The sequence below is a fragment of the Streptomyces sp. NPDC002671 genome (assembly GCF_053592475.1).
The window spans coordinates 226,971-282,086 of sequence record NZ_JBSFVU010000008.1; the positions used below are offsets into that span (position 1 = coordinate 226,971).

Sequence of the window (55,116 nt, forward strand, 5' to 3'; positions counted from 1 at the left end):
CCCCGACGTCTGGGTCCGGGAGGCCACCGACGTGCCGGGTCCGGGCAACCGGCACGCGGAGCGGCTGCGCATGCTGCGCGAGGCCGGCTGGACGGCGCTGAGCGTGTCGCGCGGCGCCTCGCTGAACGACCTGTGGCGGCAGGCGGACCGGGAACGGTCGGGCCTGGCCGCCCTGAGCGGGGAGGCACTGGGATGAGCGGGCGGGCACGACTGACACTGTGCGCCGCCGCGGCCACGCTGATGGCCTCGTGCGCGATGCTGCCCCTGGTCGACCGGCCCACCTGGCTGCTCCAGGCGATCCTGCTGGTCGCCGTGCAGACCGGGGTCGGCGCGGCGGCCCGCAGGGTGCCGCTGGCCCGGCCGCTGACGGTGGCCGCGCAGGCGCTGTCCGGTCTTGTGCTGCTCACCCTGGCCTTCGCCCGGGAGCACGCGGTCATCGGGCTGATCCCCGGCCCGGACGCCTTCCGGTACCTGTCCGACCTGCTCTCGCAGGGCTCGCACGACGTCGGCACGTATGCGATACCGGCCCCGCTGTCCGACGGCATCAGGCTGATGCTGATCGGCGGGGTCCTGGTCATCCATCTGCTGGTGGACACCCTCGCGGTCACCTACCGCGGCGCGGCCCCGGCCGGGCTTCCGCTGCTCGCGCTGTACTCGGTGGCCGCCGGGCTGTCCCACGGCGCCGCCGACTGGCTGTGGTTCCTGGTCGCGGCGGCCGGCTATCTGATGCTGCTGCTCGCCGAGGGCCGGGACCGGCTCGCGCAGTGGGGCCGCGTCTTCGGGGGCGCGCCCCGCGCCCCGGGCGCTCCGGAGGGCGGCGCGGTGGCCCCGGTGCGCACCGGGTGCCGCATCGGCGCGGTCGCTCTCGGCGTCGCCCTGGTGGTGCCGCTCGCCCTGCCCGCCATGCAGGGCGGCCTGCTGGACGACACCGGCACCGGCGTGGGGGCGGGCAACGGCCACGGCGGCACGATCTCCGCGGTCAACCCGCTGGTGTCGCTGCGCGACAGCCTCAACTCGGACGACGACCGCCAGGTGCTGTCCCTGAGGTCCAGTTCGAACGACACCTCCGACATGTATCTGCGAATCGTGTCCCTGGACTCCTTCGACGGCACCAACTGGAAGCCGTCCCAGCGGCACATCATCGGTCTGCCGGACATCCTGCCCACGCCCGTCGGCCTGCGCCCGGACATCAAGCGCACCACGGTGGTCTCGACGATCACGGCAGCCAACTGGTACGCGCAGGACTGGCTGCCGATGCCGTACCCGCCGAGACAGGTGCAGATCGGCGGCGACTGGCGCTACGAGCCGGTCGGCATGACGCTCGTCGGCGACCACGGCCAGAACACGCGCGGCGCGAACTACCAGGTGACCAGCCTGGACGTGCAGCCGACCGCCCAGCAGCTGGCCGCCGCGCCGGAGCCGCCCGAGGCCCTGAAGCGCGAGTACACCAAGGTGCCGTCCGCGCTGCCGAAGGTGGTGGCTCGCACCGCCAGGGAGATCACCGCGGGCGCCACGAGCCACTACGGCGAAGCGGTCAAGCTCCAGGACTACTTCGCGGTCAACGGCGGCTTCCAGTACGACACCCGGGTCGAGGTGGGCCAGGGTTCGAACGCCATCGCGAACTTCCTGAAGAAGAAGGAGGGCTTCTGCGTCCACTTCTCCTTCGCCATGGCGGCGATGGCCCGCACGCTCGGCATCCCGGCCCGGGTGGCGGTGGGCTTCGCGCCCGGCACCCCGCAGGCGGACGGCTCGATCGCGGTGAGCCTGAAGGACGCGCACGCCTGGCCCGAGCTGTACTTCGAGGGTGTGGGCTGGACCCGCTTCGAGCCCACCCCGACCCGGGGCACCGTGCCGTCGTACACGCAGTCGGTGACGCCCGGCACCTCCGTGCCGGACCCTGCGCTGCCGTCCCACGGGTCGGCCACGGCGCCCTCGGCCGAGGCTTCGCCGGGCGACGGCTGCACGGCCCAGCTGCGCAAGCTCCAGGGCTGTGACAGCCCGTCCGCGGCGGTGGCCCCGCACCACGGGGGTGGCGGCTCGGGCCCGTGGTGGTACGTGCTGGGGGCGCTGGCCGTGCTGGCGCTGCTGGTGGTCCCGCTGTCGCCGATGCTGTGGCGGGCCCGGGTGCGGTCGCTGCGGCTGGGCGCGCACGCCCGGACCGAGGAGGGCGCGGCGGCCCACGCCCTGGCCGCCTGGCAGGAACTGACGGACAGCGCCTGGGACCACGGCATCCCGCCGGACGAGTCGCAGACACCGCGCGGGGCCGCCGCCCGCATCGTCCGGCTCGGGCACCTCGACCCGGCGGCCGGGGCCGCGGTGCACCGGGTCGCGGACGCGGTCGAGCAGGTGCTGTACGCGCCTCGGCCGCGCCCGCCGGCGGGCCTGGCGGAGGACGTGCGCCGGGCGGTCGCCGGGCTGCGCGGCACGGTGAGCACCGGTACGCGGCTGCGGGCGCGGTTCGCGCCGCGCTCGGCGGTACGGGTGCTGTGGTCGGTGTCGGACCGCTGGTCGGCGCTCCGGGCCCGCGCGCGGGCGGCCCGGCCCGCTCTGCGCAGGCCGTCGAGGCAGCAGGGCTGAGGCCGGGGCCGGGACATGCGTGAGGGGTGACCACCTGGCGGTGGTCACCCCTCACGCATGTCTGCTGTGGTTCGCGGAACCGGGGAGTTTGTCTAGTGGCCCTGCTCATCCCGGCGGCGCTGCCAGCGCTGCTCGATCCGGTCCATCATGGAGCGCTTGGGCCTGCCTCCGCGGCGAGCGGCGCCTGCAGGCTGCTGCTCGCCCGGCTTCGGTGCTTTGCGCCAGCCGGTGACCGCCAGTACGGCGCAGCCCAGCATGACGAGGAAGCCCACCACGCTGACCCAGATCTGCTGTGCGACCATCCCGGCCATGAGGAGCGCGATACCCACGAGGAAGCCTGCGACCGCCTGGTAGACCCGCCGCCGGGTGTACGTACGCAGCCCGCTTCCCTCAAGCGCCGACGCGAACTTGGGGTCTTCGGCGTACAGCGCTCGCTCCATCTGCTCAAGCATTCGCTGCTCGTGCTCGGAGAGCGGCACGGAGTCCTCCTCATCGTGCAGTCGCCGGGGCGACCCGGGGGGTCCCTTCAGGATAGGCAGGGAATCGCCCCCGTGAAACCCGCCCCTCTACGCCAATTGGCAAACCGGGATCCGCCATGGCCGACCCGGTCGCTGAGGCTTCCATTCCCCGGCGGCCGGCCCGTCATGCCGGGCGGTGTACCTCGATCATACGGCGCAAACCCCTCGTTCGGAGGTCTTGTGGCGTACTCCATCCGCCGCCAAGGCCCTGATCAGCGGCTCGCCCCGGCAGCGCGCAGGGACCGCTCAGGTTGCTCAGGACCCGGCCGGCCCCGCTGTCTCACCGAGCACATGGAGCTGGGTGGCCACGGAGTGGAACGCGGGCAGTTCGGCCGCAGCGGCCTCCAGCTTCAGCAGGGCGTCGAGGGCGCCGGGCTCGGTGTCCACCAGGACGCCGGGCACGAGGTCGGCGAAGACGCGCACGCCGTGCACGGCGCCGACCGCCAGGCCCGCGCCCTCGACCAGCGCGGTGAGCTGCTCGGCGGTGAAGCGGCGCGGCATCGGGTCGCCGGTGCCCCAGCGCCCGTCGGGGTCCTCCAGAGCCCGCTTGGCCTCCGTGAAGTGGCCCGCGAGGGCGCGGGCCAGCACGGCGCCGCCGAGACCGGTGGCGAGCAGGCTGAGGACACCCTCCGAGCGCAGGGCGGCCACGGCGTTGCGGACGCTCTCGGCCGGGTCGTCCACGTACTCCAGGACGCCGTGGCACAGCACGGCGTCGTAGCCGCCGCGCTCGACCACGTCGAACAGGCCGTGGGCGTCGCCCTGGACGCCCTTGACCCGGTCGGCGACGCCGGCCTCGGCGGCGCGGCGCTCCAGCGCGAACAGGGCGTTCGGGCTGGGGTCGACCACGGTGACGCGGTGGCCGAGGCCGGCGAGCGGCACGGCGAAGTTGCCGCTGCCGCCTCCGGTGTCGAGCACGTCCAGCGACTCCCGTCCCGTGGCCTTGACCCGGCGGTCGAGGGCGTCCTGGAGGACCTCCCAGACCACGGCGGTACGGAGAGCGGCGCGCGAAACAGAGGAGTCGGAGCGCAGCGACGCCGTTTGAGGGTGATGGTGGGAGACGGGCGGGCGCATCGGGTCCGACACGGCAGGTGACTCCTCGGCAGGCGAAAGCTTTCAGGCGACCTCCACCCTATTGCCTCCGGTGCCGACCTGGTCACCTCGGCGCCGGGCGCTGCTTGATCAGCCCGCGTCCGGCAGGTCTCCGCGGGCTCTCGGGCCGGGCGGCGCGCCGGTCTCGCCGGTGTCGTGGCGGGACTGGGGCAGGACCGGCTGGAGGACCAGCATCCGCTCGACGATGCGGAGGAACATCGCCGCGTCCCGTATCAGGTCGTCGGCGTCCCGCTGCCGGGCGGCGCCCCGGATGCCCGCCTCGGCGCGGGCGCGGCGGGCGGCGCCGGAGGCGAACAGGGCGCTCCACTCGGTCAGCTCGGGGGCGATCTCGGGGAGCAGTTCCCAGGCGCTGCGGATGCGGGCCCGGCGGCGCGGTGAGGTCTCGGGGCGGGCACGGGCGGCGAGTACGGCTGCGGCGGTGCGCAGGGCGGCGAGGTGGGCCGTCGCGTAGCGCTCGTTCGGAGTTTCCAGGGTGGCGGCCTCGTCCAGTGCGGCGCGGGCCTGGGCGAGCAGGTCGAGGGCGGCGGGCGGGGCCGTGACCCGGCGGAGCACGGGGTGCACATCGCTCGCCGGGCCGGTCAGTGAGGGGGCAGGGCCGGTGGCGCGGCGCCGCTGGGGAGCGGCTGCGGACGAGCTGGCCATGACGAACCTCCTGTCGTCTGGGTGACGGCACAGGTGCCGTATGTGCTCATCGTGCGGTATGCCACTGACAATCCGTTCTGACCTGCGGTTTTGCCTCGATCGTAGGTTCGGGCGCATTTTTGCACTGACCAGTCAGTTCAAATGTTCAGTTCGCATACTGCTCAACCACAAGGGGGGCTTGTGGACGGCGTGCACGTCACGGCCGAGGGTCTGGGGCTCAAGGGGCCCCGGGGGTGGGCCTTCCGGGGCATCACCTTCGACGCGGAGCCCGGCTCGCTGATCGCGATCGAGGGACCGTCCGGGTCCGGCCGCACCTGCCTGCTGCTGGCCCTGACCGGGCGGATGAAGGCCACCGAGGGGACGGCGGCCGTCGGCGGGGCCCGGCTGCCGAAGCGGTTGGCGGCGGTGCGGCGCGTGGCCGCCGTGGCCAACGTGGCCGGTGTCACCGATCTGGAGCCGGCCCTGACCGTCGGCGAGCACCTGCGCGAACGGGCCCTGCTCCAGCGCCGGTTCGGCGACTCCCTGCGTGAGCTGCTGCGGCCCCGCCCGGAGCGCACGCACGAGGCGCGGCTGCGGGCGGATGCCGCGCTGGCCGCCGCCGGACTCGGCCTGGAGACGCTCCCCAAGGGCTCCCGGACCGCCGTACGGGACCTGGAGCGGCTGGAGGCGCTGCGGCTGTCCGTCGCCCTGGCCCTCATCGGCCGGCCCCAGGTGCTCGGTGTGGACGACACCGACCTGAAGCTCTCGGCGGCCGAACAGGCGGAGGCCTGGGCCCTGTTGCGCTCCCTCACGCGCGCGGGCACGACGGTGCTGGCCGTGTGCCGCACCGCCCCCGAGGACTGCCTCACCGTGTCCACGGCACCCGAGGCCGAACCGGCGAACGAGCCGGCGAACGAGCCGGAAGAGCCGGACGAGAAGCAGACCGAACAGCAGGCAGAACAGCAGACCGACGGGGAGGAGAAGACCGATGCGCTCGCCGAGGCTGGCCGCGCTTGAGCTGAGGCGGTTCGGGCGGGGGAAGCTGCCGCGCGCCGCCCTGGTCGCGCTGCTCGTGCTGCCCCTGCTCTACGGCGCCCTGTACCTGTGGTCGTTCTGGGACCCGTACGGCCGTCTGGACCGCATCCCGGTGGCCCTGGTGAACGACGACAAGGGCGCGACCGCGGGCGGGAAGAAGCTCACGGCGGGCGACGACATCGTCAAGGGGCTGCTCGACAGCCGCACTTTCGAGTGGCACGAGGTAAGCGATACCGAGGCCCGCCGGGGCGTCGAGGACGGCACCTACTACCTGTCGCTGACCATGCCCGCCGACTTCAGCAAGCGGATCGCCTCCAGTTCCGGTGACTCCCCGGAGACCGGCGCGCTCCAGGTGCGCACGAACGACGCGAACAACTACATCGTCGGCCAGATCTCCCGGACGGTCTTCAAGGAGGTCCGCTCGGCCGCGTCCACCAAGGCGTCCCGGACCTTCCTGGACCGGATCTTCGTCTCCTTCTCCAGCATCCACGACAAGACCGTGACGGCGGCCGAGGGCGCCGACACGCTCACGGGCGGCCTCGGGAAGGCGGAGAAGGGCTCCAAGGACCTCGCCGACGGCCTGAAGGACGCCAAGAGCGGCAGCGGCAAGCTGGCCAAGGGGCTGAAGAAGCTCAACAAGGGCGCGAACAGCCTGGAGGACGGCTCGCGGCGCGTCGCGGACGGCACGCAGACCCTCGCCGACAACGTCAACGGCGTCTACGAGAAGGCCGGTCCGTTCCTGAAGGACAACGAGAAGACCATCGGGGACACGGCCCAGCTGGTCGCCGACTCGGCCAAGACCGTCAAGGACAACCTCGACACACTGGTGAAGCTCGCGCCGAGCGCGGCCAAGACCGCCCACGCCTCCTCCGCCGTCCTGGACGACGTCTACCGGGCGCGCTGCGAGAAGGCCGTGATCCCCGACCCCGTCTGCCCCGACCTCAAGCGTGCCAAGACGGCCGCCGCCGAGGTGGCCACCGTCGCCGACGACCTCAACACCCTGATCGCCGACCAGGACGGCGACCTGAAGACGATGCGGGACAACCTGGGCACGCTCCAGAAGCAGGCCCAGGCCCTCGCCGCCCAGGCACCGCACCTCCAAGAGGACGTGGCCGACGCGGTCAAGCGGATCAACACCCTCAACAGCGGTGCGCACAAGGTCGCCGCGGGCGCGAAGAAGCTGCACTCCGGGCTCGGCACGGCCAAGACCGGCGCGACCGCGCTGGACAAGGGCGTCGGTACGGCCGCGTCGGGCGCCGAGACCCTGAACGGCGGGATGTACAAGCTGGTCGACGGCTCCGGGAAGCTCGCCGGCGGACTGCACGCCGGCGCGAAGAAGATCCCCGACTACGACCGGCAGGACCGCGACCGGCACACCGGCGTGATGGCCGACCCGGTCCAACTGGCCGCCCACGACCTGCACAAGGCGCCGAACTACGGCACCGGGTTCGCCCCGTACTTCATCCCGCTGTCCCTGTGGGTCGGCGCGATGGTGGCCTACATGCTGATCGCGCCGCTCAACCGGCGGGCCCTGGCGGCCGGTTCGCCGGCCTGGCGGATCGCGCTGGCGGGCTGGCTGCCGGTGGTCGCGGTGGGCGTGCTGCAGACGGTCGCGCTGATGTCCGTGCTGCACTGGGCGATCGGCCTGGAGATGGCGCGGGCGGCAGGCACGGTCGGCTTCCTGTTCCTCGTCACCGCCTGCTTCGCGGCACTCGTGCAGTGGCTGAACGCCCGCTTCGGCGCGGCGGGCCGGATCCTTGTCCTGGCGCTGCTGATGCTCCAGCTGACCTCGGCGGGCGGCACGTACCCCGTGCAGACCAGCCCGGGCTTCTTCAACGCCATCCACCCGTACCTGCCGATGAGCTACATCGTGGCCGCGCTGCGCCGGCTGATCACGGGCGGCGGGCTCGGCCCCGTGTGGCAGGCGTGCGCCGTGCTGGCCGCGTTCACGGCGGGCGCCCTCGCACTGACCGCGCTCGCGGCCCGGCGCCGCCAGGTGTGGACCCTGGACCGGCTGCACCCGGAGCTGAGCCTGTGATCCCCCAAAAGCCCCCGCACGCGCTCGTACCTGTGACAATCAGGGCCATGGAAAGCAGCAGCGCCACGTCCGGCGTCAGCACGCGCCGCGAGGCCACCCGGCAGAAGCTCTACGAGGCGGCCGTCACCCTCATCGCGGAACAGGGCTTCTCCGCCACCACGGTGGACGAGATCGCCGAGCGGGCCGGGGTCGCGAAGGGCACGGTCTACTACAACTTCGCGAGCAAGTCGGTCCTCTTCGAGGAGCTGCTGCGGCACGGCGTGGGCCTGCTCACCGCCTCCCTGCGGGAGGCGGCGGAGGGAACCGCACGCGCGGGCGGCAGCAAGGTCGACGCCCTGGACGCGATGGTCCGCGCGGGCCTGGTCTTCATCGACCGCTACCCGGCCTTCACGCAGCTGTACGTGGCCGAGCTGTGGCGCACCAACCGCGCCTGGCAGTCCACGCTGATGGTGGTGCGGCAGGAGGCCGTCGCCGTGGTCGAGGGCGTGCTGCGCGAGGGCGTGGCGGCGGGCGAGTTCAGCGACGAGATCGACATCCAGCTGACGGCGGCGGCGCTGGTCGGCATGGTCCTGGTGGCGGCCCTGGACTGGAAGTCCTTCCAGCCGGAGCGCTCCCTGGACGACGTGCACGCGGCCCTGTCCCGGCTGCTCCAGGGCCGGGTCAGCGGAAAGGGCTGAGCGACGGAGGAGGCGCCGGCCCCCGCTCGGACCGGCGCCTCCCCACATGGACCCCCGTGGCGGTCATCCCCCGGGTCCCCCGTGTCTCGCTTCCGCCGGCGGACCGGCGGAAGGAGCGGCGAGGAGGCGGGCGCCGTTCCGCCGCCCCGTGCCGGCGGTGCCGGGCCGCGCCCCTTGCCGTGTCTCCACTCTCCCGTTCGCGCAGGCGGCGTCCCATCCGTGCGCGTACTCATCTCACCGCCTGGGTACGCGTACTCAGGCGTACGCGCGCGGTGTCACGGGCGCCCTGACGGGGCGCGTTCCGGATTGTCGGTGGCGGTCGATAAAGTCGCAGGCATGGCACGGATTGCGGTGATCGGCGCCGGGATGGGCGCGATGGCGGCGGCTGCCCGGCTGGCCGTCGCGGGCCACCGGGTGACGGTGTACGAGCGTACGGAGACGTACGGCGGTGCGGTACGCCGTTTCGAGCGGGACGGCTTCGCCTTCGACACCGGCCCGGGGCTGCTGTCGCTGCCCGCGGTCTACCGCGATCTGTTCCTCAAGACCGGCAAGGAGCCGCTGGAGGACTGCGTCGAGCTGGTCCAGGTCGACCCGTCCTCGCGGCACGTCTTCGCGGACGGCACCCAGGTGTCGCTGCCGAACGCCTCGCGCGCGGGTGTCGTCGCGGCGCTGGACGAGGCGCTGGGTGCGGGGGCCGGGCAGCGCTGGGGCGACTTCCTGGTGCGCGCCCGCGAGGCCTGGGACCGCACGCGCCGGCCGCTGCTGGAGGAGCCCCTGTGGCCGAACTGGCAGGTGCTGGCGGAGCAGGAGCCGTATCCGGCCGTCCCGCACAAGCGTCTGCTGCGCACCCGGCGGGCGAGCACGGCGGCCGAGATCGGCGCGTGGGAGCTGCGCGACGAGCGGCTGGCGGCTCTCCTGGAGAGCCAGGTGCTCGCGTACGGCCTCGATCCGCGGACCGCGCCCGCGAGCGCGGCCGTGCTGCCGTACATGGAGCACGCCTTCGGCACCTGGTACGTCCGCGGCGGCATCCGGGAGCTGGCCCGCGCGGTGTACGAGCGGTGCCTGAAGCGGAAGGTCGAGTTCGTCTTCGGCGCCGAGGTCACGGCGATCGTGGAGAAGGACGGCCGGGCCGCGGGGGTGGAGCTGGCTGGGGGCACCTCCCAGGCTTTCGGCTCTGGGGGAGGAGGGGTGATCGAGGCGGACCATGTCGTGGCGGACGTGGATCCGGCGCGGCTGACGGCTCTGACCGAGCGCCCGCTGGACGAGGACGGTGACGTCCGGGCCGACCCGCTCTCGCCGCGGGCCGCACGGTTCACGGTCCTGCTGGCCCTGCGTGGCGGGCGCGAGGACCGGGCCGTGCACCGCACCGTCGTCCACGCGCCGGACTCCGAGCGCGAACTGGACTTCCTGGCCTCGCCCGGCGGCGACCAGCCCGTGTGTCCCACCGTGACCGTGCTGCGCCCGGACGACCCGGCGCTCAGACCGGACGACGCGCACGAGTCCGTGGTGGTGTCCGCCGTGGTGCCGACCGAGGCCGGCTGGGAAGAGGAGGGCACGGTGCGGCGCTACGCGGACTTCCTCCTCGAAGCCGCCCAGCGCGCCGTACCTGGGCTGCCCGAGCGCCTGCTGTGGCACGAGGTGCGTTCGCCCGTGCACACGGACGGCGAGACAGGCGCCCGCTCCGGGGCGGTGCCCGCTCCCGCGCTCGCCGCAGGACAGGGCGGTTACCTGCACCCGTCGAACGCCACGCGCCTGCCCGGTCTGTACCGGGCCGGCGGCTGGTCCCACCCCGGCGGCGGTCTCCCCCACGCCGGTATGTCGGGGGCGCTGGTGGCCGGGCTGATCGTGGAGGGGCCGGAGTTCCGCGGCTCCCAGTGAGCGCGGCCGGGACTCAGTAGCGGTACTGCTCGTCGTACCCGGTGCCGGGCTGCTGCGGCTGCTGCCCGTGGCCCTGGTACGGGTACGGCTGCTCCTGCGGGAGCGCTCCGCCGTAGGCCTCGTCGTTGCGCTGCTGCGGGACCCAGACCCCGCCGGCCGGGGTCTCGCCGTAGCCGCCGGTGGCGTACGGGTCCTGGGTGTAGCCCTGCTGGCCGTACTGCTGCTGCTGGCCGTAACCCGCCTGGTCGTACGAGGTGCCGCCGTAGGACTGGCTGCCGATGTACGGGTCGGAGTAGTTCGCGTAGCTCTGCTGGCCGCCGGCGGTGTCGTAGCCGTAGCCCTGCTGGGCGTAGCCCGAGTAGTCGTAGGCGTAGTTCTGGTCGGCGGCCTGGGGCTGGGGCTGCTGCTGGGCGGCGCCCGCGTAGGCGGTGTCGCCGTAGACGCCGTAGGAGCCGGTGTCCTCGGGGAGGGGCTGGGGCGCGTAGACGGAGGTGGTCTCGGCGGCCATGGGCGCACCAGCGGGCTCCGGGGGCCGGGCCGGGGTGAAGACGTCGTCGCGGTCGTAGTCGTCGTCGTAGTCGCCGCGGCCGTAGGCGCGGTCGTCGCGCTCGGCCTCGGGGCCGTAGTCGTCCCCGGCGTCCTCGTCGGAGACGTCGAAGTCCGGGTCGTGCCGGTCCGCCTTGCCGCGGCGGCGCTTGCTGCCGCGGCCCTCGGTCTCGGCCTCGGGCCGCTTGACCGCCCAGCCGTCGGCGAAGCCGCGGCGGAAGGACAGCGTGACGTAGGTCTGGCCGATTGCGAACGCGATCGCGCCCACACCGATGACGACGACGGACGGCATCAGCACGCCGAGCACGACACCGACGAAGCCGACGAAGGCCAGCAGCCGCCAGCGCAGCCGCGCCTTGTACTGCAGCAGAACTTCGCCGAGCAACCACAGTGCGACGACGCCGAACGCGATGTAGAGGACCGTCCAGCCCATGTACGCCCCTCTCCCAGTGGCCGCTACGAAGTGTGTCGTATCGCGGTGCGGCCGGTCTAGGCCTGCGGGGGGTGGTGCAGGCCCAGGTTCTCGTAGATTTCCAGCGGTGCCGTGGAGTTGTTGAGCGTGATGAAGTGCAGACCGGGCACTCCCTCGGCCAGCAGCCGTGCACAGAACTCCGTGGCGAACTCGATACCGATGGAGCGTACCGCCGCCGGATCGTCCTGCGCTGTGAGGATCCGCTCTTTCAGGGCGTCAGGGAAATGCGCATTGCTGAGTTTGGGCAAACGTTCCAACATCTTCACGCTGGTGACAGGCAGCACCTCCGGAATGACCGGGGTGTCGCAGCCCGCGGCCACGACGCGGTCGCGCAGACGCAGATACGACTCCGGCTGGAAGAACATCTGCGTGATCGCGTAGTCGGCGCCCGCGCGGCACTTGTCCACGAAGTGGGCGACGTCGGTGTCCCAGTCGCCGGAGCGCGGGTGCATCTCCGGGAACGCGGCGACGCCGACGCAGAAGTCGCCCGACTCCTTGATCAGCCGGACGAGTTCGGCCGCGTACGTCAGGCCCTTGGGATGCGGGACCCACTCGCCCATCGGGTCGCCGGGCGGGTCGCCGCGCACGGCGAGCATGTTGCGGATACCGGCGTCGGCGTACTGGCCGATGATGTTGCGCAGCTCGGCGATGGAGTGGTCGACGGCGGTGAGGTGGGCGACCGGCGTGAGCGTCGTGTCCACGACGATCTGCTCGGTCTCCTTGACCGTCGTCGCGCGGGTGGAACCGCCGGCGCCGTAGGTGACGGAGACGAAGTCGGGGGCCACGGCCTCGACCCTCCGCAGCGCGTTCCACAGGCTCTTCTCGCCCTTGGGCGTCTTCGGCGCGTAGAACTCGAACGAGTACGTCGTCTTGCCGCTGGCGAGCATCTCACGCACGGTGCGTGCGCGATCAGTCCTGGTGGACGGGGTTCCGAGGGCCATACCCGCAGGTTAGCCAGGGGTGGGCGGTCCCCCAACCAAACGCCGGAGATTTGCCCGAATTGCCGCTTTATCGTCCACCCCTTGGACAAAAACCCGGACAGCGGCCCCTGCAGGCGGGCGCTACGCCGCCCGCAGCCGTTTGGCGAACTCCGCGGCGGCGGCCCCCGGGTCGTCCGCCTCGGTGAGCGCGCGGACCACGACCACCCGGCGGGCACCGGCGTCCAGCACCTCGTCCAGGTTGCCGAGGTCGATGCCGCCGATGGCGAACCAGGGGCGGTCGGTGCCCAGGGACGCCGTGTACCGGACCAGGTCGAGGCCGGGAGCGTGGCGGCCGGGCTTGGTCGGGGTGGGCCAGCACGGACCGGTGCAGAAGTAGTCCACGCCCTCCTGGACGGCTGCCGCCGCGACCTCGGACTCGGCGTGCGTGGAGCGGCCGATCAGGACCTCGTCGCCGAGGATCGCGCGGGCCGCGGGGACCGGCAGGTCGCCCTGGCCGAGATGGAGCACGCCGGCGCCGGCCGCGTGGGCGACGTCGGCCCGGTCGTTGACCGCGAGCAGCTTGCCGTGCCGGGCACAGGCGTCCGCGAACACCTTCAGGTGCTCCAGCTCCTCGCCGGCCTCCATGCCCTTGTCGCGCAGCTGCACGATGTCGACACCGCCGGCCAGGACCGCGTCCAGGAACTCGACGAGGTCGCCCTGGCGCCTGCGGGCGTCCGTGCAGAGGTAGAGGCGGGCGTCGGCGAGCCTGCCGCGGGCGGTGTCGGACATGCGTGGGTCCCCCCGTCGTCGGTGTCATCGGTGGGCGAGCGGGTGGCGTACCGGCCGAAGCCCGTACGCCACCCCTGGTGCGGGTCGGTTCAGACGGCGAGCGCCTGGGCGCGGCGCTTCACCTCCGTGCCGCGATTCTCGCTCAGGGCCTGCGCGGGTGTGCCGGGCAGGGTCGGGTCGGGGGTGAAGAGCCACTCGATCATCTCTTCGTCCGAGAAGCCGTCGTCCCTCAGGAGCGTCAGGGTCCCGGACAGGCCCTTGACGATCTTGTCCCCGTCGATGAAGGCGGCGGGGACGTGCAGCGCCCGGTTCTCGCCACGGCGTACGGCGATGAGCTGGCCCTCCTTGACCAGCTGCCGCACACGTGTCACCTCGACGCCGAACTGTTCGGCGATGTCGGGGAGGGTGAGCCAGGCGGGGACGAGAGCATCAATCTTTGCGTCAATCTCGGTCACGGGGATAAGCCTGCCATCCCCCACTGACACTCGGAAGCGGAGGCACTCCGCTGGGGGGCCGGATGGGCTGTTGCCCCTGAGGGTGCTGATCAGTCGGCCGTGGCGTTCTTCAAGGGGCGGGAGGGGTCTGTCAGTGCCTGCGGGTCCATGGCGCGGCCTGCTTCGATCAGCCTCCGGCCCTGGGCCAGGTCACGCGGGCGGCCTACGGCCAGCAGGGCCACCAGGCGGTTCTCCCGGAGCCAGCAGACCGTCCAGGCCGGGCCCGTCGGGTCGCCGCGCCAGACCATGCGGTCGGCACCGGCGTGGTGGCCTGCGTACTGGACGAAGCGGCCGAACTGCTCGGACCAGAAGTACGGCACCGGGTCGTAGACCGAGGTCGTCTCGCCGAGGATGTTCGCGGCGACCGTGCGCGGGCCCTGGAGGGCGTTGTCCCAGTGGTGGACGAGGAGCCGCTCGCCGTAGCGGGCCGACGGGAAGGAGGCGCAGTCGCCGACGGCGTACACGTCCGCCGCGGAGGTGCGCAGGTGGTCGTCGGCCACGACGTCGCCGTGGGCGCCGAGCTCGATCCCGGAACCGGCCAGCCAGCCGGTGGCGGGGCGGGCGCCGATGCCGACCACGACGGCGTCCGCGGGCAGCCGGGTGCCGTCGGCGAGCACGACCGCACCGGGCTCGATGCGGTCCACGCGCGCGTGGGTGCGCAGTTCCGCGCCCGCGTCGGCGTACCAGGCGGTCATCGGCGCCGTGACCTCGGCGGGCAGGGCGCCCGCGAGCGGCCGGTCGGCGGCCTCCACGACGGTCACCGCGCAGCCGGCCTCGCGGGCGGCGGTGGCGAACTCGGCGCCGATCCAGCCGGCGCCGACGACCACGATGTCGTGCTGCCGGGCCAGCACCGGCCGCAGCCGCTCCGCGTCGTCCAGAGTGCGCAGCAGGTGCACGCCGGGGACGCCCTCGGTGCCGGGCAGGGTGATCGGTTCGGCGCCGGCGGCCAGGACCAGGACGTCGTACGGGACGGGTCCGGCCTCGGTGTCCAGTTCGTGCTCGGCGGGGCGCACGCCCAGCACCTCGCAGCCCAGCCGCAGTTCGACGCCGAGCGAGTCGAAGTCGACCTCGAAGGCGGAGCCCTCGGCCTTGCCGAGCAGCACGGCCTTGGACAACGGTGGCCGGTCGTACGGCTGGTGGGGTTCGGCGCCGAGCACGGTCACGGTGCCCCTGAAGCCCTGTTCCCGCAGCGCGACCGCGGTCTGCACCCCGGCCATGCCCGCGCCGACGACGACCACGCGCCGCCCCTGCGGCATGCCCTTCGGCGTGCCCTGTGACGTGCCCTCTTGCGGTGTCTCCTCGCTCACCAGATCACCATAGACAACTGACGGAACGTCGGTCAGCGAGTGCGGCCGGTGAACTGCTGCACACGCGGGCCGCGCGGAGGCTCCCTTACAAGGGCGCAGCCCCGCGGGCTAGGGTGGCCCCCGTACAAGCACTCGCGGGAGCCCGGCGCACCGGGCTGAGAGGGAGGCTGGCGGCCTCCGACCGTACGAACCTGATCCGGGTCATGCCGGCGAAGGGAGGGGCTGGACGCCCATGTCGTCACGTACGTCCGACGTCCTCGTCATCGGGGGCGGAATCATCGGCCTGGTCACGGCCTGGCGCGCCGCGCAACGCGGGCTCGCCACGGCTGTGCTGGACCCCGAGCCCGGCGGCGGGGCCGCACGGGTCGCGGCCGGGATGCTGGCCGCGGTCACCGAACTGCACTACGGCGAGGAGACCCTGCTCGCCCTGAACCTGGAGTCCGCCCGCCGCTATCCGGACTTCGCGGCCGAGCTGGCCGAGCTGACCGGCCACGACCTCGGCTACCGCCGCTGCGGCACCCTCGCGGTCGCGCTCGACGCCGACGACCGCGCCCACCTGCGCGAACTGCACGCCCTCCAGCAGCGCTGCGGCCTGGAGTCGGAGTGGCTGTCCGGGCGGGACTGCCGGCGCCTGGAGCCCATGCTCGCGCCAGGGGTGCGCGGCGGGCTGCGGGTCGACGGCGACCACCAGATCGACCCGCGCCGGCTGGCGGCGGCCCTGGTGGCCGCGTGCGAGCACACCGGGGTGGTGTTCCACCGCGCGTGGGCCGAGCGGCTGGACGTCGCCGGGGACCGGGCCGTCGGCGTCACCACCGCGGACGGCACCGAGCTGCGCGCGGATCAGGTGGTGCTCGCGGCCGGAAGCCTGAGCGGACGGCTCCGGGGCGTGCCGGAGGAGCTGCTGCCGCCGGTGCGGCCGGTGAAGGGGCAGGTGCTGCGGCTGACCGTCCCCCGCCACTGCGCGCCGTTCCTGAGCCGCACCGTGCGGGCCGTGGTGCGCGGCAGCCATGTCTACCTGGTGCCCCGGGAGAACGGCGAGCTGGTCGTCGGCGCCACCAGCGAGGAGCTGGGCTGGGACACGACGGTCACCGCGGGGGGCGTGTACGAGCTGCTGCGCGACGCGCACGAGCTGGTCCCCGGGATCACCGAGCTCCCGCTCACCGAGACCCGGGCCGGGCTGCGCCCCGGCTCCCCCGACAACGCACCGCTGCTGGGCCCGTCCGGTCTGCCGGGCCTGCTGCTGGCCACCGGGCACTACCGCAACGGCGTGCTGCTCACGCCGGTCACCGGGGACGTGATGGCCCAGGTGCTGGCCGGCGGCGAGCTGCCCGAGGAGGCCCGCCCGTTCACGCCGAAGCGCTTCGGCGCCGTACTCATGGAGCAGCCCGCATGAACATCTCCGTCAACGGGGAGCACCGGGAGATCACCCCGGGCACCGCTCTCGACACCCTCGTACGGTCCCTCACGCCCGCGCCCTCCGGCGTGGCCGCCGCCCTCAACGAAACCGTCGTCCCGCGTGCGCAGTGGTCCGCCACGGCCCTCTCCGAGGGTGACCGCGTGGAAGTCCTCACCGCCGTACAAGGAGGCTGACCCATGGCCGACGATGTCTTCGTCCTCGGCGGTACGACCTACTCGTCCCGGCTGATCATGGGCACCGGCGGAGCGCCGAGCCTCGACGTGCTGGAGCGGGCGCTGATCGCCTCCGGCACGGAGCTGACCACGGTGGCGATGCGGCGGGTCAATCCCGGGGTGCACGGCTCGGTGCTGTCCGTGCTGGAGAAGCTGGGCATCCGGGTGCTGCCGAACACGGCGGGCTGTTTCACCGCCGGGGAGGCGGTGCTGACCGCCCGGCTGGCCCGGGAGGCGCTGGGCACGGATCTGATCAAGCTGGAGGTCATCGCCGACGAGCGGACGCTGCTGCCGGATCCGGTGGAGCTGCTGGAGGCGGCGGAGACGCTGGTCGACGACGGGTTCACGGTGCTGCCGTACACGAACGACGACCCGGTGCTCGCGCGGAAGCTGGAGGACGTGGGCTGCGCGGCGGTCATGCCGCTGGGCTCGCCGATCGGGTCCGGGCTCGGCATCCGCAACCCGCACAACTTCCAGCTGATCGTGGAGCGGGCGGGGGTACCGGTGATTCTGGACGCGGGGGCCGGTACGGCGTCCGACGTGACGCTGGCGATGGAGCTGGGGTGTGCGGGGGTGATGCTCGCGTCGGCCGTGACGCGGGCGCAGGAGCCGGAGCTGATGGCTGCCGCCATGAAGCACGGGGTGCAGGCGGGGCGGACGGCTCGGCTGGCCGGGCGGATTCCGCGTCGGCACTTCGCCGAGGCGTCGTCTCCTGCGCAGGGCTTGGCCGTGCTTGATCCTGAGCGACCTGCGTTCTGACCCGGCGCTGCCGTTCTGCCTTCTTCTCCCACCCGCGCACCACCCGTTCACGAGTCGTGGAGGAAGCGTCACAGGTCGGCTTCAGTACTGGGCCTGGGGGGCATGGACCCGCGGCGGTGTCGGTGCGTCCTCGTAGACTCGCCTGCGTGGATACGACCCTTCAGGACCCCCTCGTCGGGCAGGTGCTCGACGGCCGATATCGCGTCGACGCGCGGATCGCGGTCGGCGGGATGGCCACGGTCTACCGGGCCCTGGACACCCGCCTCGACCGCGTCCTCGCGCTGAAGGTGATGCACCCGACGCTCGCGGCCGACGCGGGCTTCGTCGAGCGGTTCATACGGGAGGCGAAGTCGGTCGCACGGCTCGCCCACCCCAACGTGGTGCAGGTCTTCGACCAGGGCACCGACGGGTCGTACGTCTACCTGGCGATGGAGTACATCGCCGGGTGCACCCTGCGGGACGTGCTGCGCGAGCGCGGGGCGCTCCAGCCCCGGGCCGCGCTGGACATCCTCGAACCGGTGCTCGCCGCGCTCGGTGGCGCGCACCGGGCCGGGTTCGTGCACCGGGACATGAAGCCCGAGAACGTGCTGATAGGGGACGACGGGCGGGTCAAGGTCGCCGACTTCGGCCTGGTGCGGTCCGTGGACACCGTGACCAGCACGACCGGCACCGTCCTCGGCACCGTCGCCTACCTCGCGCCCGAGCAGATCGAGCAGGGCACCGCCGACCCCCGCGTCGACGTGTACGCGTGCGGTGTCGTCCTCTACGAGATGCTGACCAGCGAGAAGCCGCACCCCGGCGACTCCCCCGCGCAGGTGCTCTACCGGCACATCAACGAGGACGTGCCCCCGCCCTCGGCGCTCGTGCCGGGGCTGCCGTACCAGCTGGACGAGCTGGTCGCCGCGGCGACCGCGCGCACCCCGGACGTCCGGCCGGCCGACGCGGTGGCGCTGCTCGCGCAGGCCCGCGAGGCCCGCGCGGGGCTCACCGACGCGCAGCTGGACGCGCTGCCGCCGCAGGCGCTGTCCGCCGAGCGCGGCATAGCCGAGGACCGCACGAGCGTGATCCCGCGTTCGCTGACCGTGCCCCGCCCGCTGCCGGTCAACGAGGACGAGGACGAGAACCCCGCCCAGGCGGTCGTGCACCACACCAGCCGGCTCCAGGCCCCGCCCTCCCCCACGCTCGGCTTCGCTCGCGCGGGGGGACCCCCATCGCCCCGGCGCAGGTCCCCGCGGCTGCTGCTGACGGTGATCGCCGCCGTACTGGTGGTGTTCGGCGTCGGTGCCGGGGTCTGGTACATCAACTCCGGCCAGTTCACGAAGGTGCCGCCGCTGCTGTCGAAGACCGAGGCGCAGGCCAAGGACCGGCTGAAGCAGGCCGGGCTCGACGTCGGGAAGGTCGAGAAGAAGTACGACGACACGGTCCGGCGCGGCCAGGTGATCAGCACCGACCCGGCGCCCGGCGCCCGGATCCGGGACAACGACTCGGTGACGCTGGTCGTCTCGCTCGGCCCGGAGACGGTGAACGTGCCGAACCTCGCGGGGCAGCCGCTGGACAAGGCGCGCGCCCGGCTGAAGGCGGACGGGCTGGAGCCGGGCATGGTCACCCGGGAGTTCAGCGACGACGTCGACGCGGGGTCCGTGATCGGTACGACCCCGCAGGCCGGCACCAAGCGGCACGCGGGCTCGGCGATCGCGCTCGTGGTCAGCAAGGGCAGCCCGATCGACGTGCCGGACGTCACCGGCAACGACCTGGACAGCGCCCGGCAGACGCTGACCGAGGCGGGGCTGAAGGTGAAGATCGCCGTCGAGCAGGTCAACTCCGAGTACGACAAGGGCAAGGTGGCCCGGCAGTCCCCGGGCGACGGCAGCCAGGCCGCCGAGGGCGACACGGTGACGCTGACGATCTCCAAGGGCCCCGAGATGGTCGAGGTGCCGGACGTGGTCGGGTCGAGTGTCGACGACGCGCACAAGACGCTGGAGGCCGCGGGCTTCAAGGTCGAGGAGGACCGCGGGTTTCTCGGGCTGTTCGGCGACACCGTGAAGAAGCAGTCGGTGGACGGCGGCGAGCAGGCGCCCAAGGGGTCGACCATCACGATCACCATCCGCTGACCTGGCGACTTCCCCGGCGTGTCACCCTGAACGGGTGAGTCAGAAGCAGTCGTCCCTGCCCCAGCGCGTCCAGTCCGCCTCCCCCTCTCTCCTTCGCAATCCCGTCGGCGGGCATGTCCCGGTGGCCGGCGGCCTGCACTCCGTCGGGCTGTCGTACGCCCGTGAGCTGAAGGCCGAGACCGTGCAGGTCTTCGTCGCCAATCCGCGCGGCTGGGCGACCCCGGCCGGGAATCCGCGGCAGGACGAGGCGTTCCGTCAGGCGTGCGCCGAGGAGTCGATCCCGGCGTATGTGCACGCGCCCTACCTGATCAACTTCGGCTCGCACACCGAGGCGACGGTGGAGCGGTCCGTGGAGTCGCTCCGGCACTCGCTGCGGCGCGGGCGGGAGATCGGCGCGCACGGCGTGGTCGTGCACACCGGCAGCGCGACCGGCGGGCGGACACGGGAGGTGGCGCTGCGGCAGGTGCGCGAGCGGCTGCTGCCGCTGCTGGACGAGCTGACCCATGACGACGACCCGTTCCTGCTGCTGGAGTCGACCGCCGGCCAGGGCTTCTCCCTCTGCTCGCGCACCTGGGACTTCGGGCCGTACTTCGAGGCGCTGGACGCCCACTCGAAGCTGGGCGTGTGCCTGGACACCTGCCACATCTTCGCCGCCGGGCACGACCTGACCGGGCCGAGCGGTATGCACCAGACCCTGGATCTGCTGGTGGACACGGTCGGCGAGGGACGGCTGAAGCTGATCCACGCCAACGACTCCAAGGACGTGGTGGGCGCGCACAAGGACCGGCACGAGAACATCGGCGCCGGTCACATCGGCGAGGACCCTTTCCGCATGCTCATGACCCATCCGGCGACCGCGGGCGTGCCGTTGATCATCGAGACGCCCGGCGGCAAGGAGGGGCATGCGGCGGACGTGGAGCGGCTGAAGAAACTGCGTGATCTCTAACCCTGGCGGAATACCCCTGGGGGGTATACGGTTCCGGTGAGTCGAAGGAGCCGTTACTCGGTACAGGGGGATTCCATGGAACACACCGGCCACAGCCACGCGGAGCACACGGAGCACACGGAGCACCACGGTCACGCAGAGCACCACGCGCACCACGGCCACGCCGGCCACACCGGCTCGGTCAGCTGGTCGATGGCCGCGCAGGCCACCCTGCACTGCCTCACCGGCTGCGCCATCGGCGAGGTGCTCGGCATGGTCATCGCCACGGCACTCGGCTGGGGCAACCTGGCGTCGACCGTGCTGGCGATCAGCCTGGCCTTCTTCTTCGGCTACTCGCTCACCCTGCGCGGTGTACTGAAGGCCGGCGTCGACTTCCGTACGGCGTTCCGGGTGGCGCTGGCCGCGGACACCCTCTCCATCGCCGTGATGGAGCTGATCGACAACGGCGTGATCATGGTCTGGCCGTCCGCGATGAACGCGATGCTGAGCGACGCGCTGTTCTGGATCTCGATGGCGGTCTCGCTCGTGCTCGCCTTCATGGTGACCACCCCGGTCAACAAGTGGACGATCGCGCGCGGCAAGGGCCACGCGGTGGTGCACCAGTACCACCACTGACCGCCACGCCAGGAGACGTCAGAGCTCGGGGCCTTCCCCGGGCTCTTCCTGGTAGGAGTAGCGCTGCTCCTTCCAGGGGTCGCCGATGTTGTGGTAGCCGCGCTCCTCCCAGAAGCCGCGGCGGTCGGCGCTCATGTACTCGACGCCCCGCACCCACTTGGGGCCCTTCCAGGCGTACAGGTGGGGCACGATCAGGCGCACCGGGAAGCCGTGCTCGGCGGTGAGGAGTTCGCCGTCCTTGTGGGTGGCGAAGATCGCGCGCTCGGAGGAGAAGTCCGACAGGCGCAGATTCGAGCTGAATCCGTACTCGGCCCACACCATCACATGGGTGACCTCGGGCGCCGGCGGCGCCAGCTCCAGGATCGTCCGGGCCGGGACGCCGCCCCACTCCGCGCCGACCATGCTGAACTTCGTCACGCAGTGCAGATCGGCGACGACGGTGGTGTACGGCAGGGCGGTGAACTCCTCGTGGTTCCACGTGTGCTTGTCACCGTCGGCGGTGGCGCCGAAGACCCGGAAATCCCAGCGCTCGGGCCGGAACTTCGGCACGGGCCCGTAGTGCGTGACCGGCCAGCCGCGCTGGTACCGCTGCCCCGGCGGAAGCTCGGACCCTGCCGTTGCTCCAGACTCGCGCTCCACCGGATGACCCATGTCTCCATCCTGACAGACCTCGGGCAGTGCCCTTGACCACCCGTCCACCAATCGGACAATGCAGCCAAGTCGGCACGTACTTACTAAGTGCACACTTACTGGACGATCTTGACCTCCGGTGCAATCATGCCGCCGCATACTCCCCCGTCCCCACGTGTGGAAGGAGCCGCTGCGATGCAGGGCGACCCTGAGGTCATCGAGTTCCTCAACGAGCAGCTCACCGGCGAGCTGACCGCGATCAACCAGTACTTCCTGCACTCGAAGATGCAGGAGAACTTCGGCTGGCCCAAGCTCGCGAAGTACACGCGGCACGAGTCCTTCGACGAGATGAAGCACGCGGAGGTGCTCACCGACCGCATCCTGTTCCTGGAGGGGCTGCCCAACTACCAGCGGCTGTTCCATGTGCGGGTCGGGCAGACCGTGAAGGAGATGTTCGAGGCCGACCGGCAGATCGAGGTGGAGGCGATCGACCGGCTCAAGCGGGGCATCAAGGTGATGCGCGAGAAGGGCGACATCACGTCCGCGAACATCTTCGAGGACATCCTCGCCGACGAGGAGCACCACATCGACTACCTCGACACCCAGCTGGACCTGGTGGAGAAGCTCGGCGAGGCGCTCTACATCGCGCAGCTGGTCGAGCAGCCGGAGAGCTAGGGAGCGGCAGAGCTAGGCGGCCTCGTCCAGAGCGGCGGGGGCGGACAGCTCCGCCAGCACCGGCTTGCCCTGGTCGGCCAGCTCACGGCGCGGGCACGCGCCACGGCCCAGGAGGGCCTGGATCCGGCGTACGCACGAACCGCAGTCCGTGCCCGCCTTGCAGGCGGACGCTATCTGGCGGGGGGTGCAGGCACCGTCCTCCGCGTGCTGCTTGACCTGCGCCTCGGTGATGCCGAAGCAGCTGCAGACGTACACGCGGTTCACCTCCCGACGGGATCGCTCTATGTGGTGCCGTCCCCTTGATCGGTGAGGCTAACCTAACCTTACCCGTCGCGAAGAAGTCGCAAAAGTGCAAAGGGGCGCGGATCCCATGTGATCCGCGCCCCACGCAATGAGCAATTACTGGTCCCGGTACATCTCCGCGACCAGGAACGCCAGATCCAGCGACTGGCTGCGGTTCAGGCGGGGGTCGCAGGCCGTCTCGTAGCGCTGGTGCAGGTCGTCGACGAAGATCTCGTCGCCGCCGCCCACGCACTCGGTGACGTCGTCGCCGGTCAGCTCCACGTGGATGCCGCCCGGGTGGGTGCCGAGACCCTTGTGGACCTCGAAGAAGCCCTTGACCTCGTCCAGCACGTCGTCGAAGCGGCGCGTCTTGTGGCCGGAGGCCGCCTCGAAGGTGTTGCCGTGCATCGGGTCGGTCACCCAGGCCACCGTCGCGCCGGACGCCGTGACCTTCTCCACCAGCTCGGGGAGCTTGTCGCGGATCTTGTCGGCGCCCATGCGGACGATGAAGGTCAGCCGGCCCGGCTCCCGCTCGGGGTCGAGGCGGTCGATGTACTGCAGCGCCTCCTCGGCCGTCGTGGTCGGGCCGAGCTTGATGCCGATCGGGTTCCTGATCTTCGAGGCGAACTCGATGTGCGCGCCGTCCATCTGCCGGGTGCGCTCACCGATCCACACCATGTGCGCCGAGACGTCGTACAGCCGGCCGGTGCGCGAGTCCACGCGGGTCAGCGCCGACTCGTAGTCCAGCAGCAGCGCCTCGTGCGAGGAGAAGAACTCGACCGTCTTGAACTCTTCCGGGTCCGTGCCGCAGGCCCGCATGAAGTTCAGCGCGTTGTCGATCTCCCGCGCCAGCTGCTCGTAGCGCTGCCCGGACGGGGAGGACTTCACGAAGTCCTGGTTCCAGGCGTGTACCTGGCGCAGGTCGGCGTAACCGCCGGTGGTGAAGGCACGCACCAGGTTCAGCGTCGAGGCGGACGCGTTGTACATCCGCTTCAGGCGCTCGGGGTCCGGGACGCGGGCGGCCTCGTTGAAGTCGAAGCCGTTGACCGAGTCGCCGCGGTAGGTGGGCAGCGTGACGCCGTCGCGGGTCTCGGTGCCCTTGGAGCGGGGCTTGGAGTACTGGCCGGCGATCCGGCCCACCTTCACGACGGGCACGGAGGCCGCGTAGGTCAGGACGGCGCCCATCTGGAGCAGCGTCTTGAGCTTGTTGCGGATGTGGTCGGCGGACACCGCGTCGAAGGCCTCGGCGCAGTCGCCGCCCTGGAGAAGGAACGCCTCTCCCTTGGCGACGGCCGCCATCCGGGCGCGCAGCTGGTCACACTCGCCCGCGAAGACGAGCGGCGGATACGACTCGAGGTCCGCGATCACTGCGCGCAGAGCCTCGGGGTCGGGGTACTCGGGCTGCTGCGCCGCGGGCAGGTCTCGCCAGGTGTTGCCAGCGCTGGGGCTGGTCTTAGCGTTCACGGTCACGTCCTAAACACTACGGGGTCGAGCCGCATGAGTTTTGTGCGGCTCGATGGGTGAGACGAGATGGTCGTTTTCTGGACGTCCTGGGTGCGGTAGGGTTCGCGGCATGTTCGCGCTTACTGTCCAGAACTGGTGGTGGACCGCTACTCCGGCGGCCCACTGATTCGCGCGCACACAGACTTCGCGAAGGCCGCCCGAGGGGCGGCCTTCGGCGTTTCCGGGGTCGTTCCTCACCGACATCGACGGAAGAGGAACCATGGACCTGTCCCAGCTCGCGCACGACGACCGCCCCTTCGCCCTGCTCCGCCGCCGCACACCCGGCCGGGACGAGGACGTGGTGGAGCTGCTGCTCGGCCCGGTGAGCAGCCGCGACCGGCTGGCCGACCTGCCCGACGAGTGCCTCGCCCTCGTCCCCTTCCGGCAGATCCGCGAGCGCGGCTTCGACGTCCGCGACGACGGCACCCCGCTGCTGGTGCTGACGCCTGAGGAGTCGTACGAGTTCCCGCTCGCCGAGGCCGTCGAGGCGCTCCCCGGGCACGCGGTGCGGGTCGAGGGCGGCGGCTTCGACGTCGGCGACGAGGAGTACGCCGAGATCGTCGGCCGGGTGCTCGGCGAGGAGATCGGCCGGGGCGAGGGCGCGAACTTCGTGATCCGGCGGACGTATGAAGGGAAGATCGAGGGGTTCTCGAGGGCCGACGCCCTCGCGCTGTTCCGGCGGCTGCTGGAGGGCGAGCGGGGCGCGTACTGGACCTTCGTCGTCCACACCGGAGAACAGAAAGGGCCCGAAGGGCCTTCCTCAGAAGGGCGGGGGTGGGTGACGGGCGGGCACACGCTGGTCGGCGCCAGCCCCGAGGTGCACGTCCGCATGTCCGGCGGGACCGTCGTCATGAACCCCATCAGCGGGACGTACCGGTATCCCGCCGAGGGGCCGACGCCGGAGCATCTGCTCGGTTTCCTCGCCGACGGCAAGGAGATCGAGGAGCTGTCGATGGTCGTCGACGAGGAGCTGAAGATGATGTGCACCGTCGGCGACATGGGCGGGGTCGTCGTAGGGCCCCGGCTGAAGGAGATGGCGCACCTCGCGCACACCGAGTACGAGCTGCGCGGCAGGTCCTCCCTGGATGTGCGGGAGGTGCTGAAGGAGACTATGTTCGCGGCGACGGTCACCGGGTCGCCGGTGCAGAACGCGTGCCGGGTGATCGAGCGGCACGAGGTCGGTGGACGCGGGTACTACGCGGGGGCGCTGGCGCTGCTCGGCAGTGACTCCGGGGGCGCGCAGACGCTGGACTCCCCCATCCTGATCCGCACCGCCGACATCTCCGCCGACGGCCGGCTGCGCGTCCCGGTCGGGGCGACGCTGGTGCGCGGCTCGGACCCGGCGGGCGAGGTGGCGGAGACCCACGCGAAGGCGGCGGGCGTGCTGGCGGCCCTCGGGGTACGGCCGTCCCGGCCGCGCGCGGAGCGCCGGCGGCCCCGCCTCGCCGACGACCCGCGGGTGCGGGCCGCGCTGGACGGGCGCCGCTCGTCGCTGGCGCCGTTCTGGCTGCGGATGCAGGAGCGGTCGGCGGCGCTGGAGGGACATGCTCTGGTGGTCGACGGGGAGGACACCTTCACGGCGATGCTCGCGCATGTGCTGCGGTCGAGCGGGCTGGACGTCACCGTCCGGCGGTACGACGAGCCCGGGCTGCGGGAGGCCGTGCTCGCGCACGAGGGACCGGTCGTCCTCGGGCCCGGCCCGGGTGACCCCGGCGACCTGGACGACCCCAAGATGCGCTTCCTGCGTGCCCTGGCCGCCGAAGTGATCGGGGTGCACCGGCACGGTGTCCTCGGGGTCTGCCTGGGGCACGAGCTGATCGCGGCGGAGCTGGGGCTGGAGATCGTCCGGAAGGAGATCCCCCACCAGGGGGCGCAGACCACGATCGACCTGTTCGGGAGGGCGGAGACCGTCGGCTTCTACAACAGCTTCGTGGCGCACTGCGACGAGGAGGCGGCACGGGAGCTGGCCGCGCACGGGGTGGAGGTGAGCCGGGCGGAGAACGGGGAGGTGCATGCGGTACGGGGTCCGGGCTTCGCCGGGGTGCAGTTCCACCCGGAGTCGGTCCTGGCGCTGAACGGGGCCGCGGTCGTACGGGAACTGGTCGGTCAGCTGCGCCGTACGACCGTGTAGCCGTCCCGGGCCGCCGTCAGCCGAAGAACACCCCGACCTCCTCGTACAGCTTCGGGTCCACCGTCTTGAGCTTGGCGGTGGCCTCGGCGAGGGGGACGCGGACGATGTCGGTGCCGCGCAGGGCGACCATCTTCCCGAAGTCGCCCTCGCGGACGCAGTCGATGGCGTGCAGACCGAAGCGGGTGGCGAGCCAGCGGTCGAAGGCGCTGGGGGTGCCGCCGCGCTGGACATGGCCGAGAACCGTCGTCCGGGCCTCCTTGCCCGTGCGCTTCTCGATCTCCTTGGCCAGCCACTCGCCGACCCCGGACAGCCGGACGTGCCCGAAGGAGTCCAGCGACCCGTCCTTGAGGACCACGTCGCCGTCCTTCGGCATGGCACCCTCGGCGACGACGACGATCGGCGCGTACGACGCCTTGAAGCGGGAGGTCACCCAGGCGCACACCTGGCCGACGTCGAAGCGGTGCTCGGGGATGAGGATCACGTTCGCGCCGCCGGCCAGGCCCGAGTGGATGGCGATCCAGCCGGCGTGCCGGCCCATCACCTCCACGACCAGGACCCGCATATGGGACTCGGCGGTGGTGTGCAGGCGGTCGATGGCCTCGGTGGCGATGTTGACGGCGGTGTCGAAGCCGAAGGTGTAGTCGGTGGCGGACAGGTCGTTGTCGATGGTCTTCGGCACGCCGACGCAGGGCACGCCGTACTCGCCGGACAGCCGCGCGGCCACCCCGAGGGTGTCCTCGCCGCCGATCGCGACGAGGGCCTCGATCTCCAGCTTGGCCAGGTTCTCCTTGATACGGCGGATGCCGTTCTCCTGCTTGAGGGGGTTGGTCCGCGAGGAGCCGAGGATGGTGCCGCCGCGGGGCAGGATGCCGCGCACCGCGGGGATGTCGAGGCGCATGGTGTCGCCTTCGAGGGGGCCGCGCCAGCCGTCCCGGAAGCCGACGAAGTCGTATCCGTACTCCTGCACGCCCTTGCGGACGACGCCCCGGATGACGGCGTTGAGCCCGGGGCAGTCGCCGCCTCCGGTCAGTACTCCGACCCGCATGGAAATGTCCCTTCGCCACACTTGCCTGACGGAGGGTCACGGTAATGGTGATCCGCGTCACATGGTGAGAGGCGGGCAGGGCAATTCCGGTGAATTGTGAGGTGGTTGGTTTACTCGTCCTACTCTCGTCCTACTCTCGTCCTACTCGTCCTACGCGTCGTCGAGCCCGCGCTCGATCGCGTACCGCACCAGCTCCACCCTGTTGTGCAGCTGGAGCTTGCCGAGGGTGTTCTGGACGTGGTTCTGCACCGTGCGGTGGGAGATGACGAGGCGTTCGGCGATCTGCTTGTAGCTCAGGCCCTTGGCGACGAGGCGCAGTACCTCCGTCTCCCGGTCCGTCAGCCGGGGTGCGCCGGGCTCGTCGGTGTCCGGAGCGGACGCGGGTTCGGAGGCCAGGCGCCGGTACTCGCCGAGGACCAGACCGGCCAGGCCCGGGGTGAACACCGGGTCGCCGACGGCGGTACGGCGCACCGCGTCCAGCAGTTCCTCCGTCGAGGCCGACTTCAGCAGGTAGCCGGTCGCGCCGGACTTCACCGCCTCCAGGACGTCGGCGTGCTCGCCGCTCGCGGACAGCACGAGGACGCGCAGGGCGGGGTTGTGGCCGACCAGTTCCTTGCACACCTGGACGCCGGGCTTGGCGGGCAGGTTGAGGTCCAGCACGAGGACGTCGGGCCCTGCGGCCTTGGCCCGGCGCACCGCCTGTTCGCCGTCGCCGGCGGTGGCGACCACCTCGAAGCCGGACTCGCTCAGGTCCCGGGCGACCGCGTCGCGCCACATGGGGTGGTCGTCCACCACCATGACCTTGATCGGGCCCTGCTGCTCGCTCATCGCTTCTCCGCCTTCCCCCGCGCCCGTACGGCGCCCTTCGGTACCTTCAGTTCGACTTCCGTGCCCTGCCCGGGGACCGAGATCAGCTCGGCGCTGCCGCCCAGGTCGCGCAGCCGCCCCCGGATCGACTGGGCCACCCCGAGCCGGCCCTCGCCCTCGGCCTGGGCGAGCCGGCCCTCGGGGATGCCGGGGCCGTCGTCCCGGACGGTCACGATGACGTCGTCGGGCTCGTCCTCCAGCAGGATCCAGGCCTGGGCGTCCTCCCCGGCGTGCCTGCGCACATTGTCCAGGGCGGCGCCGACCGCCGCGGCCAGCTCCCGGGCCGCGGGGCGCGGCAGCGGCACCGGAGCGCCGGGCTCGGCCAGGCTGACCCGGGCGCCCGCGTAGGGGGCGAGCAGGGAGCGCAGGTCGAGCGGGCCGTCGGCCGGATCGTCGTCGGGCTCCTCGACCGCGCGGACGACCGCTCCGGCGGAGGCGTCCTCCGACACCCGGGAGACCGGCAGCAGACCGCCGGTGACCAGGGTGCGCAGCGCCACCTCCTGCTCCCCGGCCAGCCGCCCCAGCTCGGCCGCCTCCCCGCCGAGGGCCGTGCCGCGCCGTTTCACCATGGCCAGCACCTGGAGCACGCTGTCGTGGATGTCCCGGGCCAGCCGCTCCCGCTCCCGGGTCGCGGCCTCGATCTCCAGGGCGCGGGCGAGGGTGCGCTCGGAGGCGCGGGCGACCTCCACGACGTAGCCGATGGCGATGGAGGCGATCCAGACCAGCAGGACGGCGTGTATCGTCGCCCGGCTCGGGGCGCCCCGCTGGACGACGTTGGCGATGGCGACCGGCGTCGAGGCCAGCGCCGCCCAGCGCCAGCCGCCCTTGAGCGCGAAGCCCAGGACCACGCCGGCCGTCCATATCGACGGCAGCGTCGGAGTGCCCGCGACGATGCGCGCGTGGGAGGCGGCGACCGGCGTGAGAAGGACGCCGGTGAGCGCGATGGTCAGGTCGGCGGCGAGGAAGCGCCGGGTGCAGTGCGCGGCGCTCGCGACCTTGGGCAGCGTGGCCAGGGTCCACACGAAGAGGACCGCGTAGTAGCCGACGGCGACCCAGGGGTGCGCGAACTTGCCGTACCGGTACGCGAACAACGCGATCGCATACAGCATCGTCAGGACGCGGTATCCGGCGAGAGCACGCCACATCGGCTGCTCGACGGACATCCTCATGACGCGCTCGCGCTTGGCCACCGCAACCCCCCGATCCCCCGGACTCCCCCGACGCCTCGGCCTCCCGGGCTCCCCCGGCTAGGCCTCGGCCTTCTTCTCCGCCTCCTTGGCGGCCTTCTCCGCGTCCTTGGCCGCCTTCGCCGCATCGGCTATCTGACGCTTGGCGGCGGTCGCGTACATGTCGACGTACTCCTGGCCGGAAAGCTTCATGATCTCGTACATGACCTCGTCGGTCACCGCGCGCAGCACGAACCGGTCGTGCTCCATGCCCTGGTACCGGCTGAAGTCCAGCGGCTTGCCGATCCGGATGCCCGGCCGCATCAGCTTCGGCACGACCTTGCCGGGCGGCTGGATCTTCTCGGTGTCGATCATCGCCACGGGGATGACCGGAGCGCCGGTGGCGAGCGCCACGCGCGCGAGGCCGCCGGGCTTGCCCCGGTACAGGCGGCCGTCGGGCGAGCGGGTGCCCTCGGGATAGATCCCGAACAGCTCGCCGCGTTCCAGCACCTCTATGCCGCTCTTGATCGCCGCCTCGCCGGCGCCGCGCGCCCCGGAGCGGTCCACCGGGAGCTGTCCGACGCCCTTGAAGAAGGCGGCGGTCAGCCGGCCCTTGACGCCGGGGGTGGTGAAGTACTCGGCCTTCGCGATGAAGGTGACCTTGCGGTCGAGGACCGCCGGCAGGAAGAAGGAGTCCGAGAAGGACAGGTGATTGCTCGCCAGAATGGCGGGGCCCTCGGCCGGAATGTTCTCCAGTCCCTCCACCCAGGGCCTGAAGGCGACCTTCAGCGGCCCTCCGATGGCGACCTTCATCGTTCCGTACAACACCCGTGTGCCTCCTGTTTCCGTCGATCAGACCTTAACCCGGAGCACTGTCAATGACGCCGACGACCCTGGTCGGTGTCAGTGCGGTCGCGTACGGTGAAGCACATGCCACTTCTCCCCGGAGCCGAGCCGTACCGCCACGAGGGCGGGGAGGTGGGGATCCTCCTCTGTCACGGCTTCACCGGCTCACCCCAGTCGCTGCGCCCCTGGGCGGAGCACCACGCGGCCCGCGGCCTGACCGTGTCGCTGCCCCTGCTGCCCGGACACGGCACCCGCTGGGAGGACATGCAGCTCACCGGCTGGCAGGACTGGTACGCGGAGGTGGACCGCGAGCTGCGCCTGCTCACCGAGCGCTGCTCCCGGGTCTTCGTGGCGGGCCTGTCGATGGGCGGGGCCCTCGCCCTCAGGCTGGCCGCCCGGCACGGCGAGCGGGTCGCCGGCGCGGTGGTCGTCAACCCGGCGAACAAGGTGCACGGCCTGTCGGCGTACGCCCTTCCGGTGGCCCGGCATCTCGTGCGGACGACGAAGGGCATCGCCAGCGACATCGCCAAGGGCGGCGCGGCGGAGCTGGGCTACGACCGGGTGCCGCTGCACGCGGCGCACTCCCTGCGGGTGTTCCTGCGCCGCCTGGACGGCGAGCTGCCCCAGGTGACCCAGCCGCTGCTGGTGCTGCGCAGCGCCCAGGACCACGTCGTGCCGCCGTCCGACCCGATGCGCGTGCTGAGCCGGGTGTCGTCCACGGACGTGACCGAGATAGTGCTGGAACAGAGCTACCACGTGGCGACGTTGGACTATGACGCGGACCGGATCTTCGAGGAGAGCCTTGCCTTCGTCGGCCGGCTCGCACCCAGTGTCGGCAAGGGCAAGGAAGGGACGGCGGCAGTTGGCTGAGCACGAGTCCGATCGCGAGGACCGCGAGCCGGACGAGCAGGGGGTGCCCTTCGACGAGGACGCCGCGTGGCGGGCCATCGTGGCCGGGTACGGCGAGGAGCCGCCGGATCCGCCGGGCGCCCGGCCGTTCAAGCCGGTGGAGGATCTCGCGCTGCCGGAGATGGTCACGGACGACTCCGCGGAGGAGCAGCCCGCCCGGCCGCTGGGCAGCTCGGTCTCGTTCGCGCCCGGCGTCGGCCCGCGCGACTACACGGCACCCGAGCCGTCCGACGACGACTTCGACGAGGACGACGAGGGGCACTTCGTACCGCCCGAGCCGCCGCCGCTGCCGGCCACCGACACCACCGCCAGGTTCGCCTGGCTGGGCGTCGTCGGCGGGCCGATCCTGCTCCTGCTGGCCGTGCTGTTCGGCTGGGAGATGACCTGGTGGCTGGCGACCCTCGGCATCGGCGGCTTCCTCGGCGGCTTCGTGACGCTGGTGGCGCGGATGCGGACGGACGAGGACGGGCACGACGATCCGGGGCGGGGCGCGGTTGTCTGAGCGACGCCTATCCCGGTGAGATTCTGAGGGCGGCCAGGACCGGGAGGTGGTCCGTGGCCGCCCTCAGATCCGTCTCCGTGATGCCGGGGTGGCCGATCGGCACCCCGCAACCCAGGACCTCGATGTCCTTGGTGGCGAAGATCGCGTCGATACGGCCGTGGGGCTCGGTATGCGTCCAGGTTGCCTCGCCGCCCCAGGGAGCCGTGGCCCGGCAGTCCTGGAGGCCGGCGGAGAGGCGGCGGAAGGTGGGGCCCTCGGGGCGCTCGTTGAGGTCGCCGCCCGCGACGGCGTGCTCGACGCCCATTCCGGCGAGCCGGTCGAGGAGCATGCCGCCCTGCGCGTACCGCTCGTCCTTCTGGAGGCTGAGGTGACAGCTGAGGACGCCGAGGCGGGCGCCGCCGATCCGGATCACCGCCGTGGCGAAACCGCGCCGGTGGAGTCCGGGGGTGAGCGGGAGGAGGACGTCTTCCGTGCGCTCGACGGTGACGCGGAGGCTGCACAGGACCGCCGGTCCCGCGGCTGTGGCGCCCCCGGTGAGGATGACCAGGCCCGAGGCCGCTGCCAGCCGCCCCAGTTTCTTGCGCCAGCGGAAGAAGCGGGGGGCTTCCTGGACGAGGACCAGGTCGGGGGCGCAGGCGGTGATGACTCTGGCCAGGTCGTCCGTGTCGTCGCGCATCGAGCGGATGTTGTAGCTCAGGACCCGGATGACAGCGGAACCGTCCGATTCCGTACGGGAGTTGGGCAGCAGCATGACGGTCAACATACGACGGTGCCCGCCGTTCCGGGACCGGACGCGGCGGGCACTGTCGGATCGGGCTCACTACATGATCGGGTCGGGCTCCCGGGCCAGGTCGGCCGCTCCGACGAGGCCGGCCTTGTTGCCCAGCTCGGCCGCGATCACGTCGGCGACCGGACGCCAGTTGCCGCCGACCAGCCAGCGCTTGTAGGACTTGCGGATCGGGTCGAGGACCAGTTCGCCCTCGTCGGAGAGGCCGCCGCCGACGATGAACGCGGACGGGTCGAAGAGGGAGGCCAGGTCGGCCAGGCCCGCGCCGACCCAGCGGGCCAGCTCGCGGTACGAGTCCACGGCGACCGGGTCGCCCTGGCGGGCGGCGATGGAGATGTGCTTGCCCTCGATGCCGTCGGGGGTGCCGTCGCCGAGGGCGAGCAGGGTCTCGGCCAGGTCGGGGGTGGCGTTGGCGCGCTGCTTGGCGTAGCGGACCAGGGCGCGGCCGGAGGCGTACTGCTCCCAGCAGCCCTGCGAGCCGCAGCCGCACAGCAGGCCGTCCGGGACCATGCGGATGTGGCCGAACTCGGCGGCCACGCCGAAGTGGCCGCGGCGCAGCTTGTTGCCGATGATGATGCCGCCGCCGAGGCCGGTGCCGAGGGTGATGCAGATGACGTTGCGGTGGCCCTTGCCGGCACCGAACTTGTACTCGCCCCATGCAGCGGCGTTGGCGTCGTTCTCGACCACGACCGGGAGGCCCACGCGGGCCTCGACCTTCTCCTTGAGCGGCTCCTGACGCCAGAGGATGTTGGGCGCGAAGTAGACGGTGGAGCGCTGCCGGTTGACGTAACCGGCCGCACCGATGCCCACGCCGACGATCTCGTGGCCGGCGCGCGCGCCCTCGACGGCGGAGGCGATGGCGTCCACGATCGCCTCGGGCGTGCCCGGGGTCGGCACCTTGTGCGTCGAGAGGATGTTGCCTTCCTCGTCGACCACGCCGGCCGCGATCTTGGTGCCGCCGATGTCGACGCCGATGGTGAGTCCCATGAATCCCTCAGTTCGGTCGAGCCCCGCTACGGCCAACCGTACCCGAGGCCCTGCCGGGGAAGGGCTTCAGTCCAAGTCGATGCGTTGCCCCGGACCGGTGTCCTCGCCGGGGTCGCGGCGCTCGCTCCGGTCGCCCTTGAGGTCGGCCGCACCGGTGGTCCAGCGGGTCTCGTGGGTATGGACGGCGGAGCGGTAGGCGGCGAGCAGCTCGGTGCCGGCCGCGGCCAGGTGGTCGAAGACGTCCGGGTTGCGCTCTATCACGGGCTCCACGGTGGCCTTGGCCTGCTGGACGACCTGCCGTACCACCTGGTGGGCGACGGGTCCGGCGAGGGCTCCGAGGAGCGGGGACCGGAGGCCGGACAGCTTGTCGGCGACCGTGTCCACGAGCTTCTTCAGCTCCTCGGCGGCGGAGCCGAGGGGCGGGCCGTTCTCGGCGCGGCGGCGGGCCTTCTCGGCGGCGAGGTCCTCGGCGCAGGCCTTGGCCCAGGCGTCGGCGTCGGTCGCCCGCGGCTGCTCCTCAAGGGGGTCGGGTGCGGGACGCTCTTCGCTCATGGCGGACTCCTGACTACGGTTCGCACCTTCGACGTTACCCGAACGGGCGTACGCGGTTCACCGTCCGGGCGCGGGCCACAGGCCGGGATCGGGGGCGAACCGGATGCGCAGCACGCCCTCGCGCAGCGCGGCTCCGGCGACCGTGCAGCGGCGCAGCGCCGACGGCAGCGAAACGATCCGGCGGAAGGGGCCCGCCGTGATCACGAGTTCGTCGCCGCGCCGGATCAGGTCGAGCTGCTCGCGTATCGCGCCGGGCAGCGGGACGTTCCAGACCAGCACGCCGTCCTCGGCGATGCGGTCCATGACGGGCCACTCGACCGGGTCGGGCACGGAGTTGACGCCGGGCACGGCGAGCGCGCCGAGGTCGTCCGTGCCCTGCGGGTCGCGGCCCAGGTGGGGGACGGTGTGGACGTCGTACGACTGCTCCCAGTCGGCGACGGCCTTGCATTGCTGGGCTAGGAGCCCCGCGAACCAGGTGTCCGGCGCGGTCTCGGGCAGGACGCGGTTGGCGAGCAGGGCCTCGACGGGCAGGGCGCGCAGGGCGAGGCCGAGGGTGGCGGTGCGGACGGCGTCGGCGCCGGCCGGGCCGGGTTCGGCGACGAGCCGTACGGCGGTGTTCCGGTCGGTGAGGACGGCCTCGACGGCGGCGAGTTCGACGTCCCAGCGGGCCGCCGTCTCGTACAGCCAGTCGGCGGGCATGGGGACGCCGGCCAGCCGGCCGAGGACGGGGCGCAGGGCGCGGGCCGCCTGCCGCTCGGGCGGGAGCAGGCGGCGCAGATAGCGGCGCAGTTCCTCGGGGAGGGCGAGCAGGGCGAGGGCCTGCGACAAGGGCGGGAGGTCGACGACGAGGAGGTCGTAGCGCTCGGAGAGGGCGGCGTCACGCAGCGCGCGCAGGAAGGACAGCTCCTCGGCGCCGGGCAGCGGGGTGACCTCCTCGGCGTCCAGCCGGGCCGCGCCGAGCAGGTCGAGGACGTTCCGGGCGCGGGCCTGGAAGGCGGTGAGGTCCTCGCGGAAGCGGCCGGCCGCGTCGGGCCGCCAGGTGGTGAGGTGCTCGGTGACCTCGGCGGGACTCGCTCCTGTCTCGGCTCCCAGGGCCGCGCCGAGGGTGTCGGTGCGGTCCGCGGTGAGGACGAGGGTGCGGACGCCCTCGCGGGCGGCGCGCAGCGCGGTGGCGGCGGCGACGGTCGTACGGCCGCTGCCGCCCGGGCCCGTGATCAGGATGGTGCGCATGAGGCTGAACGGTAACGGAGGGCAGCGGCGACCGGCGCTGCGCTTCCCGCTACTTCTCGCCCGACTCCACCCTCTTCTTCAGGCCCGCCAGCGCCCGGTCGATGATGACCTTCTCCGCCTTGCGCTTGATCATGCCGAGCATGGGGATCTTGACGTCGACGGTGAGCTGGTAGGTGACCTCGGTGGCCTGGGAGCCGGCCGGCTTGAGGAGGTAGGAGCCGTCCAGGGAGCGCAGCATCTGGGACTTCACCAGGGTCCAGGAGACGGCGTGCTCGCCGGTCCAGGTGTAGGCGAGGGTCTGGTCGTCCTTGATGGCACCGGCGTCCATGACGAGACGCACCTGCTCGGCGCGGCCCCGGCCGTCGGTGGCGAGGACCTCCGCCTCCTTCACCTCGCCGGTCCAGTCCGGGTAGCGGGCGAAGTCGGCGATGACCGCCATGACCTCGGCCGGAGCCGCCTCGATCGTGATGCTCGAACTGGTGTGTTCCGCCATCGCCGTGGCTCCTCCAGATGCGGACCTAAGAGTGTGCAGCGTGAAGGCTACCGCGCGCCCGACCTGCCGCCTTCACCGCGTCCGCGTCGTTGCTCCCTCACCATTCCAGCGCCCAGGGCCGGCCCGTCCCGGCGAAGTGCCCCACGTTCACGCACTCGGTCGCGCCGATCCGCATCCGCCGGGCGAGCGGCTGGTGGACGTGGCCGAAGAGGGAGTAGCGGGGGCGGGTGCGCCGGATCGCGGCCAGCAGGGCGCGGCTCCCGCGCTCGAAGCGGCGCGCGACCGTGTCGTAGACCAGCTCGGGGACCTCCGGCGGGATGTGCGTGCACAGCACGTCGACCTCGCCGACCGCCTCGATCTTCGCCGCGTACTCCTCGTCGTCGATCTCGTACGGCGTCCGCATCGGGGTGCGCAGTCCGCCGCCGACGAAGCCGAAGGTCCAGCCGCCGATCTCCACCCGCTCGCCGTCCAGCACCGTGGTGCCCGGCCCGGCGTACTCGCTCCACAAAGGCGGCATGTCGACATTTCCGTAGGTGGCGTACGTCGGGGTCGGGAATGCCGCGAACATCTCGGTGTACTGCTTGCGCACGGCCTTCTCGATGGCGACGGCCCGGTCCGAGCCGAGGCCGCCCCACAGCCGGGCGCCGAAGTCGCGGGCCTCCTCGAAGCGGCGCGCGGTGCGCAGTTCGACGATACGGTCGGCGTTCTCCTTGCCGAACAGGTCGGGGAAGATGCCGCGCGAGTGGTCGGCGTAGTCGAGGAAGAGCACGAGGTCGCCGAGGCAGATCAGGGCGTCGGCACCCTCGCCTGCGCGGGCCAGGTCACGGGCGTTGCCGTGCACGTCGCTGACCACGTGGACGCGTGTCCTTCGGTTCCCTGAGCGTGTGGATGCCATGGCGATCAAGCGTAGGCGTGTGCGATGTGCGTGAACAGTGGCAGCCCGGCCTGCGGCTACTCGCCGGTTGGGAAAGGGGTGGACTACTGTGCGCGAAGGAACGCCAACCCGTGTGACGCAGCGAACATCTCGCCGGGACCCCCTGTCGGGGAAGCCATACCGACCGGTAACGTCCGGGCCGTCCAGTCGTGCTCTGGTTTTCAACATGTGAATACCGCATGTGCCGACCGGAGCACCGCCCGAGCCTTGGACCGCACCGTCGCATCACACAGTGTCGTGGCGCCGGCGCCCTATGAGGAGCAGCAGTCTTGCGCGAGTTCAGCCTTCCGGCTTTGTACGAGGTCCCTGCGGACGGCAATCTGACCGACATCGTCCGCAGAAACGCCGCGCAGCATCCCGACGTCGCCGTCATCGCGCGTAAGGCGGGCGGCGCCTGGCAGGACGTGACGGCGCGCGAGTTCCTGGCCGAGGTGCACACCGCCGCCAAGGGCCTGATCGCGGCCGGCGTACAGCCGGGCGACCGGGTCGGCCTGATGTCCCGCACCCGCTACGAGTGGACGCTGCTGGACTTCGCGATCTGGAGCGCGGGCGCGGTCACCGTGCCCGTGTACGAGACCAGCTCGCCGGAGCAGGTGCAGTGGATCCTGTCCGACTCGGGCGCCACGGCCTGCATCGTGGAGCTGGACAACCACGCGGCGGCCGTGGAGTCGGTGCGCGACACGCTGCCCGCCCTCAAGCACGTCTGGCAGATCGAGGCCGGCGGTGTGGAGGAGCTGGGGCGGCTCGGGCAGGACGTCTCGGACGAGACCGTCGAGGAGCGCAGCTCGATCGCGAAGGCCGACGACCCGGCGACCATCGTCTACACGAGCGGTACGACCGGACGCCCCAAGGGCTGTGTGCTGACCCACCGCAGCTTCTTCGCGGAGTGCGGCAACATCGTGGAGCGGCTGCGCCCCCTGTTCCGTACCGGCGAGTGCTCGGTGCTGCTCTTCCTGCCGCTCGCGCACGTCTTCGGCCGGCTCGTGCAGATCGCCCCGATGATGGCGCCGATCAAGCTGGGCTGCGTCCCGGACATCAAGCACCTCACCGACGAGCTGGCCGCCTTCCGGCCGACGCTGGTCCTCGGCGTCCCGCGCGTCTTCGAGAAGGTCTACAACTCGGCGCGCGCCAAGGCGCAGGCGGACGGCAAGGGCGCGATCTTCGACAAGGCGGCGGACACCGCGATCGCCTACAGCAAGGCGCTGGACAGCGCCTCCGGTCCGTCGTTCGGCCTGAAGGTCAAGCACAAGGTCTTCGACAAGCTGGTCTACAGCAAGTTGCGCGCGGTCCTCGGCGGCCGGGGCGAGTACGCCATCTCCGGCGGCGCCCCGCTGGGCGAGCGGCTCGGCCACTTCTTCCGGGGCATCGGCTTCACGGTGCTGGAGGGCTACGGCCTGACCGAGTCCTGCGCGGCGACCGCGTTCAACCCCTGGGACCGGCAGAAGATCGGCACGGTCGGTCAGCCGCTGCCCGGCTCGGTGGTGCGGATAGCGGACGACGGCGAGGTGCTGCTGCATGGCGAGCACCTGTTCAAGGAGTACTGGAACAACCCGGGCGCGACGGCGGAGGCGCTGGCCGACGGCTGGTTCCACACCGGTGACATCGGCACCCTGGACGAGGACGGCTACCTCAGGATCACCGGCCGGAAGAAGGAGATCATCGTCACCGCGGGCGGCAAGAACGTGGCCCCGGCGGTGATCGAGGACCGGATCCGGGCGCACGCCCTGGTCGCGGAGTGCATGGTGGTCGGTGACGGGCGGCCGTTCGTGGGCGCGCTGGTCACCATCGACGAGGAGTTCCTGGGCCGTTGGGCCGCCGAGCACGGCAAGCCGGCGGGCTCCACCGCGGCGTCGCTGCGCGAGGACCCGGATCTCATCGCTGCGATCCAGACGGCCGTCGACGACGGCAACGCCGCGGTGTCAAAAGCGGAATCGGTGCGGAAGTTCCGCATTCTGTCCTCCCAGTTCACGGAGGATTCGGGCCACCTCACCCCGTCGCTGAAGCTCAAGCGGAACGTGGTGGCGAAGGACTACGCGGACCAGATCGAGGCGATCTACGCGAAGTAGTACGGGTAGTACGCCTGTTGACGGTGTGTCATGGCGCGGTGTCCTCGACGAGGACCCGCGCCATGGTGCGTTCGGCGAGCGCGGTGATGGTGACGAAGGGGTTCACGCCGATCGAGCCGGGCACGAGCGAGCCGTCGGTGACGTACAGCCTCGAATACCCCTTCACGCGGCCGTAGTCGTCGGTCGCCCGGCCCAGCACGCAGCCGCCCAGCGGGTGGTAGGTGAAGTCGTCGGCGAAGATCTTGCTGGTCGAACCGAAGAGGTCGTACCGGTAGATCGTCGCGTTGGCCAGGTTGATGCGGTCGAACAACTTCTTGGCCATGCCCACCGACACCGCGCTCTGGGCGGGCGTCCAGCCGAGCTTCACCCTGCCGGACGCGGAGTCGTACGTGAACGAGGCCCGCTCCGGGTTCTTGGTGATCGCCAGATAGAGGCTGATCCAGTGCTCGAACCCCATGGGCAGCGGGGCGATCTCGGCGAAGACCGGGTTGTCGGCGTTGGCCCAGTCGTCGATGCCCATCACCGGCATGGTGGCCTGGTTCGCGCCGACGGTGTCCCATATGTGGTTGGCGCGGCCGAGCATGGTGTTGCCGTTGGTGCCCCAGCCGGCGCCCACGCTCGGGTCCAGGTCCGGCAGGGTGCCGGTGTCCCGGGCGCGGACGAGGAGTTCGGTGGTGCCGAGGCTGCCGCCGCCGAGGAACAGGTACGTGCAGCTGTACTGCTTGGTCTCGACGACGGTGCCGGTGTTGTCGATGCGGTCGGCGGTCAGGACGTACGACCCGTCGCCGGCCCGCGTGATCGCCCTGACCTTCTCCAGGGTGTGGAGGGTGACGTTGCCGGTGCCGAGGGCGGCGGCGAGGTAGGTCTTGTCGAGGCTGCGCTTGCCGTAGTTGTTGCCGTAGATGACCTCGCCGGCGAGCGCGGACTTCGTGGCCGTGCCGGCGGCCTCGCGCTGCATGTAGTCGAAGTCGTAGACGTTGGGCACGAAGGTGGTCTTCAGGCCGGCGTTGGCGGCGGCCTTGCGGGAGGTGCGGGTGAACCTGTACCACTCGGTCGACTCGAACCAGGCCGGGTCGACGGTGTTGACGCCGAGCATGGCGCGGGCGCGCGGGAAGTGGTTGACGTACATGTCGTCGGCGTCGACGGTCGGGAACTGCTCGGCGAAGTAGGACTTGAGCGGGGTGACCGCCATGCCGCCGTTGACGAGGGAGCCGCCGCCTACGCCGCGGCCGACGTACACGGACATGTTGTCGTAGTGCACGCGGTCCAGGGTGCCGGGGTAGGGGTTGATGGCCTTGTTGACGACGTCCAGCCACAGGAAGGTGGCGAGGGGGGCCTCGGTGCGGGTGCGGAACCACATGGAGCGCTGGTCGGGGGCGCTGGTGGAGCAGAACACCTTGCCGTCGGTGCCGGCGGTGTTCCACAGCCGCCCCATCTCCAGGACGAGGGTGCGGATGCCGGCCTGGCCGAGCCGGAGTGCGGCGACCGCGCCACCGTAGCCCGAACCGACCACGATGGCCGGGGAGTTGTCGACGGCGGCCGGTTCGACGGCGTGGGCGGACTGGAGACCGATACGGGTGAGGCCGGCCGTGGCGGCGGCCTGGAGGGCGATCATGCCCAGGATGTGACGTCTGGTCAGCTGATGCTGCGTCAGTTTTGCTGTCATGCGCGCAGCATCGGCGGATTATCTCCTTCTGGCTAGAGGAGTTCCTTCAACTTCTCCGCCAAGAGGTCCCAGCGCCACTTCTCCTCCACCCACTGGCGTCCCCGCTCCCCCATCCGGCGCCGTAGTTCCGCATCCTGGAGCAGGACGACGATGCGCTCGGCGGTGTCGTCCACGGAGTCGCCGCGTACGACCCAGCCGGTCTCGCCGTCCAGGACCGCGTCCGGCGCGCCGCCGGAGTCGCCCGCGACGACCGGGAGGCCGGTGGCGGAGGCTTCCAGGTACACGATGCCGAGGCCCTCGACGTCGAGGCCGCCGCGGCGGGTGCGGCAGGGCATGGCGAAGACGTCCCCGGCGCCGTAGTGCGCGGGCAGCTCGGACCAGGGCACGGCGCCGGTGAAGCGGACCGAGGCCTCGACGCCGCTCTCGCGGGCCAGCCGGCGCAGGTCCCGCTCGTACGGGCCGCCGCCGACGATCAGCAGGACCGCGTCCGGCTCGTCGGCGAGGATGCGGGGCATGGCCTTGATCAGGGTGTCCTGGCCCTTGCGCGGGACCAGCCGGGAGACGCACACCACGACGGGCCGGTCGGTGAGGCCGAGCCGCGCGCGCACCTCCTCGCCGCCGGAGGCGGGGTGGAAGGTCTTCTCGTCGACCCCGGGCGGCAGCTGCACCATCCGGCCCGCCGCGTGCGGGGTGAGCGCGGTGGCGATGCGGGAGCGGGTGTACTCGCCCAGATAGGTGATCGCGTCCGTCGACTCCCCGATCCGGCGCAGCAGTTGGCGCGCGGCGGGCAGCTGGGCCCAGCCGGCCTCGTGCCCGTGGGTGGTCGCCACCAGCCGCTTCGCCCCGGCCGCCCGCAGTGTGGGCGCCATCAGCCCGAGCGGCGCGGCGGCCCCGAACCACACCGAGGTGCAGCCGTGCTCGCGCAGCAGCCCGACCGCCCGCCGGGTGGCCTGCGGGGTGGGCAGCAGCATGGTCGTACGGTCGCGTACGACGGTGAACGGCTGCTCGGCGTCGAAGGCGGCGGTGGCCTCGACACCCTCCCGGCTCCGCTTCCAGGTGGAGGCGTACACGACGAGCCGCCCCGGGTCCAGCCGGAGGGCCATGTTGTGCAGGAAGGCCTGGATGCCGCCCGGCCGGGGCGGGAAGTCGTTGGTGACGATCAGGGTCTTGTGCATTGCTGCCGACCCTACCCAATCGCCGTTCCGCCGCACCCGGCCGCCGAGCCCGCGCCACGCCCCGCCGAGTCCGCGCCACGCACCGCCGGGTCTGTGGCACGCGCACAGGCGGGCACGCCATCATGTTCCCTCGACGCGGGAATCGAAGCGCGAATCGAACGTCAGGGGATCACGTGGAGTCGAGGGGCACCGGTCGGTCCCTGCCATGGCTGCTGGCGACCTGGGGCGTCACCCGCGTGGTGCTGCTGCTGTTCGTCTTCCGGGTGTTCGTCTTCCCGGGCGCGGACGTCACCCTGGACGTGTCGGTGATCTACCAGGGCTGGTACGAGGTACTGCGCCAGGGAACGTTTCCGCTGGACGACGTGACCTGGCAGTACCCGCCCGCGGCCGCCCTCGCGATCGTCTCCCCCGCCGCCCTGCCGTTCCTCTCCTACCCGCACGCCTTCTTCGCCCTGGCCTTCCTCGCCGACACGGCCGTCCTGTGCCTGCTCGGGTGCGCGGGCATCCACCCCGACCGCTCCATGCGCGGCGTCTGGATCTGGGTCGCGGGCCTGCCGCTGCTCGGCCCGACGGTCTACGCCCGCTACGACGTGATGGTGACCGCGCTCGCCGTGGCGGCGCTGCTCGCGGGCCTCCGCCGGCCGCGGGTGCTGGGCGCGCTGGCCGGGCTCGGGGCGCTGCTGAAGGTGTGGCCGGCGCTGCTGCTGGTGGGTGCCGCGGGGCGCCGGGTGCGGGCGTCGGCGCTGGTCACCGCCACCGGGCTCGCGGCCCTGTTCTCGGTGTCCATGCCGGGCGCGTTCGCCTTCCTCGGCTTCCAGCGGGACCGGGGTACCGAGGTGGAGTCGCTGGGCGCCCTGGTCTTCCACGTGGCCCGGCACTTCGGCTGGGACGGACAGGTGCTGCTCAACTACGGGTCGGTCGAGTTCCTCGGCCCGCACGTCGAGCTGGTCAGCTCCGTCGCGCTGGCGCTGACCGGGGCCTCCTTCGGCTGGCTGCTGCTGTGGCGGCTGCGCGCGACCCGGTTCACCACGCAGTCCCTCGCGGACGCGGCGTTCACGGCGGTGCTGCTGTTCACGGTCACCAGCCGGGTGATCAGCCCGCAGTACCTGGTGTGGCTGGTCGGCCTGGCCGCGGTGTGCCTCTGTTTCCGGCCGAGCCGCATGACCGCGCCCGCGCTCATGGTGGTCGTGGCGTCCTTCGTGACGCTCCTGGAGTTCCCGATCGGCTTCTCGCACGTGGTGGTGAGCGACGGGTACGGCATCACCCTGCTCCTCGTCCGCAACGGCCTGTTGCTCATCGCCGCCCTCACGGCGGCGCGCTCCCTGTGGCGCTCCACCGTCCCGCCCCTCCCGGCCGCCCCGTTCCCGCCTCAGGCGACCCGTACGAGAGAGACCTCGGCCTCCTCCTGACGCCGCCCGCGCCGCAGCAGTACGGCCACGGCCCCGCTCTGCACGGCCATGGCGAGGGCCGGCGCCAGGCAGATGCCGGGCAGGCCGAGACCGGACAGGGCGTAGGCCAGCGGGAGCTGGACGGCGGTGCCGAGCAGGGTGACCCGCAGCAGTGCGGGGGCCGACCCGCTGCCCTCGAAGACGCCGCCGAGCGCGATGAAGCACGCCATCAGCAGCAGGTAGGGGCCGATGCAGCGCAGGAACAGCACGCCCTGGTGGGCGACGGCGGGCCCGGCTCCGAAGGCGGCCATGATCCAGGGGGCGCAGGCGGCGAACAGGGCCGCCGCCACGAGACCCAGCGTCCCGGAGACGAGCACCGCCTGCCGTCCGATGTCCCGGCGCGCGTCCGCACCGGCGCCCCGGGTGTGCGCGGTGTGGATCGCGGCGGCCTGCCGTACCGAGTAGAAGGCCATGGTGGCGACGTACATGACCTTGTAGGCGATCGCGTAGGCGGCCACTGCGGCCACCCCCAGCCGCGCCACGATCGCCACCAGCACCAGGGCCCCGCCCTGGCGCACGGTGAAGTCGGCGGACATGGGCAGCCCGGTGCGCAGGGTCCGCCGCAGGGCCGCGCCGACGGCCTCGGCCGGCCGCGCGCCGGCGGCCCGGCGCAGCGAGGCGTTCCGGCGCAGCACCCGCAGCCCGACCGCGAGGGCCGCACCGCGGCACAGCACGGTGGAGGCGGCGGCGCCCCGGACGCCGTAGAGGTGGATCAGGAGGGGATCGCAGACCAGGATCAGCCCGTTGGCCAGCAGCGCGAGCCGCATCGGGGTCCGGGTGTCGCCGGTGCCCTTGAGGATGCCGTCGACGAGCTGCTGGGCGAAGAAGACGGCCATGCCGGGCAGGGAGATCGCGAAGTAGGCGGTGGCGAGGCGCAGGGCCGCCGGGTCGTCGCTCCCGAGCACCAGCCCGGCCAGCGGCTCGCGCAGCAGCAGGCCGGCGGCCACGACCGCCGGGGTGACCAGCCCGAACAGGGCCCAGCCCCCGCGCACGGCGGCCCGTACGGCCCCGGGATCGCGGGCTCCCCTGGCGTGCGCGACCAGCACGGTCGTACCGGAGGCGAAGACCAGGGCGACGCCGAGCAGCACGTTCTCGGTGTTGGTCGCGACGGCCACGGCGGCGACGGCTGGACCGCCGAGCCGGGAGACCCAGACGGTGTTGATGATCCCGGAGGCGACCGAAGCGAGGAGCGAGAAGTAGACGGGGCGGGCGAGCGAGACGAGCTGCCTGCGGTGAGTGTTCATCGAGACCCCCTCTTATCGAGCTACATCGTTTAGAGGTAGCTCGATAAGAGGTAGCATGGTCGTCACGTCCGCTGCAAGGAGGAGTCCGCGTGCTGGAGCTGTCGATCCTCGGCTTTCTTGCCGAGGAGCCGCTGCACGGGTACGAGCTGAAGGAGCGCATCAAGGCGCTGAGCGGTCATGTCCGCCCGGTCAGCGACGGTGCCCTCTATCCGGCCATCAACCGGCTGGTCGCCGCCGGCAAGCTGGAGCAGCACACCGAGGAGGGCGCGAGTGCCGCCCCGCGCCGGGTGCTGTCCCTGACCGAGAAGGGCCGCACGGAGCTGCTGGAGCGGCTGCGCAACCCCAAGCCGGCCGAGATCACCGACCACGTCCGCTTCAACACCTTGCTCGCCTTTCTGCACCACCTGCCCGAACGCGCGGAACAGGCCGCGGTGCTGCGCCGGCGGCTGAAGTTCCTGGAGACCCCGGCGAGCTTCTTCTACCGGGACGGTGCGCCGGTGCGTGCGGAGGAGGCCGGGGACCTGTTCCGCCAGGGCATGCTGCGGGTGGCCCGCGCCACCGGGGAGGCCGAGCGGGCCTGGCTGCGCGAGGCCATCGGCACGCTCAGCCGAGCTGAGCCGTGACGTACTGCCGCCAGCGCGCGGTGAACGCCTCCGGCGTGAGGCCGAGCTCCTTCTTCAGCGCCCCGGCGACCGCGCCCGCCCGCTCCTTGTGGGCGCCGACGGCCCGGTAGAAGGCGCCGAGCCGGGGCGGGCCCCACTGGTCGGCGATCATCTGACAGGCCAGCCAGCCGCCCTCGTAGGCCTCGGCCAGCCGGGTCGGGTCGCCGCTGAAGCCGAAGTCCTCGTCGCCGGGGAGGGCCGACGGCAGGTGGCCGTCCTCGACCGCGTGGGCGAGTTCCGGCGCGATCTCGGTGGGCGAGCGGGAGGTGTCCAGGTAGCCGATCCAGTCGGCGTACCCCTCGGAGAGCCACAGCGGGGTGGCGGCGGTGGTCTGCGCCCGGGTGGCCACATGGGTCGTCTCGTGGGTGATGACGACCTGTTTGCCGAGGGAGCCGAGACCGCCGTACGCGTCCGGGTTGACGATCACCCGGTCCGCGGGGGCCCGGCCGGAGCCGCCCCCCTCGCCGGTGGTGACCGCAGCGATCCCCCGGTAGTTGGCGGCGGGCGCGCCGAGCAGGCCCGCCATGCCCTCCAGCGAGCGGGGCACGAGGAGGACGACCCGCCGGGTCCAGCCGGTGCCCCACCGCCGGGACACGGCCGGCACCGCGCGGTCGGCGAGCCGCGCGAAGGTGCGCAGGTCACCGACGCGCTGCCCGGTACCGAGGACCAGGCTGTGCGCGCCCCGGACGGCGGTCACCGTGCCCTGGTCCCACAGCTGCTGCCCGGCCTTGCGCGCGGGCCGGTCGGCGGTGACGTACCACTTCCCGTCGGCGGTGCGGCTCAGGGTGAGGGTGCGGCGGGCGCTGACCGGGGCCTGGTCGTAGCCCGCGACGCGATAGCGCAGCTCGGCCTCGGCGGTGGCGCCGGAGCCGGTGCCGCGCAGCCCGGTGACGCGGTAGGTCCAGGAGGTCAGCGGGAGCGCGCGCAGCCGGGTGTACTCGGTCCGGATGCCGGTCGCGGCGTACGCCGTCTCGTCGTGGTCCAGCAGCGCGGCCGACCGGCGGTCCAGCACCCGCTGCACCTGGGCCTGCGCCGAACCGTCCGCCCCCTGCCCGGCGCAGCCGGCCAGGGGCGGCACGAGCAGCAGACAGAGCCCCGCCGCCGCGGTACGCCACGCCCGCCGGGCCCGTCTGCGAACAGCCATTTCCCGATCGTACGGCGCGCGGGCCCGGCTCAGGGACGGGTGACCGAGGAGACGGGCATCATCCCGACCGGGTCGTAGCGCACCGGAGCCCCCGGGTAGGGCGCGTGGATGACCTGGCCGTTGCCGATGTACATCGCCACGTGGCTGGCGTCGGAGCGGTAGACGACCAGGTCGCCGGGGCGTGCCTGGGAGAGCGGGATCCGGTGGCCGGCGTAGCGCTGCTCCTGCGAGGTGCGCGGCAGGTGGATGCCGGCGTGCGCGTACGCCCACTGCATCAGGCCCGAGCAGTCGAAGCCGGAGGGGCCGTTGGCGCCCCACACGTAGGGGCGGCCGAGGGCGGAGCGGGCGGCGGCCAGCGCGGCGGCGGCGCGGGCGTCGGGGGTGACGGGGGTGACGGCGCCGCCGAGGTCGGGCAGGCCGTCGCGGCTGCCGCGGGAGGCGCGGTCCCAGGCGGCGCGGTCGGCGGCGGACATCGCGTCGAGCAGCTGCCGGGCCCTGGCGAGCTTCTGCTCCACGGTCCGCTTGTGCGCGGCGACGGCCTTGCGGCTGCGCTCCAGCTCGGCGAGTTTCCGGGCGGCCTCGGCGCGCTCCTGGCCGAGTTCGCGCATCGCGGACTGCAACTCCCGGAGCTGCCCGGCCTGGTGGGCGCCGATGCGGTCGAGGGTGGTCGCCTTGTCGAGGTAGTCGGCGGGGTCGCCGCTGAGCAGCAGGGCGACGGCCGGGTCGATGCCGCCGGCGCGGTACTGGGCGCCGGCCAGCGAACCGAGCTGGTCCCGCATGGTGTTGATGCGCTGCTGCTGGCGGGCGATGTGGTCCTGGTCGTAGCCCACCTCGCGGCGCAGCGTGCCGGCCCGCTCGGCGGCCTTGTCGTAGGCCTCGGTCGCCTGCTCGGCCTGCTCGTAGAGGCGGTCCACCTCGGCCCGGGTGTCCGCGTGCGGCGCGGCGCCCGCCGGTACGGCGCCGAGCGCGCCGGCGGCTGCGGTCAGCACGCACAGGGCGGCGGCGCCCCGGTCGAGCCCGGATGGTGCAAGGCGGCGATGAGAGCCCACGGGAAGCCAACGTCCTTCCGCTGACAACAGGTACCGCTCCCCCGGCGCCTGGGGACGGGGAGGCCCCGGCGCCGGGGAAACGCGGCAGACAGTAGCCGTGCGGAAGGGCCTCGGCCAAAGACCTCGGTGGCCGCGCAAACGTGACGCCCCGCCTATGACGCAGGTCATGGGCGGGGCGTGGAGTCAGTTTTGGTTGTCGGGATTCGCCCGTTCGGGCGCCCCCTGTCAGCGTTTTACTGGATGCGGACGCCGAACTCGAACGTCATGTCGCTCATCGCCTCGTAGCGCACCACGGCGCCGGTGTGCGGGGCGTGCAGCACCTGGCCGTTGCCCGCGTACAGGCCGACGTGGTGGTAGTCGCCGAAGAAGATGATCAGGTCGCCGACCTTGAGGTCGGACTGGTTGTAGATCCTCGTGCCCGCGTTGGCCTGGGCCTGGGAGGTGCGCGGGAGGGAGACACCGGCCTGGGCGTAGGCCCAGGAGGTCAGACCCGAGCAGTCGAAGGCGTTGGGACCCGTGGCGCCGTAGACGTACGGCTTGCCTATCTGGCTCTGGGCGGCGGCGAACGCGGCGGCGGCGCGGCCGGAGGAGGGCGGGGCGTCGCCGAGGTTCACCCGCTGGGTGGAGGAGCGGTTGGCGCGCTCCTGCTCGGCGGCGAGCTGCGCCTTCTCCTTGGCGGTCAGGGAGTTGAGCAGCTTCTGCGCCTCGGCGAGCTTGGCCTGGACTTCCGTCTTCTTCTTGCCCAGCTCGGTGCGGGTGGCCGCGAGGTCCTTGAGCTTCTCGGTGGCCTCGGCCCGCTCCTGGGCGAGTTCGCGCTGTTTGTCCTGAATCTTCTTCAGAGCCTCGACCTGCTGGCTGCTCAACTGGTCGAGCGTGGAGGCCTTGTCGAGGTAGTCGTCCGGGTTGGAGGACAGGAAGAGCTGGACCGACGGGTCGATGCCGCCGGAGCGGTACTGGGCGGTGGCCAGCGAACCCAGGCCGTCGCGCAGCTTGTTGAGGTCTTGCTGACCGCGGGCGACGTTGTCCTGGATCGTGGAGATTTCCTTCTGCAGCTTCTGCTGCTTCTCCTTGGCCCCGTCGTACTTCTCGGTGGCCTGCTCCGCCTGCTCGTAGAGCTTGTCGACCTTCGCCTTCACCTCGTCCTTGCTGAGCTTCTCGCTCGGCGCGGCATTGGCGGCGTTCGCGCTGAGAACGACGGCAGCGGCGGCTGCGGTGGTCAGCACGGTGACGCGCGTACGGCTCGGCTGCTTGGGTCGACGGTGGGACGCCACGGAGGACGAACTCCTTCTTGTGAGTGATCACCCGTTCGGAGGTTCGAGGCCCGACCCTAGTGACCCTCTCGTGATCAGATCAAATCCCCGCCGCAAAAAACCACGTGACGCAATGCATTCTTTGCACTCAACACACGTTCAGTGATGCTCGATTGACCCTACGTTGCGTAAGAGGTCGGTCAATTCGGGCATTACGCATGCCCATTGGACCTTCAGGACAGTCGCTTCAGAAGTACCGCAGAGGCGACGGGCCGGGCACCGGCGCGCGCGACGCCGTCGGCCACCTCGCGGTCGGTGGAGGCGACGATGACCGGACGGCCGGGCGGCTCTGCGCGCACCAGCTGCCGGATCAGCTCGTCCGCGGTGACCCCCGGCTTGGAGAACAGCACGCGCACTCCGCGCGGCGGCGCGAGCAGCACCGGCGCGGCCAGTTCGGCGCCGTCGAAGACGCAGGTCACCTCGGCGCCGGTCTGCGCGGCGAGCGCCGAGAGCTGGCCGAGGAGCCTGAGCCGCTGCTTCTCCAGCGGCATCTGCGGATAGCCGGTCTTGGTGACGTTGTAGCCGTCGACCACCAGATGCGCCTGAGGCAGTGCGAGCAACTGGTCGAGGATCGCGGGGTCGTTCTCGGACAGGGCCCGCGTCGCGATGTCCTTCGGGGTCATCCGCCCCGGCTCGACCGCGTCGACCGTCTCGGCCGGGCGCACGGAGACCGGCGGCAGGGCCAGCTCCCGGCGCAGGCCCTGGGTGGCGTCCAGCAGGGTGTCCAGCAGCAGCCGCACCCGCATGTCCTCCACGCTGCGGCCCTCGCGGGCCGCCTTGCGGGTCGCCTCCAGAGCGGCCTCCGCCTCGCCGAGGCGGCCCTTGAGCCGCCGGGCCTCGCTCTCGGCGGCCGAGACCTGCGCCTGCCCCTCGGCCCGTGCGGCCTCGGTCTCGCCCTGCAGCTTGCGCAGCGCGGCCTCCCCGCGCTTGACGTCGCTGAGCGCGGCGCGCAGCTTGCGGTGAAGCGATTCGGCTTCCTTCTTCACCGACTCCAGCTCGGCGCGCAGCCGTTCGGTCTCCGTCCGGGTCTGTTCGCGGGCGTGCGCCAGTTCCTCGCGCAGCCGCTCCAGCTCGGCCCGGCTCTCCTCGTCGGCCCGCTCGGCGTCCGCCCGCTGGGCCTCCTCGCCGGCCGCGGTCACGAGCTTCACCCAGCCCGTGGGGCGCAGCACATAGGCCGCAGCCGCCACGTCGAGCGGGTCCGCGGCCGGGGGCGGGGAGCCGGAGTCGAGGGCGCCGGTGAGCTCCGGCTGCGCCTCTCTGAACTTCTCGCCGATCCGCTGCCGGAACAGCGGGTCGGTCTCCAGCGCCGTCGCCATCGCGTTCCCGGCGAACTTGGCCCGCCGGTTCGGGGCGAAACGGGCGTACTGCCTGAGCTGGGCGGGCAGTTCCGTCACCGTCAGACCGCCGAAGCCGTCCGAGACGATCTGCACGACCCGGCGGCGCACACCGTCGGGCAGCGGACGGTCAAGCACCTCAGCGGTGCCGTCGCCCGGCCCCCCGCCTGCGGTCTCCACCATCCGTCACACCCCAATACCTGTACGGGGCCGCCTCCCTCTCAGGAGTCGGCACCCGGCCGATCCACGAGTTCCACCTGATCCACCGCGTTGCACCAGCGGCAGCGCACCGACTCGATGGTCTCACTGACCACCTCGCGCTCCTCCACCGTCGGCTCACCGGCCAGATCGAGGTGTACGTACTCGACGACCTTCGACGAGCGGGTCACGTCGAACCGGGTGAGGTTGCCGCAGAGGACGCAGCGCCATCGCGTCGTGGCGGTCGGCAGGGGAACCGTCATCGTGCCTGTTCGCTTCCTTCTCGTGCTGGTGCTCGTCTCGCTCCGCGCCGGTGCCCGACGCGTGTGGCTCGTAACCCTACGGCCTGGCGGGTACTCGTCGCCCGTCCGATCGCGGCGGCGAGGCAGTCTGTCAGCTTGCGTCCCGTTACGTCATGCTCTGTGTTCATGATCAGCAACCGGAGCACGGCGGCCGGTCGGACCCTCAGGGCCGTCCGGGGCGCCTCGGCACCCATGACGTACGGCCTCATCGCCCTGTGCGGCCTGATCTTCATACTGGGACCGGCCTCCGGGCTCACCGGGGCGTACGGCACCGGGGACGCGCTGTTCGCCGCGCAACGGGCGTACTTCCGGCACTGGGGCGTGGTCCCCGCCGACCTGTTCGAGGGGCCCGCCCGGGAGGCCCTCACCCCGGCCACGGCACTGTTCGTGCACGGCAGCTGGGTGCATCTGCTCGGCAACATGCTGTTCCTCTTCGTCTTCGGCGCACTGACCGAGGAGCGCATGGGCCGCGTCGAGTTCACCCTGTTCTACGTCGGCTGCGGCTACCTGGCGCTGCTCGGGTACGCCGCCGCCAACGCCACCTCAGAACAGTCGCTGGTCGGCGCCTCCGGAGCGATCTCGGCGGTCCTCGGAGCGTTCCTGTACCTGTTCCCGCGCGCCCGCGTCACCAGTCTGCTCCCTTTCCTGTTCTTCCTGCCGATGCGGTTCCCCGCATGGATCGTGCTGCCGTTCTGGGCGGCGCTGCAGTGGGCGGCGGCGGGGCACTCCACGCAGGGGCCGGGGGTGGCGTACCTGGCGCACCTGGTCGGCTTCGGCCTGGGGTTCGTCTATGCGTGGGTGCGGTACGGACGTGGGACTAGAGTGAAAGCCACCCCAGCTCCGGTCACCGAGGGAGAGAAACAGCCGTGATCACCGCGATCGTTCTGATCAAGACCAGCGTGGACCGGATTCCGGAGATCGCGGAGCAGGTCGCTTCGCTGGATTCGGTGAGCGAGGTGTTCTCCGTCACCGGTACGTACGATCTCATCGCCATGGTGCGGGTGCGGGAGCACGAGGATCTGGCCGAGGTGATTCCCGGGCGGATCAGCAAGATTCCGGGGGTCGAGGCCACGGACACGCACGTTGCGTTCCGGACGTATTCGCAGCATGACCTTGAGGCGGCGTTCTCGATCGGACTGGAGTCCTGACCGTCTGAACACCGCCTCACCAGGCACTCGGAAACTCAGACCGCCGGTACGCAGCGGCCTTCCTCCGTCCTGTACGTCCACTTCGCGCCCTCGGTGATCAGTTCCTTCACCGCGGTGACGAAGCGCTCGACGTGTTCGTCGGGGGTGCCCGCGCCGAAGCTGACGCGGATGGCGTTGAGGGACTTCTCGCCGGGTGCGGCTTCCGGAGCGCCGCACTCGCCCTGGGTCTGCGGGTCGCTGCCCAGCAGGGTGTGGACGAGCGGGTGGGCGCAGAAGAGGCCGTCGCGGACGCCGATGCCGTACTCGGCGGAGAGCGCGGCGGCGAAGTGGGAGCTGTTCCAGCCGTCGACGACGAAGGAGAGCACGCCCACGCGCGGGGCGTCGTCGCCGAAGAGGGACAGCACCCTCACCTGCGGGACCTCGGCGAGGCCCGCGCGGACCCGGGCGATCAGGTCCTGCTCACGGGCGACCAGGGTGTCCCAGCCGGCCTCGGTGAGCGCCTTGCAGGCCGACGCGACGGAGTAGGCGCCGATGACGTTCGGGGAGCCCGCCTCGTGCCGGGCGGCGCTCTCGTGCCACTCCACGTCCACACCGCCGTCCTGGCGCCGGGTGACCTTGCGGCTGGCGCCGCCGCCCGCGAGGTACGGCTCGGCAGCCCGGAGCCAGTCGGCGCGGCCGGCCAGGACGCCGGAGCCGAAGGGGGCGTACAGCTTGTGGCCGGAGAAGGCGACCCAGTCGACGTCCAGGTCACGGACGCTCAGCGGGTGGTGGGGGGCCAGCTGGGCGGCGTCCAGGACGATCCGGGCGCCCTGGGCGTGGGCGGCGGCGGCCAGCTCGCGCACCGGCCACAGCTCGCCGGTGACGTTGGAGGCACCGGTGACGCATACCAGGGCCGGGCCGTAGGGGTCACGGTCGGCCAGGGCCCGCTCCAGGGTCTCGACGGCCTGCTGCGGGGTGCGCGGGGCGTCGAGGTAGGTGACCTGGGCGTCCTGCCAGGGCAGCAGGGAGGCGTGGTGCTCGGTCTCGAAGACGAAGACCTGGCAGTCGGCGGGGAGCGTACGGGCCAGGAGGTTGAGGGAGTCCGTGGTCGAACGGGTGAAGATCACCTGGTCGGTCTCGCGGCAGTCGAGGAACTCGGCGACGGTCTTGCGGGCGTTCTCGAACAGGTCCGTGGAGAGCTGGGAGAGGTAGCCGGCGCCGCGGTGGACGCTGCCGTAGTAGGGCGCGTAGGCCGCCACGTCGTCCCAGACGCGCTGGAGGGCGGGGGCGCTGGCCGCGTAGTCGAGCGCGGCGTAGGCGACTTCGCCGCCCGTGACGAGCGGGACGGTGACATCCCGGCCCAGAACAGGCAGAGGGGTACAAACGGACTGGTCGGCGGCAGCGGTGGAGACGGACATGGCGAACTCCCGTGAGAGGCAGGCGAGAAGAGCCCGTGAGAGACGGGCCGGAAAGAGAAGAAGGGGATGCGGAGGCGGGGCTCGGCGGCCCTATCGCATTCGCTTGCTCACGGGAGACTCCCTCGATGACCAGGACCCCTGGCCCCACACTTGTCGAAAGCGTGCGAGGGGTCCGCGCTTGCCGTAGACCTCACTGCCTACGGCCTGGTCTTCACCCGGGGCACCCCGCCACGGACGGAGGGTTGCCGGACAGTCGGCCGGGGCCTCATGACTGTCACTCATGACCTGGTACAGGAACGTACGGGAAGTGATCGTCGTCCCGCAACCCGTGTCCGGATCGCGGGACGACATTCGCGCCACTCGGTGGACGACAGGGCCTAGGCGTTGCTGGCGGCCACCCAGCGCTCCAGCACCCGCTTGGCCGCCCCGGAGTCGATCGACTCCGCCGCCTTGTCCATGCCGGCCCGGAGCTGCTCGGCCAGCGGGGCGTCCGTCGGGTTCAGGGCGACCAGGGCCGCCGCCGAGTTCAGCAGGACGGCGTCGCGTACGGGGCCCCGCTCGCCGTCCAGCAGCCGCCGGGCGACGTCGGCGTTGTACGCCGGGTCGCCGCCCTGGAGCGCGGACACGGGGACCAGCTCGATGCCGACGTCCCGCGGGTCGAAGGACTGCTCGGAGACCTTGCCGTCCCGGACGACCCAGACGTGCGAGGTGGAGGTGGTGGTCAGCTCGTCGAGGCCGTCGTCGCCGCGGAAGACCAGGGAGGAGTTGCCGCGCTCGGCAAGCACCCCCGCGACGATCGGTGCCTCCCGGGCGACGGCGACCCCGACCGCCTGTGCCTTCACCTTCGCCGGATTGGTCAGCGGACCGAGCAGGTTGAACACGGTCCGGATGCCCAACTGTCCGCGCGCCGCGCCCACATGACGCAGTGCCGGGTGGAACTTCACCGCGAAGCAGAAGGTGATGCCGGCCGCCTCGGCGACCTCCGCCACCCGCTTCGGGGTCAGATCGAGGTTGACACCCAGCCGCTCCAGGACGTCGGACGACCCCGATGCCGAGGACGCGGCCCGATTGCCGTGCTTGACGACCTTCGCGCCCGTGCCGGCGACGACGAGGGCGGACATCGTGGAGATGTTCACCGTCTTCGCTCCGTCGCCGCCCGTGCCGACGATGTCGACCGTCCGGCCGGGCACCTCGATCACGTTCGCGTGCGCGTACATCGTCCGGACCAGGCCGGTGATCTCCTGCACCGTCTGTCCCTTGGCCCGCAGCGCCACGGCGAACCCGGCGATCTGCGCGTCGGTCGCCTCACCGCGCATGATCCGGTCCATCGCCCACGCGGTGTCGTCGGCGCTCAGGTCCCGGCCGTCGAGCAGACCGTTCAGCAGGGCGGGCCAGGAACGGCCCGCCGCGGTGTCGCCTCCAGCGGGGGTCACAGCGCTCATGAGCCGCTCCTAGTGAGTACCAGTACAGGGTCGTACAAAGTTGTACTCCCACCCTATCGACCCTCGAGCACAGCGAAGGGCCCCGTCCGTGTTGCGGACGGGGCCCTGTCACCGTGGCGTGGCGACGCGGGGATCAGTGGTGGCCGTGACCGGCCGTGATCTCCTTGTATTCCTCGACAGTCGGCTTCTCGATCTGGTTGTCCTCGCCGTAGTAGGCGTTGCTGAGCTTGGCGCGCAGCTTCTCGGACCCCTTCACCTTCCGCTCGACACCGTTCTTGTCGACCGTCGGGCCGAGCGCGAGCGGCTTGTACTGCTCGTGCGCCGTGAGCGTGTGCAGCTGCTCCTGGCTGAGCGGCTCGTGCACCTCGATGAACTCACCGTGCGGCAGGCGCTTGATGATGCCGGTCTCGCGGCCGTGCAGCACCTTCTCGCGGTCGCGGCGCTGCAGACCGAGGCAGATCCGCTTGGTGAGGAGGAACGCGATGACCGGTCCGGCGAAGAAGCCGATCCGGACGAACCAGGTGACGGAGTTGATCGACAGGTCGAGGTGGGTGGCCCACAGGTCGTTGCCACCGCCGACCAGCGTGATCATGTAGATCGTGACCCAGGCGACACCGAAGGCGGTGCGCGTCGGCGCGTTGCGCGGGCGGTCCAGGATGTGGTGCTCGCGCTTGTCGCCGGTGAGCCAGGACTCGATGAACGGGTAGACCGCGATCGCCACCAGGACCAGCGGGAAGAGGACCAGCGGGATGAACACGCCCAGGACGAGCGTGTGGCCCCACAGGTTGATCTCCCAGCCCGGCATGAAGCGGATCAGACCCTCGGCGAAGCCCATGTACCAGTCGGGCTGGGCGCCGGTGGACACCTGGTCCGGGCGGTAGGGGCCCATGGCCCAGATCGGGTTGATCTGCGCGACCGCGGCGATGGCCGCGATGACACCGAAGACCAGG

The 55,116-nt window shown here is 71.8% G+C and carries 54 protein-coding genes and 2 riboswitches (2 of these 56 running past the window's edge); of the genes, 22 read left to right on the forward strand and 32 right to left on the reverse strand.

Features of this window, described 5'->3' with window-relative positions; genetic code table 11:
• Nucleotides 1-196 carry the 3' end of a DUF58 domain-containing protein gene (locus tag ACWD35_RS14930; protein WP_451351618.1) on the forward strand. It extends 1,181 nt beyond the left edge of the window, so only the last 196 of its 1,377 coding nucleotides appear in the window; the start codon falls outside the window, past its left edge; it ends in the stop codon at nt 194-196.
• Entirely contained in the window at nt 193-2,577 is a 2,385-nt protein-coding gene (locus tag ACWD35_RS14935) for a transglutaminase TgpA family protein (RefSeq protein WP_451351619.1), read from the forward strand. The genes ACWD35_RS14930 and ACWD35_RS14935 overlap by 4 nt, the downstream gene beginning before the upstream one ends.
• A 92-nt stretch (nt 2,578-2,669) precedes the next feature.
• Here the strand turns inward: ACWD35_RS14935 and ACWD35_RS14940 are convergent, their stop codons facing one another.
• The 3 genes from ACWD35_RS14940 to ACWD35_RS14950 all read right to left on the reverse strand — a co-directional run bounded on the left by ACWD35_RS14940 (nt 2,670) and on the right by ACWD35_RS14950 (nt 4,847).
• Complete coding sequence (locus ACWD35_RS14940) at nt 2,670-3,056, reverse strand: DUF3040 domain-containing protein (RefSeq protein WP_451351620.1); 387 nt, start codon at nt 3,054-3,056, stop codon at nt 2,670-2,672.
• A 294-nt stretch (nt 3,057-3,350) separates the two neighbouring features.
• Nucleotides 3,351-4,178, reverse strand: a complete 828-nt coding sequence (locus ACWD35_RS14945; RefSeq protein WP_451351621.1) for a class I SAM-dependent methyltransferase — start codon at nt 4,176-4,178, stop codon at nt 3,351-3,353.
• Between the two features lie 96 nt (nt 4,179-4,274).
• A complete protein-coding gene (locus ACWD35_RS14950) occupies nt 4,275-4,847 on the reverse strand; it encodes an SAV_6107 family HEPN domain-containing protein (protein ID WP_451351622.1) in 573 nt (190 codons plus the stop codon).
• Between the two features lie 180 nt (nt 4,848-5,027).
• Here ACWD35_RS14950 and ACWD35_RS14955 point away from each other — a divergent pair, with 180 nt between their 5' ends.
• From ACWD35_RS14955 to ACWD35_RS14970, 4 genes are all read left to right on the forward strand, one after another.
• A complete protein-coding gene (locus tag ACWD35_RS14955; protein ID WP_451351623.1) occupies nt 5,028-5,843 on the forward strand; it encodes an ATP-binding cassette domain-containing protein in 816 nt (271 codons plus the stop codon).
• On the forward strand, nt 5,815-7,899 hold the full coding sequence (locus tag ACWD35_RS14960; RefSeq protein ID WP_451351624.1) for a YhgE/Pip family protein: 2,085 nt from the start codon (nt 5,815-5,817) through the stop codon (nt 7,897-7,899). The genes ACWD35_RS14955 and ACWD35_RS14960 overlap by 29 nt, the downstream gene beginning before the upstream one ends.
• A 47-nt stretch (nt 7,900-7,946) precedes the next feature.
• Complete coding sequence (locus ACWD35_RS14965) at nt 7,947-8,576, forward strand: TetR/AcrR family transcriptional regulator (protein WP_451351625.1); 630 nt, start codon at nt 7,947-7,949, stop codon at nt 8,574-8,576.
• A 336-nt stretch (nt 8,577-8,912) separates the two neighbouring features.
• Nucleotides 8,913-10,454, forward strand: coding sequence for a phytoene desaturase family protein (locus ACWD35_RS14970; RefSeq protein ID WP_451351626.1), 1,542 nt, complete (start codon nt 8,913-8,915; stop codon nt 10,452-10,454).
• 13 nt (nt 10,455-10,467) lie between these two features.
• Here the strand turns inward: ACWD35_RS14970 and ACWD35_RS14975 are convergent, their stop codons facing one another.
• From ACWD35_RS14975 to ACWD35_RS14995, 5 genes are all read right to left on the reverse strand, one after another.
• Entirely contained in the window at nt 10,468-11,433 is a 966-nt protein-coding gene (locus ACWD35_RS14975) for an SCO2102 family sporulation regulator (protein ID WP_451351627.1), read from the reverse strand.
• 56 nt (nt 11,434-11,489) lie between these two features.
• Nucleotides 11,490-12,413 (reverse strand): methylenetetrahydrofolate reductase [NAD(P)H], encoded by a 924-nt coding sequence (gene metF, locus ACWD35_RS14980; RefSeq protein ID WP_451351628.1) that lies wholly within the window; start codon nt 12,411-12,413, stop codon nt 11,490-11,492.
• Between the two features lie 120 nt (nt 12,414-12,533).
• Nucleotides 12,534-13,181 (reverse strand): thiamine phosphate synthase, encoded by a 648-nt coding sequence (thiE, locus tag ACWD35_RS14985; protein WP_451351629.1) that lies wholly within the window; start codon nt 13,179-13,181, stop codon nt 12,534-12,536.
• A gap of 89 nt (nt 13,182-13,270) precedes the next feature.
• The gene (locus ACWD35_RS14990; protein WP_451351630.1) at nt 13,271-13,636 is read right to left on the reverse strand and encodes an Rv2175c family DNA-binding protein; all 366 of its coding nucleotides are present in this window, start codon (nt 13,634-13,636) and stop codon (nt 13,271-13,273) included.
• 89 nt (nt 13,637-13,725) lie between these two features.
• Nucleotides 13,726-14,931, reverse strand: a complete 1,206-nt coding sequence (locus tag ACWD35_RS14995) for an NAD(P)/FAD-dependent oxidoreductase (protein ID WP_451351740.1) — start codon at nt 14,929-14,931, stop codon at nt 13,726-13,728.
• A gap of 175 nt (nt 14,932-15,106) precedes the next feature.
• Nucleotides 15,107-15,217, forward strand: a riboswitch (TPP riboswitch).
• On the opposite strand from ACWD35_RS14995, the gene thiO reads away from it, so the two are divergent.
• The 6 genes from thiO (at nt 15,215) to ACWD35_RS15025 (ending at nt 21,042) form a co-directional block, all read left to right on the forward strand.
• Nucleotides 15,215-16,375, forward strand: coding sequence for a glycine oxidase ThiO (thiO, locus tag ACWD35_RS15000; RefSeq protein WP_451351631.1), 1,161 nt, complete (start codon nt 15,215-15,217; stop codon nt 16,373-16,375). It overlaps the preceding riboswitch by 3 nt.
• Complete coding sequence (gene thiS, locus ACWD35_RS15005; protein ID WP_451351632.1) at nt 16,372-16,572, forward strand: sulfur carrier protein ThiS; 201 nt, start codon at nt 16,372-16,374, stop codon at nt 16,570-16,572. The genes thiO and thiS overlap by 4 nt, the downstream gene beginning before the upstream one ends.
• 3 nt (nt 16,573-16,575) lie before the next feature.
• A complete protein-coding gene (locus ACWD35_RS15010; protein ID WP_451351633.1) occupies nt 16,576-17,370 on the forward strand; it encodes a thiazole synthase in 795 nt (264 codons plus the stop codon).
• 146 nt (nt 17,371-17,516) lie between these two features.
• Nucleotides 17,517-19,481 carry a Stk1 family PASTA domain-containing Ser/Thr kinase gene (gene pknB / locus ACWD35_RS15015; protein WP_451351634.1) on the forward strand — a complete coding sequence of 655 codons (1,965 nt, stop codon included), beginning with the start codon at nt 17,517-17,519 and terminating at the stop codon, nt 19,479-19,481.
• Between the two features lie 34 nt (nt 19,482-19,515).
• The gene (locus ACWD35_RS15020; RefSeq protein ID WP_451351635.1) at nt 19,516-20,427 is read left to right on the forward strand and encodes a deoxyribonuclease IV; all 912 of its coding nucleotides are present in this window, start codon (nt 19,516-19,518) and stop codon (nt 20,425-20,427) included.
• Between the two features lie 75 nt (nt 20,428-20,502).
• Nucleotides 20,503-21,042, forward strand: coding sequence for a DUF4396 domain-containing protein (locus ACWD35_RS15025; RefSeq protein ID WP_451351636.1), 540 nt, complete (start codon nt 20,503-20,505; stop codon nt 21,040-21,042).
• Nucleotides 21,043-21,060: 18 nt separating this feature from the next.
• Here ACWD35_RS15025 and ACWD35_RS15030 read toward each other — a convergent pair whose 3' ends face one another.
• The gene (locus ACWD35_RS15030; protein WP_451351637.1) at nt 21,061-21,693 is read right to left on the reverse strand and encodes a sulfite oxidase-like oxidoreductase; all 633 of its coding nucleotides are present in this window, start codon (nt 21,691-21,693) and stop codon (nt 21,061-21,063) included.
• 174 nt (nt 21,694-21,867) lie between these two features.
• On the opposite strand from ACWD35_RS15030, the gene bfr reads away from it, so the two are divergent.
• Nucleotides 21,868-22,347 carry a bacterioferritin gene (bfr, locus tag ACWD35_RS15035; protein ID WP_451351638.1) on the forward strand — a complete coding sequence of 160 codons (480 nt, stop codon included), beginning with the start codon at nt 21,868-21,870 and terminating at the stop codon, nt 22,345-22,347.
• 12 nt (nt 22,348-22,359) lie between these two features.
• Here the strand turns inward: bfr and ACWD35_RS15040 are convergent, their stop codons facing one another.
• Both ACWD35_RS15040 and ACWD35_RS15045 read right to left on the reverse strand, forming a co-directional pair.
• On the reverse strand, nt 22,360-22,611 hold the full coding sequence (locus ACWD35_RS15040; protein WP_451351639.1) for a (2Fe-2S)-binding protein: 252 nt from the start codon (nt 22,609-22,611) through the stop codon (nt 22,360-22,362).
• A gap of 135 nt (nt 22,612-22,746) precedes the next feature.
• Complete coding sequence (locus ACWD35_RS15045; RefSeq protein ID WP_451351640.1) at nt 22,747-24,099, reverse strand: class II 3-deoxy-7-phosphoheptulonate synthase; 1,353 nt, start codon at nt 24,097-24,099, stop codon at nt 22,747-22,749.
• 103 nt (nt 24,100-24,202) lie between these two features.
• Here ACWD35_RS15045 and ACWD35_RS15050 point away from each other — a divergent pair, with 103 nt between their 5' ends.
• Nucleotides 24,203-24,259 (forward strand): trp operon leader peptide, encoded by a 57-nt coding sequence (locus tag ACWD35_RS15050; RefSeq protein WP_451351741.1) that lies wholly within the window; start codon nt 24,203-24,205, stop codon nt 24,257-24,259.
• Between the two features lie 93 nt (nt 24,260-24,352).
• Nucleotides 24,353-26,263 carry an anthranilate synthase family protein gene (locus ACWD35_RS15055; RefSeq protein WP_451351641.1) on the forward strand — a complete coding sequence of 637 codons (1,911 nt, stop codon included), beginning with the start codon at nt 24,353-24,355 and terminating at the stop codon, nt 26,261-26,263.
• 16 nt (nt 26,264-26,279) lie between these two features.
• On the opposite strand, the gene ACWD35_RS15060 is transcribed toward ACWD35_RS15055, so the two are convergent.
• The 4 genes from ACWD35_RS15060 to ACWD35_RS15075 all read right to left on the reverse strand — a co-directional run bounded on the left by ACWD35_RS15060 (nt 26,280) and on the right by ACWD35_RS15075 (nt 30,154).
• Nucleotides 26,280-27,308 (reverse strand): 6-phosphofructokinase, encoded by a 1,029-nt coding sequence (locus ACWD35_RS15060; RefSeq protein WP_451351642.1) that lies wholly within the window; start codon nt 27,306-27,308, stop codon nt 26,280-26,282.
• A 150-nt stretch (nt 27,309-27,458) separates the two neighbouring features.
• On the reverse strand, nt 27,459-28,136 hold the full coding sequence (locus ACWD35_RS15065) for a response regulator (RefSeq protein WP_451351643.1): 678 nt from the start codon (nt 28,134-28,136) through the stop codon (nt 27,459-27,461).
• Entirely contained in the window at nt 28,133-29,365 is a 1,233-nt protein-coding gene (gene macS / locus ACWD35_RS15070; protein ID WP_451351644.1) for a MacS family sensor histidine kinase, read from the reverse strand. Before macS ends, ACWD35_RS15065 begins: the two co-directional genes overlap by 4 nt.
• Nucleotides 29,366-29,422: 57 nt before the next feature.
• Nucleotides 29,423-30,154 carry a lysophospholipid acyltransferase family protein gene (locus ACWD35_RS15075; RefSeq protein ID WP_451351742.1) on the reverse strand — a complete coding sequence of 244 codons (732 nt, stop codon included), beginning with the start codon at nt 30,152-30,154 and terminating at the stop codon, nt 29,423-29,425.
• A 117-nt stretch (nt 30,155-30,271) separates the two neighbouring features.
• Here ACWD35_RS15075 and ACWD35_RS15080 point away from each other — a divergent pair, with 117 nt between their 5' ends.
• Nucleotides 30,272-31,057, forward strand: coding sequence for an alpha/beta hydrolase (locus ACWD35_RS15080; RefSeq protein ID WP_451351645.1), 786 nt, complete (start codon nt 30,272-30,274; stop codon nt 31,055-31,057).
• Entirely contained in the window at nt 31,050-31,598 is a 549-nt protein-coding gene (locus tag ACWD35_RS15085; protein WP_451351646.1) for a hypothetical protein, read from the forward strand. Before ACWD35_RS15080 ends, ACWD35_RS15085 begins: the two co-directional genes overlap by 8 nt.
• Before the next feature lie 7 nt (nt 31,599-31,605).
• Here the strand turns inward: ACWD35_RS15085 and ACWD35_RS15090 are convergent, their stop codons facing one another.
• From ACWD35_RS15090 to ACWD35_RS15115, 6 genes are all read right to left on the reverse strand, one after another.
• Nucleotides 31,606-32,361, reverse strand: a complete 756-nt coding sequence (locus ACWD35_RS15090) for an endonuclease/exonuclease/phosphatase family protein (RefSeq protein ID WP_451351647.1) — start codon at nt 32,359-32,361, stop codon at nt 31,606-31,608.
• 57 nt (nt 32,362-32,418) lie between these two features.
• Nucleotides 32,419-33,372 carry an ROK family glucokinase gene (locus ACWD35_RS15095; protein WP_451351648.1) on the reverse strand — a complete coding sequence of 318 codons (954 nt, stop codon included), beginning with the start codon at nt 33,370-33,372 and terminating at the stop codon, nt 32,419-32,421.
• A 66-nt stretch (nt 33,373-33,438) separates the two neighbouring features.
• Complete coding sequence (locus ACWD35_RS15100; RefSeq protein ID WP_451351649.1) at nt 33,439-33,924, reverse strand: DUF5304 domain-containing protein; 486 nt, start codon at nt 33,922-33,924, stop codon at nt 33,439-33,441.
• 57 nt (nt 33,925-33,981) lie between these two features.
• Nucleotides 33,982-35,154, reverse strand: a complete 1,173-nt coding sequence (locus ACWD35_RS15105) for an ArsA family ATPase (RefSeq protein ID WP_451351650.1) — start codon at nt 35,152-35,154, stop codon at nt 33,982-33,984.
• Between the two features lie 49 nt (nt 35,155-35,203).
• Nucleotides 35,204-35,647, reverse strand: a complete 444-nt coding sequence (locus ACWD35_RS15110; RefSeq protein ID WP_451351651.1) for an SRPBCC family protein — start codon at nt 35,645-35,647, stop codon at nt 35,204-35,206.
• A gap of 97 nt (nt 35,648-35,744) precedes the next feature.
• On the reverse strand, nt 35,745-36,542 hold the full coding sequence (locus ACWD35_RS15115; RefSeq protein ID WP_451351652.1) for a metallophosphoesterase family protein: 798 nt from the start codon (nt 36,540-36,542) through the stop codon (nt 35,745-35,747).
• Nucleotides 36,543-36,850: 308 nt separating this feature from the next.
• Here ACWD35_RS15115 and ACWD35_RS15120 point away from each other — a divergent pair, with 308 nt between their 5' ends.
• Nucleotides 36,851-38,647, forward strand: coding sequence for an AMP-dependent synthetase/ligase (locus tag ACWD35_RS15120; RefSeq protein WP_451351653.1), 1,797 nt, complete (start codon nt 36,851-36,853; stop codon nt 38,645-38,647).
• Between the two features lie 28 nt (nt 38,648-38,675).
• On the opposite strand, the gene ACWD35_RS15125 is transcribed toward ACWD35_RS15120, so the two are convergent.
• The gene (locus tag ACWD35_RS15125) at nt 38,676-40,313 is read right to left on the reverse strand and encodes a GMC oxidoreductase (protein WP_451351654.1); all 1,638 of its coding nucleotides are present in this window, start codon (nt 40,311-40,313) and stop codon (nt 38,676-38,678) included.
• Between the two features lie 32 nt (nt 40,314-40,345).
• Complete coding sequence (locus ACWD35_RS15130; protein WP_451351655.1) at nt 40,346-41,488, reverse strand: glycosyltransferase family 4 protein; 1,143 nt, start codon at nt 41,486-41,488, stop codon at nt 40,346-40,348.
• A 173-nt stretch (nt 41,489-41,661) separates the two neighbouring features.
• Between ACWD35_RS15130 and ACWD35_RS15135 the strand changes: the two genes are divergently transcribed.
• Complete coding sequence (locus ACWD35_RS15135) at nt 41,662-42,897, forward strand: glycosyltransferase 87 family protein (protein WP_451351656.1); 1,236 nt, start codon at nt 41,662-41,664, stop codon at nt 42,895-42,897.
• Here ACWD35_RS15135 and ACWD35_RS15140 read toward each other — a convergent pair.
• Nucleotides 42,858-44,180 (reverse strand): MATE family efflux transporter, encoded by a 1,323-nt coding sequence (locus ACWD35_RS15140; protein WP_451351657.1) that lies wholly within the window; start codon nt 44,178-44,180, stop codon nt 42,858-42,860. The two genes, ACWD35_RS15135 and ACWD35_RS15140, sit on opposite strands and share 40 nt — an antisense overlap.
• 89 nt (nt 44,181-44,269) lie before the next feature.
• On the opposite strand from ACWD35_RS15140, the gene ACWD35_RS15145 reads away from it, so the two are divergent.
• Nucleotides 44,270-44,803 (forward strand): PadR family transcriptional regulator, encoded by a 534-nt coding sequence (locus ACWD35_RS15145; protein WP_451351658.1) that lies wholly within the window; start codon nt 44,270-44,272, stop codon nt 44,801-44,803.
• Here ACWD35_RS15145 and ACWD35_RS15150 read toward each other — a convergent pair.
• The 5 genes from ACWD35_RS15150 to ACWD35_RS15170 form a co-directional block, all read right to left on the reverse strand.
• Nucleotides 44,784-45,986, reverse strand: coding sequence for a hypothetical protein (locus ACWD35_RS15150; RefSeq protein ID WP_451351659.1), 1,203 nt, complete (start codon nt 45,984-45,986; stop codon nt 44,784-44,786). The two genes, ACWD35_RS15145 and ACWD35_RS15150, sit on opposite strands and share 20 nt — an antisense overlap.
• 29 nt (nt 45,987-46,015) lie before the next feature.
• Nucleotides 46,016-47,035, reverse strand: coding sequence for an NlpC/P60 family protein (locus tag ACWD35_RS15155; RefSeq protein WP_451351660.1), 1,020 nt, complete (start codon nt 47,033-47,035; stop codon nt 46,016-46,018).
• Between the two features lie 233 nt (nt 47,036-47,268).
• Nucleotides 47,269-48,306 (reverse strand): NlpC/P60 family protein, encoded by a 1,038-nt coding sequence (locus tag ACWD35_RS15160; RefSeq protein WP_451351661.1) that lies wholly within the window; start codon nt 48,304-48,306, stop codon nt 47,269-47,271.
• Nucleotides 48,307-48,518: 212 nt separating this feature from the next.
• Complete coding sequence (locus ACWD35_RS15165; protein WP_451351662.1) at nt 48,519-49,862, reverse strand: NYN domain-containing protein; 1,344 nt, start codon at nt 49,860-49,862, stop codon at nt 48,519-48,521.
• A gap of 38 nt (nt 49,863-49,900) precedes the next feature.
• The gene (locus ACWD35_RS15170; RefSeq protein ID WP_451351663.1) at nt 49,901-50,140 is read right to left on the reverse strand and encodes a hypothetical protein; all 240 of its coding nucleotides are present in this window, start codon (nt 50,138-50,140) and stop codon (nt 49,901-49,903) included.
• A gap of 165 nt (nt 50,141-50,305) precedes the next feature.
• Here ACWD35_RS15170 and ACWD35_RS15175 point away from each other — a divergent pair, with 165 nt between their 5' ends.
• Both ACWD35_RS15175 and ACWD35_RS15180 read left to right on the forward strand, forming a co-directional pair.
• Entirely contained in the window at nt 50,306-51,049 is a 744-nt protein-coding gene (locus ACWD35_RS15175) for a rhomboid family intramembrane serine protease (RefSeq protein ID WP_451351664.1), read from the forward strand.
• Nucleotides 51,046-51,327: an Lrp/AsnC family transcriptional regulator gene (locus tag ACWD35_RS15180; protein WP_451351665.1), complete on the forward strand. Its 282-nt coding sequence runs from the start codon at nt 51,046-51,048 to the stop codon at nt 51,325-51,327. Before ACWD35_RS15175 ends, ACWD35_RS15180 begins: the two co-directional genes overlap by 4 nt.
• 35 nt (nt 51,328-51,362) lie before the next feature.
• Here the strand turns inward: ACWD35_RS15180 and ACWD35_RS15185 are convergent, their stop codons facing one another.
• From ACWD35_RS15185 to qcrB, 3 genes are all read right to left on the reverse strand, one after another.
• The gene (locus ACWD35_RS15185) at nt 51,363-52,724 is read right to left on the reverse strand and encodes an aminotransferase class V-fold PLP-dependent enzyme (RefSeq protein WP_451351666.1); all 1,362 of its coding nucleotides are present in this window, start codon (nt 52,722-52,724) and stop codon (nt 51,363-51,365) included.
• 169 nt (nt 52,725-52,893) lie between these two features.
• Nucleotides 52,894-53,010: riboswitch (SAM riboswitch) on the reverse strand.
• Between the two features lie 91 nt (nt 53,011-53,101).
• Complete coding sequence (trpD, locus tag ACWD35_RS15190; protein WP_451351667.1) at nt 53,102-54,166, reverse strand: anthranilate phosphoribosyltransferase; 1,065 nt, start codon at nt 54,164-54,166, stop codon at nt 53,102-53,104.
• Nucleotides 54,167-54,299: 133 nt separating this feature from the next.
• A protein-coding gene (qcrB, locus tag ACWD35_RS15195) for a cytochrome bc1 complex cytochrome b subunit (protein WP_451351668.1) crosses the window boundary here: on the reverse strand, nt 54,300-55,116 show its 3' portion. The gene runs 815 nt beyond the window's last position; 817 of the gene's 1,632 nt are visible here — the last part of the coding sequence; the start codon falls outside the window, past its right edge — the gene reads right to left on this strand; the stop codon is at nt 54,300-54,302.

What these genes read in the sequence shown, in the direction of transcription:
- ACWD35_RS14935 (WP_451351619.1), top strand. Translation starts at nt 193, where the DNA reads ATGAGCGGGCGGGCACGACTGACACTGTGCGCCGCCGCGGCCACGCTG.
- ACWD35_RS14950 (WP_451351622.1), bottom strand. Translation starts at nt 4,847, where the DNA reads ATGGCCAGCTCGTCCGCAGCCGCTCCCCAGCGGCGCCGCGCCACCGGC.
- ACWD35_RS14960 (WP_451351624.1), top strand. Translation starts at nt 5,815, where the DNA reads ATGCGCTCGCCGAGGCTGGCCGCGCTTGAGCTGAGGCGGTTCGGGCGG.
- ACWD35_RS14965 (WP_451351625.1), top strand. Translation starts at nt 7,947, where the DNA reads ATGGAAAGCAGCAGCGCCACGTCCGGCGTCAGCACGCGCCGCGAGGCC.
- ACWD35_RS14970 (WP_451351626.1), top strand. Translation starts at nt 8,913, where the DNA reads ATGGCACGGATTGCGGTGATCGGCGCCGGGATGGGCGCGATGGCGGCG.
- ACWD35_RS14975 (WP_451351627.1), bottom strand. Translation starts at nt 11,433, where the DNA reads ATGGGCTGGACGGTCCTCTACATCGCGTTCGGCGTCGTCGCACTGTGG.
- metF (WP_451351628.1), bottom strand. Translation starts at nt 12,413, where the DNA reads ATGGCCCTCGGAACCCCGTCCACCAGGACTGATCGCGCACGCACCGTG.
- thiE (WP_451351629.1), bottom strand. Translation starts at nt 13,181, where the DNA reads ATGTCCGACACCGCCCGCGGCAGGCTCGCCGACGCCCGCCTCTACCTC.
- ACWD35_RS14995 (WP_451351740.1), bottom strand. Translation starts at nt 14,931, where the DNA reads ATGCCGCAGGGGCGGCGCGTGGTCGTCGTCGGCGCGGGCATGGCCGGG.
- thiO (WP_451351631.1), top strand. Translation starts at nt 15,215, where the DNA reads ATGTCGTCACGTACGTCCGACGTCCTCGTCATCGGGGGCGGAATCATC.
- thiS (WP_451351632.1), top strand. Translation starts at nt 16,372, where the DNA reads ATGAACATCTCCGTCAACGGGGAGCACCGGGAGATCACCCCGGGCACC.
- ACWD35_RS15010 (WP_451351633.1), top strand. Translation starts at nt 16,576, where the DNA reads ATGGCCGACGATGTCTTCGTCCTCGGCGGTACGACCTACTCGTCCCGG.
- ACWD35_RS15025 (WP_451351636.1), top strand. Translation starts at nt 20,503, where the DNA reads ATGGAACACACCGGCCACAGCCACGCGGAGCACACGGAGCACACGGAG.
- ACWD35_RS15030 (WP_451351637.1), bottom strand. Translation starts at nt 21,693, where the DNA reads ATGGGTCATCCGGTGGAGCGCGAGTCTGGAGCAACGGCAGGGTCCGAG.
- bfr (WP_451351638.1), top strand. Translation starts at nt 21,868, where the DNA reads ATGCAGGGCGACCCTGAGGTCATCGAGTTCCTCAACGAGCAGCTCACC.
- ACWD35_RS15055 (WP_451351641.1), top strand. Translation starts at nt 24,353, where the DNA reads ATGGACCTGTCCCAGCTCGCGCACGACGACCGCCCCTTCGCCCTGCTC.
- ACWD35_RS15060 (WP_451351642.1), bottom strand. Translation starts at nt 27,308, where the DNA reads ATGCGGGTCGGAGTACTGACCGGAGGCGGCGACTGCCCCGGGCTCAAC.
- ACWD35_RS15065 (WP_451351643.1), bottom strand. Translation starts at nt 28,136, where the DNA reads ATGAGCGAGCAGCAGGGCCCGATCAAGGTCATGGTGGTGGACGACCAC.
- ACWD35_RS15075 (WP_451351742.1), bottom strand. Translation starts at nt 30,154, where the DNA reads ATGAAGGTCGCCATCGGAGGGCCGCTGAAGGTCGCCTTCAGGCCCTGG.
- ACWD35_RS15080 (WP_451351645.1), top strand. Translation starts at nt 30,272, where the DNA reads ATGCCACTTCTCCCCGGAGCCGAGCCGTACCGCCACGAGGGCGGGGAG.
- ACWD35_RS15090 (WP_451351647.1), bottom strand. Translation starts at nt 32,361, where the DNA reads ATGTTGACCGTCATGCTGCTGCCCAACTCCCGTACGGAATCGGACGGT.
- ACWD35_RS15095 (WP_451351648.1), bottom strand. Translation starts at nt 33,372, where the DNA reads ATGGGACTCACCATCGGCGTCGACATCGGCGGCACCAAGATCGCGGCC.
- ACWD35_RS15100 (WP_451351649.1), bottom strand. Translation starts at nt 33,924, where the DNA reads ATGAGCGAAGAGCGTCCCGCACCCGACCCCCTTGAGGAGCAGCCGCGG.
- ACWD35_RS15105 (WP_451351650.1), bottom strand. Translation starts at nt 35,154, where the DNA reads ATGCGCACCATCCTGATCACGGGCCCGGGCGGCAGCGGCCGTACGACC.
- ACWD35_RS15110 (WP_451351651.1), bottom strand. Translation starts at nt 35,647, where the DNA reads ATGGCGGAACACACCAGTTCGAGCATCACGATCGAGGCGGCTCCGGCC.
- ACWD35_RS15115 (WP_451351652.1), bottom strand. Translation starts at nt 36,542, where the DNA reads ATGGCATCCACACGCTCAGGGAACCGAAGGACACGCGTCCACGTGGTC.
- ACWD35_RS15125 (WP_451351654.1), bottom strand. Translation starts at nt 40,313, where the DNA reads ATGACAGCAAAACTGACGCAGCATCAGCTGACCAGACGTCACATCCTG.
- ACWD35_RS15130 (WP_451351655.1), bottom strand. Translation starts at nt 41,488, where the DNA reads ATGCACAAGACCCTGATCGTCACCAACGACTTCCCGCCCCGGCCGGGC.
- ACWD35_RS15140 (WP_451351657.1), bottom strand. Translation starts at nt 44,180, where the DNA reads ATGAACACTCACCGCAGGCAGCTCGTCTCGCTCGCCCGCCCCGTCTAC.
- ACWD35_RS15150 (WP_451351659.1), bottom strand. Translation starts at nt 45,986, where the DNA reads ATGGCTGTTCGCAGACGGGCCCGGCGGGCGTGGCGTACCGCGGCGGCG.
- ACWD35_RS15165 (WP_451351662.1), bottom strand. Translation starts at nt 49,862, where the DNA reads ATGGTGGAGACCGCAGGCGGGGGGCCGGGCGACGGCACCGCTGAGGTG.
- ACWD35_RS15170 (WP_451351663.1), bottom strand. Translation starts at nt 50,140, where the DNA reads ATGACGGTTCCCCTGCCGACCGCCACGACGCGATGGCGCTGCGTCCTC.
- ACWD35_RS15175 (WP_451351664.1), top strand. Translation starts at nt 50,306, where the DNA reads ATGATCAGCAACCGGAGCACGGCGGCCGGTCGGACCCTCAGGGCCGTC.
- ACWD35_RS15185 (WP_451351666.1), bottom strand. Translation starts at nt 52,724, where the DNA reads ATGTCCGTCTCCACCGCTGCCGCCGACCAGTCCGTTTGTACCCCTCTG.
- trpD (WP_451351667.1), bottom strand. Translation starts at nt 54,166, where the DNA reads ATGAGCGCTGTGACCCCCGCTGGAGGCGACACCGCGGCGGGCCGTTCC.